Origin of the sequence: Rossellomorea sp. NPDC077527 (assembly GCF_044542955.1) — a bacterium.
Lineage (GTDB): Bacteria > Bacillota > Bacilli > Bacillales > Bacillaceae_B > Rossellomorea > Rossellomorea aquimaris_E.
The window spans coordinates 806,027-863,697 of record NZ_JBITVL010000003.1; the positions used below are offsets into that span (position 1 = coordinate 806,027).

Below are 57,671 nucleotides of genomic sequence, written 5' to 3' on the forward strand. Positions count from 1 at the left end.
TTCTCATCAGCTCACATTTACGGTCTGAGAGAGATGCAGGAAGATTTTCATACGATACAAGCTCATGGCTTCCTTCCTTTTCAATGAAAAAGATCCATCCGGTGGTGAAGCTTGAGCCCCTGATCAGCTTCTTCAATGCACCTGAAAGCATGGAAGAAAGCTCTGTCTCATCATTCAACAATTCGGCTATCTCTTTCAAAAGCTCGATATTTGAAAGGGATTCCTGATTCATGTTCATCGTCCTTTCCAATCCTTCAGTATTATTATATTGCTTTCCGAGTGAATCCGGGATTATCAAAAAGAATGAAACTCTCTACGACCTTTGACGGAAAACATACGTTCCATTTCACTTTAAAAAAACAAGAGATGCTAGAAAACACATCTCTTGTTCTTAAAATGCAACTCTTTAGGCTGGTCAAACTGATAAGTATCGTTTATTTTCCTTCAGCCTTCGTACCCCGTATTATGCTTTTCCTGCAGATGAACTGATCATCGTTTCCACTTTCGACATGATCGCTTTCTGGAGCGACTGTAACTTCTGATCACTGTCACCCTGTGTTTCTCCAATCACGCTGAAATAAAACTTAATCTTCGGTTCTGTTCCGGATGGACGCAGGCAAATCCAAGATCCGTCTTCAAGGAAATATTTCAATACATTCGAAGAAGGAAGTTGAATGGAAGTCTCAACACCTGAGACTAAATCCACTTTCCTGCTTACTTTATAGTCCTCCGATGACACAACACGTAATCCGGCGACTTCTTGCATCGGTTCGTTTCTGAATTCCTTCAGGATTCCCTGAATTTGTTCAGCTCCTTCTTTGCCTTTCAGGGTCAGACTCTTAAGTCCTTCCTGATAATAACCGTGCTGTTCAAATAACTCATGCAATACATCAAAGAGAGTTTTTCCTTCTTTTTTATAATATGCGGCTGCTTCTGCTGCCATCAATACGGCTTGAATCGCATCCTTATCACGGGCAAAGTCGCCGATCAAGTAACCATAGCTTTCTTCATAGCCGAATAAGAATGAATATTCGCCTGTTTCTTCATACTTTTTGATTTTTTCACCGATGAATTTAAAGCCTGTCAGCACATCTTCCACTGATGCTCCGTAATGTTCAGCAACTTTGCGGCCTAATTCAGATGTAACGATGGTCTTAAATACACGTCCATTATCAGGTATCATGTTCTTTTCCTGTTTGCGCGCAAGGATATAGTCAAGCAGGATGGCACCCGTCTGGTTTCCGGTAAGAAGGATATACTCGCCTGTTTCACCTTTAACTGCTACGCCTAAACGGTCTGCATCGGGATCCGTCGCAATCAGTATATCTGCGTCGATTTCCTTCCCGTCACGGATGGCATATTCAAAGGCCGCTTTATCTTCAGGGTTCGGGGACTTTACTGTCGTAAATTCAGGATCCGGTACTGCCTGTTCCTTTACGATGTGAACCTGCTCATATCCTAATGCTTTCAGACCTTTTTCCGCCATATTCAAAGCTGTTCCGTGCAGTGGTGAGAATACAATTCTAAGATCGGTTTCTTTGGCAATCTGCGGCTTTTCAGAGATCGAAATCAAATGCTCAAGGTAGGATTGATCGATTTCTTCCCCGATTATTTTAATGAGACCGGCTGACTTTAACTCTTCTTCCGTTTTCACATGGATTTCCAGTTCATTTTCGACGGCATTCACTTTCCCGATCACTTCATCCGCTACATGCGGTGGAAGTTGGGCACCATCTTCTCCGTATACCTTATATCCATTATATTCCGGCGGGTTATGGCTTGCCGTTACCACTATGCCTGAGTAAGCCCTTAACTGCCTAAGGGCAAAAGAAAGCTCTGGTGTCGGCTTCAATTCATCAAAGACATAGGTTTGAATTCCGTGTGTTGCCAAGGTTTTCGCTGATTCCATAGCGAATTCAGGTGATTTATAACGGGAATCGTAAGCGATTACAACACCGCGATTTTTTGCCTCCTGTCCTTGCTCTTCTATGTATCGTGCTAATCCTTCAGAGGCTTTTCTGACTGTATAAATGTTCATTCGATTGGTTCCGGGACCGATTTCTCCCCTCATTCCACCAGTACCGAATTCAAGATTTTTATAGAACGCGTCTTCTAAGGACTTATCGTCCCCTTTCATTGTATCTAAAAGCTCTTTGATTTCTTCATCCAGATGCGGGTAGCTGCTCCACTTTTGCCAAGATGTTTTCCAACTCAAAACGATCCCCTCCTAATGCTGTATAATATTGAATTCTATCATATATTGTAGAATTCCTTCTAAAACAATCCGTCACATGTCGACAAGATTCTTTCAATCCTTATTTTAGCATAGTTTTTTTAATTAGAAATTGCCTTTTTATCTATAACAAAAAGACTACTCAGACACCGCTGTTGATTTCCGTGCAAGACTTCGCTTTCCTCGGGCGGAAGGCGAGCCTCCTCGTCGCTGTCGCTCCTGCGGGGTCTCACCTATTCCGCTTTTCCCGCAGGAGTCTTCGCCTTACACTCCAATCAACAGCTAGAACCTGCTAAAACTCGTTGTCTTAATAACCAAGATAACAATGAAAAAATCCGACCGTATTCGAAATCCAATTAAGAATTTCAAATGATCGCTCGGATTTTTAACTAATAATACTCTTATCTCAACATCTTGTACGTTCTTATGGTATGGGACTACTTCTTATAATGAACGCCATAAACATCATGACGGCGGTCTTTAAGCTGTCTGACCGTACCTGATTGACGCTGACGGCGAAGGACTTCTAGATCCACATCACCGATCATGACCATTTCAATGTTCGGATTGGTTTCCCCGACGATTCCATCACGAGCGAATTCAAAGTCGGAAGGAGCAAAGATACCTGATTGAGCATATTGAATGTCCATGTTTTCTGTTTGTGGAAGATTTCCGACTGTACCGGAAATGACCGTATAAATTTGATTTTCAACAGCACGAGCCTGTGCACAATACCGTACGCGAAGATAGCCTTGGCGGTCCTCCGTACAGAATGGGGTGAAGATGATCTTCGCCCCTTTGTCAGTTGCGATTCGGGCCAACTCTGGGAATTCAATGTCATAGCAGATCTGAATGGCAATTTTTCCACAATCTGTATCGAACACCCTAACTGAATCCCCTGGGCTGATCCCCCACCATTTCCGTTCATTCGGAGTGATATGAACTTTGTATTGCTTCTCGATCGTACCATCACGTCGGAAGAGGTACGCAATATTGTAGATCTCATCGTTTTCTTCTTTGACGAAGTGTGACCCTCCGATTATATTGACATTGTATCGAACCGCAAGATCTGTGAATAATTCAATGTAGTCCTCAGTGAAATCTGTCAACCTTCTTACAGCGAGGCTCGGAGATTGAATATTCAAGAACGACATGAGCTGGGTGGTGAAGATTTCTGGGAACACCACAAAGTCCGATTTCGCATCGGATGCCACATCGGTAAAGTACTCAACCTGATTCGCAAACTCCTCAAAGGAGTTGATTTTACGCATCATATATTGAACGACACAGATCCGCACCGGATAGCTCGTCTTGAAATGACGTTTGCTGGAAGGCCGGTAGTCGACGTTATTCCATTCCATAAGCGTCGCATATTTATGGGAACGCTTGTCATCAGGTAAGTAGTTTGGATTGATCCGCATCAGAGTGAATCCATTTAATAATTGAAAGGAAAGGACAGGATCATATATCTTATGACGCCCTACCGAATCCACGTACTCCCGTGGGGACATTTCTTCCGAATGCTTGTAATAATTCGGAATGCGTCCCCCTATGATGATACTCTTTAAATTCCATTGTCTTGCAAGATCCTTCCTTGCTTCATATAAACGGTGCCCAACCTTCATGCGTCGATATTCAGGATGCACCATAACCTCTATTCCATACAGGTTATATCCATCGGGATTGTGATTGGTTATGTAACCATTATCCGTTACATCATCCCATGTGTGACGGTCGTCGTACTCATCGAAGTTAATGATGAGACTCGAACATGAACCGATGATCTCTCCATCTAATTCTGCAACCAGCTGCCCATCCTGAAACACTTCCAGGTGGCTTTCCAGATGCTCGACCTTCCATGGGTCCATACCTGGAAAACAAACAGACTGCATATTGATAATATCTTGAATGTCCTTATGTTCCATAGGACGAATGATCATTTTCTTTTCAAACTGTGATAAGTCTAGCTTTTCTGCCATCTATGATCGACTCCTTCGTAAAATACCTGAATTATATACCCTTATAGTGCACTGTTGAAACGAAGTTCATGACAGGCCTTCACTTTTATTTTAACAAAGGGGAATGAAACATTTGAAGAAATTTGATTTACGTAACTAGCTGATCTCAACAGACTTTTAGGATTAAGCCTAAAAATAGAAGCACCCAATTTGATGGGTGCTTCCTTCCATTACCCTCTAAAATAGTAAGCCGTGGCCTCCCATGGAAGTAGAGTAAATGCATCTTTTTCAAGGTGTTCTTCGTTTGTGATCAAAACATCAGCCTTTGTGACATCAAAGGAATCCACTTTTTCAATGACTTGCTGTTCACCTGATACGTTACATAGGACGAGGATTTTCTCGTTTCCATATGCTCGAGTATAGGCATATACGGAAGGATGATCAGCATAGTGAAGTTCAAACGTTCCGTACGGAATGATTTCATGTTCTTTTCTAAGGGAAATCAAATTCTGATAGTAATAAAAAATCGAGTCTGGATCATTTAAAGCATTCTCAGCGTTGATATCAATGTAATTCGGATTCGCAGCAATCCATGGCGTCCCTTCTGTGAATCCACCATGCTCCGTGCTGTTCCACTGCATAGGTGTTCTGGCATTATCTCTTCCTTTTACGTAAATGGAATGCATAATCTCATCAGGATTCATATCTTGGGCTATTTTTTCACGATACATATTCAAGGTTTCAATATCTTTGTACTCATCAATAGAAGAGAAGCGGACATTGGTCATGCCGAGCTCTTCCCCTTGGTAAATGTAAGGTGTCCCCTGCATCAGGTGAAGTAGGGTCGCAAGCATTTTGGCAGACTTCACCCGGTACTCTCCATCATTACCGAGCCTGGATACGATCCTTGGCTGATCATGGTTGTTCCAGTACAAACTGTTCCAGCCCTTCCCATGAAGTTCTGTCTGCCACTTCGTTAATATCGTTTTTAATTTAACCAAGTCAAATGGGATGACATCCCATTTCCCGCCTGGACCCGAGTCTACATCCATATGTTCAAACTGAAATACCATGTTCACTTCATTCCGGCCTTCCCCTGTATATAGGACCGCTTCATCGGGTATCACACCTGGCATTTCGCCAACTGTCATCGCATCATAATGGGAAAGGACCTCTTGATTCATTTCATTCAGGAATTCATGAATTCGTGGACCATTCATAAAATACTCGTGACCTGAGGCATATGTGTTTCCATCAGGATTCGGTGCATCGGGCAATCCGGGCACCTTCGAAATGAAATTGATGACGTCCATTCTGAAGCCATCGATTCCTTTATCAAGCCAGAATTTCATCATGTCATAGATTTCCTGACGAAGCTTCGGATTCTCCCAGTTTAGATCAGGTTGTTTTTTAGAGAAAAGATGGAGAAAGTATTCTTCAGTTGTTTCATCGTACTCCCACGCAGAACCGCTAAAAACAGATTCCCAGTTATTCGGCTCTTTTCCGCCTTTTCCTTCTCGCCAAATATAATAATCCCTATACGGATTATCCTTTGATTTCCTTGACTCTACAAACCAGCCGTGCTCATCGGAAGAGTGGTTCACGACTAAGTCCATGACAAGCTTCAGATCACGCTTATGCATTTCCTCAAGCATTTCTTCCCAATCTGCCATTGTGCCGAACTCGTCCATAATCTTTTTATAATGGCTAATATCATACCCATTATCATCATTGGGAGATTCATACACAGGTGATAGCCAGACCACATCAATTCCGAGCTTTTTCAGGTAATCCAGTTTAGAAATAATACCTCTGATATCCCCGACTCCATCGCCGTTGGAATCCATGAAGCTCCGTGGATAAATTTGATAGACAACTGATTCTTTCCACCACTGTTTTGACATATGTGCTTTCCTCCAGTAAGGTTCATTTTCGTAAGGAAGGAGTCATGCAAGGGCTTTCTGCAACCGCTTGCACAAATCGTTAAAAAAATATCATACTTCTTCATAAAGTTTTCTCATTTTACTTTTATAATAATAACATACTATAATTTGATAGAATATACATAGAAAGGATTTCTATATGAACAAAAAAGCAGACTCTCTGTTATTCCTTGCCTGGGCTTCCTCTTTGATCGCAACGATGGGAAGTTTATATTTCTCTGAAATCATGAAATACGAGCCCTGCGAATTATGCTGGTATCAGCGTATTTTGATGTATCCGATGGTCATTCTATTAGGTGTGGCTTATGCCCGCAAAGATTTTCAGGCGGCATTGTATTCTACCATACTATCCGCAATTGGCCTTCTCATTTCCATTTATCACTATTCCATTCAAAAAATTACGTTCTTGACTGAAAGCGCACCTGCCTGCGGACGTGTCCCCTGTACCGGTGAATATATCAACCTGTTCGGTTTTGTTACGATCCCGTTTCTGGCTATGACCGGTTTCATTATCATTTTCATCTCAAGCATCATGGTTTTAAAAGCTATAAAGGAGGACAAGTAGATTGAAGAAAATCATCATATTCCTGGTGGCGGTTGTCGGATTATTTGCAGCCATCGCGATTATCACAAACGTCCAGAACAGTCAGAAAGCAGAAGGAAATAAATTCAAGAAAGCCAAGCTTGATCCTGCGACCGTTGAGCTTCTGGATGACCCTAATTACCAGAATGTCATTCTTCCCGAAGAATTGGAAGAGAAGATAAAAAATAAAGAAGATGCGACCGTCTATTTCTACAGTTCAACTTGTATACATTGTAAAAGAACGACCCCTACTCTTGCACCTCTCGCCGAAGACATGGGAGTCGATATGGTTCAATACAATCTACTTGAATTCGAACAAGGATGGGATCAATACGCAATTGAAGCTACCCCCACTCTCGTTCATTACGAAGATGGGAAAGAAGTGGCAAGAATCGTTGGAGAGCATCCTGAAGAAGACTTCAAGGCATTTTTCGAAGAGAACGTGAAATCTGAATAAAAAAAGAGGGACTGACCTTTCCACAGGTCAGTCCCTTTCAAGTGAGGAGGAATTTCAAGATGAAGATACGTTGTATCTTCAGGATTAACTTATTACAAGCCATTTTCCCCTCATAAGTACCTTCTAAACATTTTTATTAAATTATTCGAAAGTATCTAACTTTTCAAACTAGACTAACAGCTGGTTATCCGCTCTCGAATATATGCTGAGGCTATGCTTACAATCTGATTCTCCATTGAATTGATCATACGATAAAGGAAAGAACATGCCAAAACTTTGAAGGATTCCCGCATTGTGATAAAACATTTCTTCGTATACTTCATCACTTGATCCACTTTCAATAATTGAAATCAACGTCTGTAGACATGATATCACCTGAAACGCTTCCTTAAGGGTGCCGAAATACTCAAAGTTTCTCGTCGTCGTATGTAATACCTGCATCTCATCAAATTGTTCAATTTCATCATCTGTGAAATAATCAGGGAAAATAGTACAATACATGTACTGTATGAGCTCTTGAATTTTATCTTCCTGTTCATGTGTTGATGCTAGTAATACTTTCACCATCATAACCCACCTTTGTAATGGTTGTAATCTCTCTGTAATAGATATATTAAGGATAACATAGAAGTAGAACCAACTGCGTGGTAATTATACCCATGAATTGGCTCGAATAGGGGCTATGATAGGAATGAATACCTATTTAAATATAAGAGTTTTGTCTTTTAAAGGAGTTTTTTGATGAAAACATGGAGAAAAGGCGAACAATTCGACCTAGTCATTCCAGATAATTGGAAAAATGTAACGATTGAAACAATTCTTAGAAAACACTGGCAAGCCCCAAAGAAACTTGTTCATTCCATGAGGATGGACGGAGATATCAAGGTGGATGGAAAATCGATTTCATGGACTCAACCCCTTTCACCAGGAAATGTGATTCAACTTCATTTATTTAAGGAAGCAGCCTACGATGTCCCCCCTACTTACGGGGAAATTGATGTGTTATATGAAGATGATCACCTGATTGTCGTCAATAAACCTGCTGGGATTGATACCCATCCCAATACCCCCGATGAAACGGATACCCTGGCCAACTTTGTCGCTTTTCATCATCAGTCAAAGGGGGAAAGCTGCAGGGTGATGCATATCCATCGTCTGGATCATGATACATCTGGAGCGATTATGTTTGCCAAACATCCATTAAGTAAAGCGATTCTTGACAGGCTTCTTACCGAGCGAAGAATCAAGCGCACCTATCTTGCCCTCGTGCATGGACGGTTGAAACAGAAAAAAGGTACGATTTCTGAACCGATTGGAAGAGATCGGCACCATAATACAAGAAGAAGAGTATCGCCTAAAGGTCAGGATGCATTCACTCATTATAGAGTGGTGGAAGATAGAGGGTCTACTACTTTGGTAGAAGTTGAATTAGATACTGGTCGTACTCATCAAATTCGTGTTCATATGAGTCACATCGGTCATCCTCTCGTGGGAGACCGCCTTTATGGGGGAAAACCGATAATAAAGCGACAGGCATTGCATGCAGCCCGTATTTCATTCCCACATCCGCTGACAGAAGAACGGATCGAATGCATAGCTGACTGCATCGATGATATCGGTCTGTAATCAAAAAAATGAGTCACGCTCATCCAAGCGTGACTCATTTTTAATAGATCGATTAATTCAATCCATTTTTCACTGCTTCAGCAATTTGAATCGTACGGCGCGTTTGATGCTTCACTGCAGGTTCGACCGATTCTACCATATTACCTTCCTGGTCCACCGTCACACTCGTTCCGTATGGATTGCCTCCAGTAGTAAAGCTTGATTGATCTGTGTACCCCGGAGCTGCGATGATGGCCCCCCAGTGCATCATGGTTGTATAAAGAGCCAGAACCGTCTGCTCCTGTCCGCCGTGTGAATTACTTGCAGATGAAGTCGCGCTCACTACTTTGTTTGCAAGCTTACCATTGAACCACAAACCTCCAGTGGTATCCAGAAAGGCTTTGACTTGTGAAGGAACGTTACCGAATCTGGTCGGGACGTTGAAAAGATACGCGTCAGCCCACTCAAGATCATCTAGGGTTACTACTGGTACACTATCTTTGGTTTCATTGTAATGCTTTTCCCATGCCGGGTTTGAAGCAATGGCTCCTTCAGGGGCTGTCTCTTCAAATCGAAGTACCTTTACTTCTGCGCCTGCTTCCTTTGCAGCCTCTTCTGCCCATTTCGCCATTTGATAGTTCGTACCTGTTGAACTGTAGTACATAATTGCCAATTTTACGTTAGACATAATTGAAATCTCTCCTTTAGAATTGTCATTTATATAATAAATGGGTGAAACACGATATCAGATTGCAGGCAGATCAATACATTATCCAAATAATACTGCGTCTATCGAATAGGCCCCTGCTCCAACAAGAGCTACCCCTAGTGCAACAACAATGAGCATCACATTATATTCTGTACCGTTTTGGGTCGCCCAATAACCGTTTGCTCCATGGACCTTTAGGATTGCTACGATCATCGTCGCAATAATTAGAAAGGCCGCTAAAGGAGTCAGGAACCCCACTGCGAATAGTATTCCTCCTGCCACTTCCGAAGTCCCTGCAAGAAGTGCCATTGTCTTCCCTGGCTTGATTCCGATGGACTCAAAGAAGCCTCCTGTACCCTTCAGCCCGTGACCTCCAAACCACCCAAATAATTTCTGTGTTCCATGTGCAGCGAACGTCAATCCCATTACTAAACGAATAACCAATAAACCGAACGCAGCTAATGCTGTCATCTGTTTTCCTCCTTATGTTTTCCCATCGAGATTTCCCTTCAAACATTTCAACTTCAATTATTTTTATATCTATTATCTTGAATTTGAGATATATAGTTAAAAAAAAGAGACAAGTTATCTCGAATGTGATTATTTTTAATTCGAGATAATTGTATAATATTCTTCCATTCACTGTCAATCACTTTTTTGTTTTTAATTAATCGAGATGATGCTTTAAATACAAAAAGGCCCGTGTATGAACGGACCTCTTTGTATAAAGTGCTAATTAAAAATCAAAGTTGTCTGGATCTGGACCAAAACGTTCATCGAGATTTAACTGGTTGATTTGATTCATCTCTTCCAGTGACAGCTCGAAATTGAACAGATCTGCATTTTCTTTGATGCGGTTTTCATGTACAGACTTTGGAATGATAATGACATCATTCTGAAGATGCCAGCGAAGAATCACTTGTGCTGCAGACTTACCGTGCTTCTCTGCAATGTGGTTTAAAGTAGGCTCATCCAATACACGCCCTTGAGCGATTGGTGACCACGCCTCTACTGCGATATTTTGAGAGGCACAAAATTCTCTTATCTTCTCCTGATTAAGACGGGGATGTAACTCAATTTGATTTAAAACGGGCTTTTCATTGCCGTTTTTCATTAAATCGTCAAGATGGTGCTGATGAAAGTTACTTACACCGATTGATTTGATCAAACCTTCTCCATGGAGTCTCTCCATTGCCTTCCACGTATCATTGTACTTTCCTTCGACAGGCCAATGGATCAAATACATGTCGAGGTAATCCATCTCAAGCTTCTTAAGGCTGGTTTCAAACGCCTTCAAGGTCGTATCGTAGCCTTGATCGCTATTCCACACTTTCGATGTGATGAACAGTTCCTCTCTCGCTACTCCACCTTCTTTCACGCCCTGTCCTACGCTTTCCTCATTATCGTAGATGGCCGCGGTATCGATGGAACGGTATCCTGACTGAATCGCAGTTCGAACAGCCTGTACCGTTTCAGACGGATCTTTCATTTGGTAAACTCCTAAACCGACATAAGGAATTTCAATTCCGTTATGTAATGTCTTCGTGCTTTGTAAGTTTTTCAACATAATGCATCCCTCCTGACTTAATATTTTACAAACTTAATGTGCTTTATGCTAATTTTATGATTGTAAAGTTTCTTCTTGCCATTCTCTACTGAAAATCACAAATCTACGCTCACTCTAGTGATTTAGTCCACTGAAACTTAAGATGAACCTTAGATTTCCACGTCCTCCCTCTTCATTCTGCATCAATTATTACAAAACACCATCCTTTTGGCACCCTTACTATTACATTTTGTAAAAAACTAGTCATACTTGTTCATTTTGAAGTTTTTGTGAAATCATTTACATTATTTGTTGTTGCGCTTTCAACCGTTGATACAACGGTCTTTAGGGACTTTAGACTATCCAAACAAACTTGTCTATACAAGCGTTGACTCCGCTTTATCCCATTAGTATAGTAACGAGGCAAAACAAAATATACTATGTGAGGTGTTATCATGGCACAAGCCAAACAATCCTTGAGAGTTTTCTTTATACTCTCTATTGCAATCATGATTACTCTATCGGCTTCACTGACTTCAGCATTAGCAGCAGTCACTCAGCCTGAGGCGGACACTCCTTTAAATAAGGAAAATCTCCAAACGCTGTCTGCAAAAGATGTGAAGAAACTCGATAATGGGGTTCAATTCGATCTCGGAGAATATCAAGCCTTCATTCGTATCTTCTCAAAAGATCTAGTAAAAGTTTCAGTATTAAAAGATGGACAGAAAGAAGAATATTCTAAAGCCATCGCAAAAAAAGATTGGAAAACTCCAACGTTTAAAACAAAAGATAGTAAAGATGTTTATACAATTGAAACAGAAGAACTTACCATTAAAATCAACAAATCACCATTCGGAGTCAAGTTCTTAGATAAAGAAGGAAATGTCATCAATGAAGATTATATGAAAAACGGAGCTTCATCCGGTTACGAAGATGGTAAACCTTATGTTTTCAAGAAAACCGAAAAAAGTGAAAACTTCTACGGATTCGGTGAACAGGCTGGATTGAACTTCAACCAGCGCGGTGAAAGCATCGGAATGTGGAACACAGATGCCTATAAATATACGAAAGATACAAAATATGTATATACTTCCATCCCTTTCTTCATGGGACTGAAAAATGAAAAAGCGTACGGAATCATGTTTGATAACTCCTACCGTTCTTATTATGAAATGGCTAGTGAGTCCGATGACTACTACTATTTCTATGCTAACGGCGGTCCTCTTACATATTACTTCATGTACGGCCCTGACATTTCAAACGTGTTAGATATCTACACTGAGTTAACCGGTAAAATGAATATGCCTGCCAAATGGTCTCTTGGTTTACATCAAAGTAAATGGGAGTATACAGCAGACGAAATTGTCGATGTGGCAAAAACATATCGTGAAAACGGAATCCCTCTTGATACGATGCACTTAGACATCGATTATATGGATGGATACCGTGTATTCACTTGGGACGATCAATATAAGGATGCCCTTCAACAGTTGAAATCAATGGAAGGCTTCCATGCGATTGCCATCAATGATCCAGCTGTAAAACAAGATGAAAACTATGAGATGTATAATGAAGGCGTTAAGAACGACTATTTCGCGAAGAATGCAGACGGTTCTATGTTTATCGGACCGGTATGGCCGGGAGATTCGGCATTCCCTGACTTCTCAAAAGAGGAAGTTCGTGATTGGTGGGCTTCTAAAACGAATGTATTATTTGACGCTGGAATCGATGGTATCTGGAACGATATGAACGAACCAGCCGTGTTCCTTGATGGACCGGAATTCAATCATACAATGCCTCTTGACTCATATTTCGGAACAGAAGACGATAAAATGCTTCAAACGGAATATCATAACCTTTATGGTCATGATGAAGCAGAAGCAACTTATAATGCCTGGGAAATGTATAAACCAAATCAACGACCATTTGTCTTGACGCGTGATATGTTCGCAGGGTCTCAGCGTTATGCTGCCCTATGGACAGGTGACAATGCAAGTACCTGGGAACACCTGCAAATGTCACTCCCTATGAATATGAACATCGGCCTTTCTGGTGTATCGAACGTCGGAAATGATATTGGTGGATTCGCTGATCGCCCGGATGCTGAACTATTTGCCCGCTGGATCGAGGTCGGAGCTTTCCTTCCATTCTCTCGTATTCATTATGATTCAGATGCAAAAGCAGTTGTAAAACAAGGACAGGAACCTTGGGCTTTCGGTCCTGAAGTGGAAGAAATCAGTAAGAAGTATATTGAAATGCGTTATAAGCTCCTACCATACTTATACAACGCATTTGAAGATTCAGTAGAAACAGGAAAGCCAGTTCAACAACCACTTGTTTATCACTATCAAAAAGACGAAAACACTTATGACATCAACGACCAATTCATGTTCGGAGATTCCATGATGCTTGCACCAGTTGTCGAACAAGGAAAAACAAACCGTGACGTTTACCTTCCTGAAGGTGAAACATGGGTGAACTTCTGGACACAAGAAGAGTATAAAGGTGGACAAACCATCAATGTTGCCGCTCCACTTGAGCACCTCCCGATCTTCGTGAAGAAAGATTCCATCATCCCGACTAGGGAAGTGCAACAATACACTGGTGAAAACGAATTGACGAACCTTGTATTAGACACTTATGTAGACGGGGAAGCATCATACAGCTTCTATGAAGATGATGGGGAATCACTTGATCATGAAGATGGAGAGTATGATATTACCAACTTCAACGTTGAAGAAAGAGACAACAAAATCGAATTCTCTCAATCCATGGAAGCGGACAACTTTGACTCTGCACTTGAACAGTACACACTGAAGCTGAACAACGAAGAAGCTCCTAAAAAAGTGCAGGCAAGCAAGAACAAATACAAAGAAGTTTCGACTATGGACCAAATGACTGAAACGAAACGTTCTTACTTCTACGACGAAGAAACAAAAACGCTTTACGTAAATATTCCTGTGAATGAAGGAAAAAAAGTACAAATTAAATTCTAATCGTAGGGTTGTATTACAGGGAGCCGATCTTGTTGATCGGCTCCCTGTTTCTACTAAGAAGAAGGTGAAATCATATGCCCAAAAACAAAGTAATCATTCCCCTGTTTGCAGTATTACTATGCTTAAGCATCCTCTTATTCATGAAAATCAACTCACCTCATGAGAATAAACAGGAACATTTACACTCGGAATCTCTTATTTCGGGATTACAAACGGATAAAGCCCGCTACCTCCCAGGTGAAGGGGTCAATCTTACACTCAGTACAGGTATCTCTACTGGAAATGTGAACATATCCTACTATCATCTAGACCAAAAAGTAGGAGAAAAAAAACTCCCTATAAATCAAAAAGGAAAACTGTCATGGAAGTGGACACCGCCCTCCAATGACTACCAGGGCTATATGGTGAGAGTCGAAGTCCAATCAAGTCAACGTAAGGACATGAAGACGATTGCCATCGATGTTTCAAGTGATTGGGATAAGTTCCCACGTTATGGGTTTCTTTCAAAGTTCGATACAGAGGATGAAATTCATATGAAACAGATTATGAATCGACTCAACCGCTTCCATATTAACGGGATCCAGTTCTATGATTGGCAATATGAGCATCAGGAACCTGTCAAGATGTTTGAAGGCACCCCTGCACAAGAATGGAAAGATATCAGTAACCGGCCGATTATGTTTGACAGTATTCAAACCTACATTTCGCTTGCCCATGAACGGAATATGACAGCCATGGCTTACAATCTCCTTTACGGATCCTTTGAAAATAAAGATATTCCGAAGGAGTGGCATCTATTCAAAGATCGGGAGCAGAGCAAGAAGGACGTGCATCTCCTTCCTGAAGACTGGAAAAGCAATGTAGAAATCATGAATCCTACCAATCCATGGTGGCAGGATTATCTTATTGAACAACAGCAAACCGTTTACCGCAGCCTGGATTTTGATGGATGGCATATCGATCAGCTCGGGGATCGAGGAGAGGTATACAATGAATGGGGAGATTCGATTATTCTGGATAATAGCTTCGGACCCTTTCTGAATAAAATCCATGAATGTATACCGGACAAGCAGATCGTCATGAATGCCGTGAACCAATACGGTCAGGAATCCATCAACGAGGCAGCCGTCCCATTTCTCTATACCGAGGTATGGGATCCGCACCGAACCTTTAATGATATTCAGAACCTATTGGATCAAAACCACCTTATTTCTAAGGGCAGTAAAAACACCGTGCTTGCGGCCTATATGAATTATGACCACTCCAACAAGGAAGGAACGTTCAATGAAGCCGGCATCCTACTTTCCAATAGTGCTATTTTTTCAAATGGAGGAGCTCATTTAGAGCTTGGTGAACACATGTTATCGAAGGAATATTTTCCACATGATGCCTTAAAGATGACCGATTCACTGCAACAAAAACTCATTCAATATTATGACTTTTTAACAGCTTATGAAAACATCCTTCGAGACGATGTGAAGAAATCCGAGGCTGTGATAGATTCTGAAGATTCCATCCCCCTTCGTTCAACAGCTGAAAAAGGCTCTATTTGGTATACCTCAAGAGAGAAAGGGAATAAACAGATGCTCCACTTTATCAATCTTTTGGATGCCGACTCAATTGCTTGGAGGGATACTACGGCCACACAAAGGATACCGAAAGAGCGAAATAATATAGACATCACAATCGAAACAGACCGGGAAGTCAAAAAGGTATGGTTCGCCTCACCCGATGTTGAGGGTGGAGTCCCCAGAACCATTCCCCATGACCAAAACGACCAATCACTTTCCTTCACGCTCCCCTCCATCACCTACTGGGACATGGTCGTGATTGAATATACGTAAACCAGAAAAGGTCCGTCCCTCGTTTAAGAGGGACGGACCTTTTCTAATAGATTTACAGGCCAATGAATTGGTCTTTACTCTTACCTATTAGTGCAAGCCTATGGAGAGGGCGGGTCATGGCCACATACTGCAACTTGATGTCGAGCTCGTTTTCCGTGTGGAATGTTTCATCCACTGCCACAATAAGGACAACATCAAATTCAAGACCTTTTGACAGATAAGAAGGCACGACGACAATTTGGTCTTTTGGGATCGATTCCTGCTCTTCTAACAATTTCACGTTTCCGGGCTGTCGTTCTTGGAGGAGTTCACTGATTTTCACGCAGTCCTTCATGCTTTTCCCAATGACAGCGAAGGTTTGGAATCCTTCTATTCTTCCTGCCTCCACCTTTTTTTCGATCAAGGTAGCCAATTCATCTAATTCATGGTATTCATCAAAGCTTGGAGATTCTCCGTGCCTCACCACCGGGTTCACTTTCGGAAAATCATAGGGTAAGAGACTCAAAAGTTTATTCGCCTCCCCCATGATTTCGATCGTGGTACGGTAGCTTTTTTGAAGTTCGGTATACGTTGCCCGCGGAAATATATCCCGATAGACAAGCTCCCAGGACTGAAGCCCCCGATAAGAGTGAATGCCCTGGGCAAGGTCGCCGACCAGTGTGAACATATCGGTTTCCAGTGCCCTCTTCAAAGAGTAGAGCTGCATATAACTATAATCCTGTGCTTCATCGATGACGATGTTTTTCGCTTTATAATATTTATCAATGCCGAATAAATGGGATTGTAAATATAGAAGAATCGCCAGATCCTCGACTTCATACTTCTTTTTCTTTGTGTATTTCAACGTATAATGACAGAGCTGTTCAGCCTGATTCCTGCTGAGTTCTCCTTTCGAGTACGATGCAAGGCGTTCCGGATCTGAGAATAACTCGATGAAGTATTGATCCAGGCTCTTCTTTTCAAACTGTCTCATATATCCATTGACACTTGTCCGGATCGCTTTTTTGATCTCTATTACACGTTCGCTCTTCTTGTCTAAGGCTTTTGACACATATTCCTTCCGGTTACCCGCCTTTGAACGCTCAAATAAAGCCGTTTCGATCCGTTCATCGAAAAATTTCTCAACCTTCTCCACCATCTGCTTCTTGTTCGAACGAACATAGCTTTGAAGGAGGGATTTAAGCTTCTCCACCCTACGATAAACCGGCATATACGTATATTCTTCTTTAAAAAGATGAGTGAACTTCTTGGCAGTGTATAGCTTATATTTGTCGACGTAGAAGTCTTTCGATGTATAAAAGCGCTGTTCGATTTCCTCGAGGTAATCATCAAGGATCCGCCTGAATGCTTTGGACCCTTTGAAGCCAGAAATCCATGATGCGGTCTTTACCTCTTCATCGTGGGTTTCTATCAACTTTATGAGCTTGTCGTCCTGGACTAAAGTAAGACTCTTTTCTAAACAAGTCATAACATAATCAGTGAAGGTAGTCTGTCTTACCCGCTCGACTCCGAGTTCCGGCAGCGCTTCTGAAATGTAGTCGATGAACAGATTACTCGGAGCCAGGATCATCAGTTGATTCGGATCGAAATATTGTTTGTAGTTGTAAATAAAGTAAGAAATCCGGTGAAGGGCTATGGTTGTTTTTCCACTTCCGGCAGCCCCCTGCACAATAATCGGTTTGTTTAAATCGGCACGGATGATCCGGTTTTGCTCCTCCTGGATCGTGGAAATGATTTCGGTTAAACGATTACTAGAGCTTTTGGCTAAAGAATCCTGAAGCAATTCATCTGTAGTCGTCAAATCGATATCCCGTATTTCTTCTAAATGGCCATCCTCAATCATGTACTGACGCTTTAGTGACAAGTCCCCTTCATACGTCTCACCTTCAGCATCGTACGATACATCGCCGATCCTTCCTTCGTAGTACAGATTCGCGATGGGGGAACGCCAGTCCACGATGATTTGTTCCTGGTTTTCCCGCTGATACAGGGAGGTCTTCCCGATATAATGCTTCTCCAGCTTATCCGAACCTTCATGCTGAAAATCAATCCGGGCAAAATACGGTTTCGTCTTTGCTTTTGTTAGGGACTCCAATTCTTCTTTGGACATCTCAAAAAAGCTTGAGTTCGTCAAGATATCGATGTAGGCAGCACTGGACTCGCCCCAATCGATATCTCCAAAAGCTTTTTCCATGTTTTCCTTATACTTTTCCTTACTCGTTTCGGATGTGCTGATGACAACATCAATGTAGCGCTTCGTAAATTCTAAGCGTTCTGTTTCACTTGAAAAATCGGGATGAATGTTCGATTCCTTCGTCATACATTTCTCCTTCCAAATGTTTTAGCCGCAATGGAGAAAAAAACGTCCTGTCACTTCCATCGAGGTAACGACGCTCAATGGATAAACAAGATTAGATAGACATATCGAAATCTGTAAAAATTATGTAGGCGTTTGGGAGCAGAGATTTATATTATCAGATAATTTAAGAAAGTTCAATAGGAAAAGCGGAAGGGCTTTGCCCAGAGGCGACAAGCATAAGGCGAACATGCCGGAAAGGCGCTCTTTGCCTTTTTGGCATGTTTGACTTATGACCTCGAGCCTCTAAGCCCTGGAGCTGGACAATGAAAAGCGGAGGCGGCTTGGGCAGGCCCGACAAGCATAAGACGAATCAACCGGAAAGGCGTTCTTTGCCTTTTTGGTTGATTTGACTTATGACCTCGAGGGACTAGCCGCCGGAGCTGGACAATCAGAAAAGCGGAAGGGGCTTGCCCTGGGGCGACAAGCATAAGACGAGTCACCCGGAAAGGCGCTCTTTGCCTTTTTGGTTGTCATCTCACCCCCAACCAATCAAAAAACCCTCCACCTATATAGATGAAGGGTTTTTCACGTGATCTACCGGGAACACAATTTGAAAACTCGTTCCCTTCCCTATACGACTTTCGACGGTAATGATGCCTCTCATCGCTTCAATGATCCGGTAAGACACCATCAATCCCAAGCCGGTCCCTTTTTCTTTCGTCGAGAAATAAGGTTCACCGAGTCTTGCTTGTTGCATGGGAGTCATCCCGACGCCTGTGTCACTGATGGTGATGCTGACATTCCCTTTTTGAACCTTGGAATGGATCGTGAGGGTGCCTCCTTTAGGCATGGCTTCAATAGCATTTTTGATGATATTGAGAAATGCCTGTTGAAAATTTCGGGTGTTCCCGACGATGCCGGAATCCTGGATGTCTTTATGTACAACCACCGACTGTTGATTGCTCAGGGGTTCTACCATGTCGGCGAGCTTTTGCAGCTGTTCCGATATGAAGATCGTTTCCACTTGTTCAGGATCGGGCCTGGCAAATGTAAGATAATCATTGATGATGTCTTCTGCCCTGTTTAGTTCGGAAGATGCAATGGTCAGATACTGCTCTTTTTTACCTACTGGAAGATTTTCCTGTTGCAGGAGCCTCAGGAAACCCTTGATTACGGTCAAGGGGTTTTTCACCTCATGTGAAATGCTGGCAGCCAACTGAGCGAGCACTTCCATCTTTTCTATCTTGACGAGTGCTTGCTTGATTTGAATCTGTTTTAGCAATGTCTCGCATATGTATGTCAGGATAAGCATTCCACATGAAGGGAGTAAGATGAAATTGATTAAATAGCTTTCATCAATCACAAATATAGTCATTGCCTTCGCAATAAGTGCCGCTACTATGGAATGAAATGTAAAGATGCCCACTGAAAATATGATTTTATTCCGGCTCGATAACCGTTGAAAATGGAACCACTTCATACCAATAACCGTGAATAGGTAAATCACTACATAGATAACGAACGCCACCATGCTCCAACTATAAATCATTGTACGGAATCCCAATAGGACCGCCAATAGGGCGAGACCTGTATAAGGGCCCCCATACATGATGCCAAGAACAAACGGAATCATCCGCAAGTCGTGGACACAATATGGGTTATTGTATATGGGTGAAAGCATACACAGAATAATAGCCATACTTAAAGAAACGAAGGTTGCCATCCTCGTATACCAACCATGAATCCACTTTTTTTCAACAAGAAAAAAAATCAGAAATATACTCAAAATGATATAAAAGAAATTATTAATAACATCCTGATTAAAGATAATCATACTTCCCCTTTGACCTTTCAAGAAATTGTATTCTTAAAAATTTTACCATACTACTTCTCAAACCGTTACAATAAAACGCAATTTTACATAAGAGAACTCTCCTGTGATCTACAGGAGAGTCTTTTATTTACACCGTTTTTAATTGTTCACCAAGGTATTGGGCCAACTCAAGCATCCCATATTGTCCAGCCTCTGCCTCTGCATCCTTATTGTAATTCGTATTGGTGTTCACATCATATGTGTAGAGGGTGCCATCTGCATCCTGGATAAATTCAATTCCGGCTACATCGATCCGGTTTTCTTTTAAAAATGCTTCATAGGTTGAAAGGATATCATGGGAAAAGCCTTCACGTATTTGAAATTTTGGCTTCTCTTCTTGCTCCCCCACCGGGCAGAACAAATCGTCTACCTGGCAGACATCTGCGGGACATAATTCGAAGCCTTTTGACGTATCCACCTTTACAGCGTACATGAATGTACCTCCTATGAATTCACAACGGGTGATCGAAGCGTCAGGTGCTTTAATGTATTCTTGGATAAGCGTCGTTCCATCTAAAGGTTCTTCAAACGCATCGCTGTAAACATAGTCTTTCAATGCATGTATTGAATGAAACAGCTGAACGCCTAATCCCTTTCCTGCACGATTATGTTTGGTGATGAACGATGGCTTATTAAGCTTTTCAGCCGCTTCAATTATTTGCTTTTTCCCTACTGCTGCAATGGTTTTCGGAGTCTTGATACCAGAGGCATTCAAGGCCATATACTGATTCACTTTACTCACTTCCAGGCGCAGGGCACGGCTTCCGTTCAGAACCTTACGATCATTTCTCTCTAACCATGAAAGGACGCTTTCCGTCAATTCAGGAGCATAGCGATGGTTTCGTGTGTGGGACGATGCACTGATACGATTATAAAAAACACCTTGTGGCGGCTCTGAAGATAAATCAACGAGTCCTTCATTCAGGAACCATTCCTCGTAAGGCAATTGAAGTTCGTCGAGACGAGCCGTTAAATGATTGGTCCAATCACTATTTTCATGAATAATATGAATTTTCTTCACGATCAATACCCCATTTGCTCGTAGAATTTTACTAAATGGTCTTACAACACAAAGTAATCCTACTATAAAAGTAGGATTTAGGTCAATGATCAAGAATTCACTTTGACTTACGGTCCGTCCTCATTTGAATTTTCATACCGCTTTTTGTTAAGAAGTCACGGGTTTTTGAGGATTTCTCCAACCGCACCTCTTGATCGTCTTTCAGGATGTCCCTGATTTCCTGAAGGACTTCGAGATTTGTCGTCTGTTTCACCTTATAAGGCTGGTCCCCGCCTTTTAACCGGTTGACCACTTTGACCATCAGGAACACACTCATGGCAATAAGAAGAAAATCAACGAATGATCCAACGAATTTCCCCAATTCAATCACCTCTGCCCCTATCCGAAGATGAAGTCCTTCGAAGTTGATGCCCCCAAACAAGATGCCGATTGCCGGCATCATCATGTCCTCAACGAGAGATTCTACAATTTGACCAAATGCGGAACCGATGATGACAGCAACCGCTAAATCAAATACATTCCCCCTCGAAATGAACTGCTTAAACTCTGACCACATGATTAAGCTCACCTACCGCTTCATTACTCTTACCATATGGGAAAATGATGCGAGATATGAAGACAAGTATAAATTTCCTTATAAAAGATATTTCCAAACGATGACAGCAAACAAAATAATTGAGACAACACCCATTAAAATGACCAGCTTTTTTTCTTCTTTGTCTCCAAACATTCTTATTTTCCTCCCCTCTTCGTTCGTGGTATTTAAACGGTTCCCCTTTTAAACAACCTGGTATCCAGTACCACCGGCTCCGGATGTTCTTTTTCCAGAAATAATGTAAACGCTGCTTCCCCTAATATCCGTATCGGCACTTCAAAGGATGTGATACCGAGGGCATCGGCAATGGGATGATTATCAAAGCTGAGTATAGCTAGATCCTCTGGTATTCTGATGGACTTTTTCCCTGCCTCCGTCAACATTCCCGCAGATACTTGGTCGCTCGTTACGATTAAGGCCGTGGGCTTTTCCTTTAATTGTTCCCAGGAGTTTATCACATCCCTCCCGTCCTGAAGATCATAGCAGTCATTAAAGATCCAGTCGTCACAGACCGTCATGCGGGCGGCTTCTGAGCTGTCGTAAAAGCCCCTGATGCGCTCCTCGCTATTCGTTCCAAACGTCCGGTGCAAGCACATCCCGATTCGGGAATGTCCCTTTGAATGGAGAAATTCTACACCGCTCCTGATTCCCTGATAGTGATTGATAAACACTTTTTTATAGGTGGGGTCGTACACATTTTCACAAAAAACCACATTCGGGCCAATGAACGGGGCCAGTACATCCAATGAATTGGAGCGTGAAGTCAGGATCAACCCATCCACTTCCTTCATCTGCAGGCGATGAAAGGCATCAAGTTCAGCTCCCCTGTCATAGTTGGTCTGGAAAAGTTGAAGGTGATATCCGTATTTTAACGCTTCCCCAGCTATGCCCTGAAGAATCTCCCCGAAGTATGGAAGATTCAAATATGGCAAAATCACTCCTATACTGTAGGTCTTCCCCTTTGATAAATGGACGGCATTCGCATTTTTTATATAATTCAACTGGTCCACAGCATCAAGGACCTTTCGGCGCTTCTCTTCTTTTACATAGGGATGGTCGTTCAGCACCCTCGAAACCGTTGAAACTGAAACCCCTGCAAGCTTTGCGATACTTCTGATATTTGTCATACACATTCCCCTAACTACAACTATGTGAAAAAAACCGTGAAAAAACGCTTGCCCTGAAACGCGTTTCACACATTAAAGTGAGTCATGTAAAGATCCTATCGATATTTTGTAAAACCTAAATCATGATAAGGAGGCTGTTATTATGCTTGGATTTCTATCCTTACCCCTTCTTTGTATCATTATCATCGGAGGAAGCTATGCCGCTTTAAGGCCAATAGGCTTCTATACTCCCCAAGATCAAGAAGATCCGTTCGAAAATATATACAACAATAAACTACATTGATTCATGTGCCTGCTTGCTAGTGAAGCAGGCTTTTATTTCACCCATTTCACAGCCCAGGTCTGGACCGCTTGCATGACTGGCTCCAACTCTTTCCCTTTATTCGTTAAGCTGTAAAGAACCTTCACTGGTTTCTCATCGAGGACTTCACGGGAAACGATCCCATGTTCCTCCAATTCCTTTAATCTTTCTGTAAGAACCTTTTGACTTATATTCGGAATATTTCCATGTAAATCTTTAAAACGGCACGTACCTTCAAATAATACCTTTATGATCATCCCAACCCAGCGCTTGCCCAATAATTCAAAGGCAGTGCTATATTTCGGGCAAAGTTTTGTTTCCATATCCCTAAACACATCCTAAATTCTTTTCCCTTGACGCAAAATAAAACGTCGGTTATATTGGTCATATTGTCCAAAACACTTACAAAAAGTAAGTAGCATACAAATATATACCATATTATAACACTTATTCGACCATCATCAAGGAGGCATTATCATGGAAAATTTCTTTCAAGTCGTTGACGAACGCCGCTCAACCAAAGTGTACGACCCTCAAGTGGAAATTCCCCGCGAGGAATTAGTTAGTCTGCTCGAAACAGCAGGGAAAGCTCCATCTGCCTGGAATCTTCAACAATGGAAATTTCTTGTATTTGACCAAAAAGAGGTTCAGGAACGCTTACTTCCGATTGCCTATCACCAGCAGCAAGTACAAGACGCTTCTGCAGTTGTAGCGATCCTTGGAGACCTTGAAGCCAATAAGAACATTGATCCCGTCTTTGATCCTGCCATTGAAAAAGGCGAAATGACAGCGGAAATCAAAGAAGTCCTGAAGAAACAAATCGACGGGGCATACAGCCGTGATGAATATCCACGGGATGCTGCTTTCAGTAACGCTTCCCTTGCAGCCATGCAATTCATGCTTGCAGCGAAAGCCAAGGGATGGGATACTTGCCCGATTGGCGGCTTTAACCCGGCGGCCCTCGTAAGTGAATTCAATGTGTCTGAACGTTACATCCCAATCATGTTGATTACGATTGGAAAACCTCTACAACAAGCACGTAAATCAGATCGATTGGACATCCGTAACTTAATCGACTGGGCAGAATAAGCCTATCCAAAAGCCACATCTGGTCAGGATGTGGCTTTTTCTATGTCGATGAATTCTGTTCAGATAATTTGTGAATTATTTCACAAATCAACATTTCCATTATAGTAGATTTGTTTCCTTTTTGCATCCATTTAGGATTGACCATTTCGTGTCATAAACCGATCCAGACGAAATCATCAATAATCCAGTCGTTTTACAATAATTGAGAAAGAACAACCCTCATCCAACCAATAAAAATAGAGAGGCCAATCGCCCTGCGAATGACCTCTCTTCTTTATGTCACATTATATTTTCAATAATTCCCTTGTCACCCGCTGAATGATCTCAGGCAGTACTGAAAAAGTATAAGGTTTATATACTCTCTCGGTCCATTGATGACCATCCTTACCATACACCCCGATATTGATGGAAGGAATGTTCAGTTTTCTGATCATGTCGATGGGCACCGGATACAGTTGATCAATCAGGGGCAGATTCTTCTTAAACACTTCGATATCCTCATCTTCTTCATGAAGAGAGAGAAAACTGCCATCTGCCAAATAAGGAAAGAAGCGTTTAATGACGAATTCTTCACCGGTTTCACTTGAAATATCGTTCAAGCATGCTCCCAGTACCTCTCTCACCTTTTTACCGTATTCATTTTCTTCATTGACGAAGTTATGAGGTAAAAAAGGCGGAGCAAAGAAAAGGATGACTCTTGGAGTCCGGTCAGGATCTAAGTGCTGAAGGGCTTCCACCATGGCATAAGCGATCGTCCGCCTGTCTTCCCCGTTCATATCGTGAAAGATTTTTTTCAAGACGGGGTCTGGATCAATCCCTCTTTCTTTCAGCCAGAACATATACTCCCTCAAGGTCAGGACTTCAACTTCCCATGAAAATTCCCTTTCAGGGAAACCATGATACTTCCGATATTGTTCAAATTGCTTTTTGCTTCGATCTTCCATTTCACTTACTACCTTCAGCGCTACCTTTTTCATGTCATACAGCACTTCTCTCGCCGTTCTTTCGTATACGAAATAGTTGAAGTAAAGTGATGCGCTCAGAGGAGTCTGAACATTATACGTATGCTTATCGTCTTTAAAGTAAAGACAAGAAGGCGGAAGGGTGAACTCACCTGGGATATCCTCCAGATAATCCAGATTCTGATTGATTTCGAGATTGATCTTAGAAGCAATCACGGTCGGGTCTATCGATGTCAGCACATCCCCGACATGCGCTTCCCTTCCATATATATAGAAACTTGGCAGAAGCTTACCCGCAGCTCCCGTGTAAATATATCGCTTGCAATCACCGTCATAAATAGGCGAAATGAAATCCGTATTGATGGCAGCCAAGTAGTCGAATCCCTCTTTTTTCAATCGATAGAGGTCGCTTAAAGCCGAAATCATACCGGCATGTTCACTCTCTTCGTCTCCATTGAAAAGGAACACTAGATTTCCATCCGGTACTTTTTCACCAGTGTGAAATAAAAGGTTGGCTATATGGACGGCGATCCCGCTTTGCATATCCAATGCTCCTCTTCCAAAAAGCCAATTTCCGGAAAGGGCGTCCTCCTTTACCTTTTCCTCCCCTTCATAGTCCATGAAGAACTTCTGAAGAAAATCGGGATCATGGGCCATATCCTGCAGGGCACCATAATCATCGGTTCCCACCGTATCGTAGTGAGCATGAAATAACACGGTTTTAGAAGAGGTTCCTTTCACAAGAGCAAATACATTTTTTCTTCCAATTGGATCATTCGGAACATCCTGAAGCCAGATTTGATCGGGATGTTTCTGGAAATAAGGAAAAGATGAAATCAACTCATATATAAATCGGGCTTTTTCACTTTCTCCGGTTGTTCCGTTATAGCTTTTCAGAGCGACCAGGGATCGTGTAATGAGTTCAATCTGTTCAGAAATAGGCTTATTTTTCAGTTGTGAATACACGTTAGCACCGCCCCTTTCTTTATGAAATATCAGCATTGGGTAGTACATCTATCAGTGCAAGGGCATTATAGAAACGAAATACCTCTATAATTGATAACATCTTATCGAAAATATATGGGGTTTGGAAGGGGTTCCAAAATATTTTCTTAAAATTTTTTCGACCTTTTCTATTGAAATTCACTCTATTACCGAATATTATAGAAGTTGCGCGTTTTTAATGTTCGTTTTTATTGGAGGTTTTACGATGTTTAAATTAAAAGAACACGGCACGAATCCGAAAACGGAAATACTGGCTGGGCTCACAACATTCCTCACAATGGTGTATATTGTGATTGTCAATCCCATCATTTTATCCGATGCGGGCGTCCCGTTTGATCAAGTATTCTTAGCCACCATCATATCGGCTGTAGCAGGGACGTTATGGATGGCCTTGTTCGCAAATTATCCGATCGCCATTGCACCTGGTATGGGATTGAATGCTTACTTCACTTATTCAGTAGTGGGCGCACACGATGACATTTCATATATCGTTGCATTCTCTGCTGTATTTGTAGCAGGTGTCGTCTTCATCCTACTTTCTTTGACACCTTTACGAAAAAAATTGATTGAAGCCATTCCTCAGAATCTAAAGCACGGAATAACGGCGGGTATCGGTTTGTTCATTGCTTTTATCGGATTGCGTCTGACAGGATTGATTCAGGCACACCCGACGAATTTAGTACAGCTGGGTGATCTTCATTCCCATTCAGCTCTCCTTGCCCTGACAGGATTGGCTGTAACTCTGATCCTGATGGTCTTGAATGTCCATGGTGCTCTTTTCATCGGGATGATCGTCACTGGGTTGGTTGCATACTTTACAGGGGATTTATCGTTTAAAGAAGGATTTGTGGCCATCCCCCACCTTCCAGAAGGACTGATGGTAGCAAATCCCGTAACGGCATTTGCTGACGTCTTCCAATATGGATTATATGCCGTTGTTTTTTCATTCTTGCTTGTCACCATTTTCGATACAACTGGAACAATGATCGGAGTCGCACAGCAAGCAGGCCTGATGAAGGGGAATACACTCCCAAGAGCACGCCAGGCACTTCTGGCCGATTCAATCGCAACAACGATTGGTGCAATGTTCGGTACAAGCCCGACATCTGCATACATTGAATCTTCAGCTGGCGTATCTGCCGGTGGAAGAACGGGATTGACGACTTTGACGGTATCGATTCTATTTATCGCTTCAGCCTTCTTCGGACCACTCGTCAGTGCAGTGTCGGGAATATCAGCCATTACGGCTCCAGCCCTCATCATTGTCGGTAGTTTGATGATGGGAAGCATCGCCCAAATTAAATGGGATGAACTAGATGAAGCGTTCCCTGCTTTCCTGATCATCCTGAGTATGCCATTAACATCAAGCATCGCAACAGGAATTGCTTTAGGGTTCATTTCCTATCCATTACTTAAAGTGGTAAAAGGAAAATGGAGACAGGTACATCCACTTGTGTATATCTTTGCCGTCCTTTTCTTCTACCAACTGGCATTCCTGCCTCATTAATATAAATGGATATACTTGAAAGACCGTTCACAGTGAACGGTCTTTTTTTACACGGGCTGTGTCCATATTCTCGATACATCCTTTAGGTTTGCATCCTCAAAGGTCAGACAATAAATATCGGGCATCTCAAGTTCTTTCCAGAAGTCAACATCGTAGGTTTCATCAAAGTGGTTCATGATCAGTACCATAATATTGCCATGTGTGCCAATCGCCACGTTTTTCCCATTATATTCTTCCACTATATCCATTATCCCTTGTACGCCTCTTTTTTGAGCGGTAAGATTCGACTCTCCCCCCTCTAGTGAAAACTCAGGATCAGCCCATACCAATGAAATGGCTTCTTCAAAATTATCAACGGGAGAGCCGGATAATGTCCGTTCCCTCATCTCTTCAATGATCCTGATCTCCTGCCCGATGTGAAGCGCTATTCCTTCAACGGTCTCTACAGCTCTTTTATAGGGACTGGCACAAACCACGTCGATTTTTTCATTCTTTAACCGTTCGGTAACATGGAGAGCATCCTTTTTCCCTATTTCAGAAAGGGGCCTTGTTAACTCTTCCGGCGAATACACCGAGTGGGCATGTCTGACCATATACAGATTGGTTACTGCCATATTTATCACTCCTTAATCATTGCTGCTCCTACTTCCACACCTTATTCAAACGATCGGAATAAAATAAAATCGCCTTCTTATAAGGTGCGATGTTGATATCTTCTGACGTTTCACCAATACACGTCAGGAGGAGTTCCATCGCTCGACTGTGTTCCTTCAAATTGTATAGGGTCATGGAATAAAACACCTTCAACGCTTGATTATCGGGGAATTGACCTATTCCTGTCTCCAATACCCTTTTACTAGCCTTATAGTTTCCCAATGTACGATATGTACTTCCTAACCCAAGAAAGGCCCCTTGCAAATCACTTTCATCAAGACCTAACCGGATGGCTTCCTCATAATAAGGGACGGCTCTATTTTCCATCCCCATAGCGTCATGGCTCCACGCACATTGATAATGGAGAAACCCATTTTCAGGTTCCTGCCGGATCAATGCCTTCCATAATTCAATGGAGGCTTCGTGTTTCCCTGTCTCTCTTAAGCGGATGGCTTCTTCTATTTGAGTATTCATCTTTTCCTCTCCTATTTACTCAGGTATGAACTCCATCAACCAGGCATCATGGTATTCCCCTTCATGAAGCTCATGCTCCCGAAGTATTCTTGCCTTACTGTATCCACATTTCTCATAGCAGCGGATAGCCCTTGTGTTCCACGTCATTGGATCCATCACAAGGCGATGGACCCCCTCCTTTTGAAGCAAATATTCCACAACAGTTTGAATGAGCTGGGTACCGACTCCTTTGTTCCAATACTCCGTTTCACCGATGAATTGATCTGTGCCGTAAATCACTTCATCCAGATTCGTATAGCCGTATCGAATCATCGTTTCCTCATCAAGTTGATAATATTGAAGATAACCGATTTCATTTCCTTCATACTCTACGAGACAGCTCATTACTCCCCTGTCTGAAAAGAATTTCTCCTCCACCATCTGAGGAGTGAAAGAACGATCCCTTCCTTCATAAAACTCCAAAACCGAGGGGTCCGATAACCACCTCGAAATCGTGTACTTATCCCTATCCTCTAACGGACGGACATTAAAAGCCCCACTCATAACATTCATCGTTCGCACACCTCCATCAACTCATCTTTACCTCTATACATTCATCACCCACAAGCCAAAACCCTTTTTTTGAGGGACGGACCTTGATTCCTAAGACCAGGTCCTAGGAATCAAGGTCCGTCCCTTTAAGTTTGACAAGTTTGTGAATTAATTCACAAATAGATATGATATGATACGTTTAGGAATAGAATATTGTTAGGAATCATGGTATGATTATATTGTGAAGTTTTTCACAATATGACAGCAGCTTCATTGTACTCTTCATATCCCCGACTGTTTTAACCGGAGGATGGAAAAAATTATTAACGAATAGGTGATGACAAATGACAATCAAATGCACAAACAAAGTAGCACTAATCGGTACAGGATTTGTTGGTTCCAGTTATGCCTTCGCTCTTCTCAATCAAGGAATCGCCCATGAGCTCGTAATGATTGATCTGAATAAAGAGAAGGCCGACGGAGATGCACGGGATTTGAATCACGGCCTCGCTTTTGCTTCTCCAATGAAGATTTCAGCCGGGGATTACAGTGATTGCAAAGACGCTGATTTAGTTGTCATCACTGCCGGGGCTAACCAGCAGCCAGGTGAAACACGTCTGGACCTTGTCGAGAAGAATATAAAGATATTCAAAAACATCGTAGAATCTGTCATGGCGAGCGGTTTCAACGGAATCTTCCTCGTGGCGACAAACCCAGTCGATATCTTGACGTATGCGACGTGGAAATTCTCCGGCCTGCCGAAAGAAAGGGTGATCGGTTCCGGAACGATTCTTGATACCGCAAGACTCCGCTACTTAGTGGGAGAGCATTTTGACATAGATACACGAAACATCCATGCCTACATCATGGGAGAACACGGCGACACGGAATTCCCGGTATGGAGTCATACAACCATAGGCGCAAGCCAGTTAAACGAATTGATTGACAGGAAGCAGGACAGTGTCCAAAAAGAACTCGATGACATCTTTGTGAATGTAAGGGACGCAGCCTATCACATCATCGAGCGCAAAGGGGCAACCTATTATGGCATCGCGATGGGGCTTGCCCGGATCACAAAGGCCATCTTTAATAATGAAAACAGCATCCTTACCGTTTCTGCACTCCTCGAAGGAGAATATGATCAGGATGATATCTACATTGGTGTCCCTGCCATCATCAATCGCGAGGGAATACGAAAAGTCGTCGAACTTCCCTTGAACGAGGAAGAAATGGCTCAGTTCACCCATTCAGCGGAAACATTGAAAAACGTCATGAAAAAAGCATTGGAATCGTAATTCACACACTCCTAACATCATGAATCAGACACGCACGCCCATCCCGCCTCCTCATAAGATAAAGAGAATTCTTTATGAGGAGGTTCTTCTATGTACGATCACAGATCAATATTCCCCGGCTTACCCGGTTTTCCCGGTGGAGGACAGGGATCCGGTGGAGGCTTCCCTGGCTTCCCAGGAGGTGGCCAAGGTTCCGGCGGGGGCTTCCCTGGCATTCCCGGTTTCCCAGGCGGAGGACAAGGTGCACCAAGCTCACCACCACCATCTGGCGGACAAGGCGGACAAAACCAACCACCAGGCCCACCTCCGAACTTCCAACCACAAAAAACGGCAATGCAAGGAACGCAAGGTGGACCGAGTTTGTATGCAGTAGATCCAGGTGCCATCAGAAGATGTTTATTCCGCTACACGTATATATGGCTAAGAAGAGATTCATTCTGGTTCTACCCGGTATATGTGGGACGCCGCTCCATTGCCGGATGGAGATGGATCGGATTCACCTGGGTTTACTTCGGTATCGATTTGGATAAAATTGAATCCTTTACGTGTGTGTAGGGTTCGTCATGTACTCTTATCCATACTATCGTACCACTAACACGAATGGCACCATAACTGTCAGCGGGGAGCACACACTTTATGTCGATCCGGATCAAGCCGTCGTCTCGATCGGTATTGTCACGAATGATCAAAATCTTGAAACCGCACAGAGTCAGAATCAGCAACTTTCGAGTAAAGTCGTTCAGTCCCTGCTAAACAATGGTGTCGCAAAAGAAGACATCCAGACGTCCAATTATCAAGTGTTTCCTCAATACAATTACGAGGATGGTAAACAAACGTTCAAAGGATATGAAGTCCGACAGGTATTCAGGGTGACCATCAAAACCATCGAACAAGTCGGAGAAATCATCGATGATGCAATAAAAAGCGGAGCCAATCGAGTAGAAAACATTCAATTCGTCCAGTCGGAACCGATAGAATCCTACCGACAGGCTCTCGCTTTAGCCTACCAGGAGGCATACCAAAAAGCACTCACATTATCAAGCCAGTCAAATCAACAGCTCAATCCTAAGCCAAAGTCCATTACGGAACAATCCCGACCCGTGGCCGCGCCCTATATGAACACCGCCTATCTAAAGGCAGCTGACGAAAGTACAGCCGTCCAGCCCGGCCAGATTGCCGTCACCGCCATCATTACAGTGGAATTCAGGACTCATTAAAAAAACTGCCAAAGTAGATTCCTACTGAGGCAGTTTTTTTGAGGGACGGACCTTTTGATGAAGGGGTCCTCAATAGTGCTAGTTGAATGGTTTGATCATGGCTAGATCTAGATCCCTACCCTTCATGTGGAGAAGCGGGATAGAACGATTTGCGTCGTTTATTACATAATTGCGTCATTTTAAAATTTTTTGCGTCATTTCACATGTTTTTGCGTCATTTTCTAAAGTAATTGCGTCAAATCCCATGAATAACCAAAATAACCCAACAGTCGCTCAAAAAGATCCGATCCTCTACCGGCCTCTCTTCAAATCCCCATCAACCACATAACGAGCCACTTGATCGGCAGAGATGGCGACTTCATCATCACTCAACATCCGAACTCCATGCTCGACATAAGCAGGCAGAAATCTCATCCCAGTAAGATTAGCCGTTGCCTGCAATGGCTTCAATAGTTCACTCATGGAATAATGATTGAAGCCTCCAGATCGGTATGCCCCACCTGGTCCTCCTGTTGAGGTGACAACCAAGAATTCCTTGCCATGCAACTTCGTCCCTTCTGAACCGTACGCCCAGCCGTATGCCAGCACTTGATCCTGCCATTCTTTTAAGATGGCTGGGGTGCTGTACCAGAAGAACGGAAATTGGAATACGATGCGGTCATGTTCTAACAACAAACTTTGTTCTTTTTCAACGTCAATTCTCATATCAGGATATTCTTTATATAGATGATGGACAGTGACGTCCTCTTCCTTCTCAAGTCTCCCTGCCCAGGCTTTATTCATTCTGGATTCTTCAATATTTGGATGTCCAACCAACACTAATGTTTTCATATTGCCTACCTCCTTATTTGCATATACAAATAATAGCACAGTTTCATTTGCATATACAAATATTATCGTAAAAATTTTTATTTTTTTATTTTCCAATATGAAAACTTCTTGGTTAGCTACGAATTAATCATTTACCTCAAGCCCTATTCACCCAAAAACTTTGATTTTCTCCCGCAAGCTTCCATTGCAGATAATACAGCTCCTTTAAACTGATGTTTCTCCAGTGCCGCCACTGCTTCAATTGTTGCTCCGCCTGGTGAACAAACGGCATCCTTCAGTTCTCCGGGATGAGTGCCGGTTTCAAGTACCATTTTCGCGGCTCCAAGTACAGCCTGTGCTGCCAGCTGATAAGCCTGTTTTCTAGGAATTCCCTGGAGGACGGCTCCATCAGCAAGTGCCTCGATGAACATAAACACGTATGCAGGGGATGAACCACTTACGGCAGGTATGGCATCCATCAAGCTTTCGTCCAGCCTTTCCGCCTTTCCAAAGCTATCAAGGATTGCCTGAACGTCTTCAAGATCCGCATCGGTTACTACCTCGTTCACACAATAGGCCGTCATTCCTTCTCCAACAAGAGATGGAGTATTCGGCATGGTCCGTACGATTTTGGCTTCAGGGGAAATCTGTTCTTCCATCCATTTAATCGTAATCCCTGCAGCAATCGTAATGATGATGGCATCCTCTTTCAGGGAACCTTTGATTTCTTCGATCAGTTCTCTGTATTGATCTGGTTTCACCGCCAGGAATACGATATCTGAAAAAGCAGCTACACTCTGGTTATCTTTTGTCGTTTTCACTCCGAATTGTTCTTCAACCTCTGCGACGGTGGCTTCTGTACGGGCACTCGCTCGGACGGATTGCCCATCCACTAGCCCGGACTTCAATATCCCTCCCATGATGGCACGTGCCATATTTCCGCATCCAATAAATCCAATGGTTTTATCCATTTCTTTCACCTCACGTATGTATGTATGTAAACAGTCTTTAGCATCATACCAAATTTTCAGCCTTAAAGAAATGTTTCCCCCTCCTAAAAAAAAGACTTAAAGGCCTGCACCTTTAAGTCTTTCATCATTCCACCAGCTTCCCACAGTGTGGACAGAGGGATTTGATATAATCCTTTGGAACTTTCTTATGACAATGATAGCAGGTTTTCACATACACCGGATTCTTAAACAAGTCGTCTGACATGCCGTAACCACTTTTGAAGGTCGACTTCATCAGTCTGACTAATAACCCGATGATGACTCCGGTAATCAGTAAAGCCCAGATCATCTTGCCCGGACTACATCAATGATTTTCCCATAATCCAGTTCGACGATCGGTTCATCCTTATGTAGTCTCTCCCTTATCTGAGACAACAAAGACTCTTCTCCTTCTGACATATTCGTCAGATCCCATTTCTTATGGAAAACTGTGTACAGAGTCAGGTCCCTCAGAAGCAGAAAATGGGGAATGCGCTTGACCCATTCATCCTGGATTTCACATTCCGTCCTGTATCCTTGTAGAAACGCAATGAGGAATCTTTCTCCGAACTCACTTCGGTTTTCGAGCGTGTCATTTCGAAACTTCCACCATACCGAATAATACAGCGGGATGGCCACATCACTTATAAAAAAGAATTCTGTACTATCATCAAAGTCAAACACATGTAGATCACCTTCATGATAGAAGAAATTTCCCGGATGGATATCCGAATGAATGAGACCAAACGTGTCTTGCGTCTCAACGAATCCCCTGATTCTTTCTTTATTTCGATGACCTTTTCCAATAATATCCTTGTCTTCTTTTAACGATAAATATTTCTCGTAATCAAGCACATCATCCTGATCCCAGCGATTCCGTCTATTCTCATTCTGATTGTATCCTTTTGTAACCCTATGCATATGCCCTGTAAGTTTTCCCCATTTGTAAAAAAGTTGTTCATCAAATAATGGGTCATTGATCTTCACAGGACCTCCTGGAGCTTTATCAAATAAACAAACAAAAAAGGATGTTTCACCTGTATTGAAGACTTCTACTAGATTTCCTTTGTCCGAATCATTCACTAGGGAGACATGCACACCATTTTTATGTAAATAATTGATCCATTTCAGCTCTGCCTCCACTTCTTCTTTGGAGCGATGGGAACTGTGGGTCAGACGGAGGATATAAGGAACCCCTCCCTTATGCACTTCAAATACATAATTTTCGAAATCACCAAGCTTCTTTGCACTTGTCGCGTCACAGCTGAAACGCGACGCGGCATCTCTTAACAAATCCTCTGTAAATAGCTCTTCAATCCATTTTTCCATCTTGGATTCTCCTACTCTGACATGTTATTGTTTTGATTCCTGAGAAGCGCCACCCGGTAAGGGAATAGTTCTGCCGTCATGATCCCTTCCTTCACAGCGGGATCGTCTTCCATCATGATCATTGCCTGCTTCTCATCATCTGCTTCGAATACCACGATTCCAAAGGCATTTTCTTCTTCATTCAACGTTCTTCCCGCAAGGATCACCTGACCGGATTCGGTCATCTCCTTCAGTCTAATAAAATGACGTTGAACGATCCCTTCATCCTCGACGGTCCAGCTTCCCTCCTGATGCAAGCGGGGAATCAGCTTTAACACATAAATGTATTCCATTTCCTACACTCCCTTCCCCCATACATATACGACTTTGGTAATAGAGAATCCTTTTTCCACAGACAGAAAAAGCCATTGAGAATACCTCAACAGCTTTCAGATCCTATATTAGTGTTCTTTCATCCACCTGTTCATCGTCTGAATGATTTCATCCTGTTGCTCCCAGACAGGAATACTTGCTTTCCGGTCTCCTTTCTGAGGACCGTAGACACCGAATCCAGCATGATTCCCCCCTTTAATTTGATGAAAGGTCGCAGTGGACGGCAATAATGCTTTACTTTCTTCAATATCTTCCCCGGTGGTAAGACCATCTTTTTCCGCATAGATACTGAGCATAGGCAGGTTACCCTCGGAAAAGTCCGACGATTTCGCTGGATATGAAGCAAGGAAGATCACCCCGTTTACATCACTTTGATGTTCATAGGCATACGAAGCTGCTGCCACACCGCCTAAAGAGTGACCAGACACATACCAATCAAGCGATTCATCAAAGTCGTCCATGATTTGTTCAGATTCATTTATCCCCAAAAATGCGATATGAAAGGGCATCTTAGGAATGACGACGGTATATCCCTTTTCGGATAAAGACTTCCCGATGTATCCATATGCCTCTACTTCAACCTTTGCCCCTGGATAAAGGATCAGACCTTTTCCGTTCGGATCCTCACTGTTAAATATCAGCCAATCATTTTTTTCTTCAATCAATGGATCCTTATCTATTTTGACTTTTGTCAACAATTCTTCTGTCGCAGAATAAGTTTGCTCCGACCAAATATAAAAACCGAGAAAACCAACTAAGACAACTGCAAGAATCACAATCCCTATCCACTTCAGCACTTTTTTCAATGCTTTCACCCCTTTACACACTACGTTATGATGTTTTCTGACATACACTCATACAAAAAGTGACCAATCAACACTTGACCACGAATCTTATCATACACTCTTGCCTTCTTTCATTCATGTTTATTCTAGTATAAAATGCTATTTAAACGATGAATACATACGGAAGGAGCATTTAATGTGGATAACGTGGCAAAGAAAGCCGCCGGCGAAAAGGCAGCTGAATATATACAAGACGGCATGACCATCGGATTAGGATCTGGATCGACCGTTTATTGGACAATTCAAAAAATAGGGGAGCTTGTATCCCAAGGGTTACAAATCAAGGCCATCCCCTCTTCGACGGAAACAGAGCGACTGGCAAATGAAGCCGGCATTCCATTGACCACCTTCTCCGAAGTAAAAGAGTTGGATCTCTCAATCGATGGTGCAGATGAAGTCGATCCAGCGTTCCAATTAATCAAAGGTGGGGGCGGTGCATTGGTAAGAGAGAAGTTCGTTGATGCATTTACTAAGAAATTCATAGTCGTAGTGGATGAGTCTAAAAAAGTTCCTAAGCTCGGTGCCTTTCCCCTTCCTGTCGAAGTGATCCCCTTTGGATGGGAAATGACTTTCCGATCACTGGCTGATTTAGGATGCACGCCGGTTCTAAGAAAGAAAGATAACGATATTTTCCTTTCTGATAACGGGAACTATATCATAGATTGCCACTTCTCGAAAATTGAGCATCCGTCCACCCTGCACCATCATTTGAAACAATTATTAGGTGTTGTGGAGACGGGCCTCTTCATTGATATGGCAGACGTAGTGATTGTAGGAAAAGAAAATGGAGTGGATATCCTCGAAGCAAGGGAATAATCCAAATAAAAACCAGTCAACATGACTGGTTTTTATTGATTGGTTTTTTTAAATGTTAAGTCTTTCTCAACCATTAAATATTGTAAAGCTGTCCGAAACGTCAAAAAGGTTTTGATTCCATTAAGTTCTGTTATACCGGAATTGATCATCACTTGAGTAAGGGATGGTGTGAAACCTACAAAGAGGGTTTCGATTCCCATCAACCCGATCGCCTTGGCCATGTTATCGATATAGGAGCCAAAGACTTCGATTTCACCAATTTCCTTCTCTGAAATCGCTGAAAAATCGACAATGATCGTGTTAATATCTTCTCCATATGAAGCGTTCAAGATCTTTGAAATGATCATTTCAAAGCGTTCCGGGCTGAGCCTTCCCGTGATAGGAATCAAAATGGTCTCAGGTACGATGGACGGAATGATAGGTGCTGAAATGTCCATGATCAGCTGCTCAGATTGAGTGAGCTGTTCTTTCAAGTCCTGGATTTCCTGCTTTAGTTGCTGAATGATTTGACTTTCATCTGTCATAATGAACCTCGCCGTTAATTAAAATAGTTTTGTGTGTAACTACCTCTATTTTAGCACTTTGTATATCAAACTGACTAATAAATTCGTATGTAACCAAATAAATAGAAGACAGTGAAAAACCAGCCTCTTCGGCTGGTTTTTCTCACGCGAATGCCTTTTCCTGCTCCTTGTGAAAGAAACTCTTCATGGCATGGAATACATCGGCTTTTTGTTTAAGGATGTAGTAACGGAAATCGTCGTTTTTAATATTTTTATAGGCAGACATCAACGTGGAGTGACGATTATACTGATTCACTTCACCATAACCAAACATGCTGGATACTTTCATTAATTCTTCTACAAGCTTCACACAACGCACATTATCAGATGTCAGATTATCCCCATCCGAGAAATGGAATGGGTAAATGTTGTAGCGGCTTGGAGGATATTTACCATCAATCAGCTCCAGTGCTTTACGATAAGCTGATGAACAAATGGTTCCCCCGCTTTCCCCTTTCGAGAAGAAGTGCTCTTCTGATACCACTTTAGCTTCCGTATGATGAGCAATAAATTCAATTTCTACGGTTTCATATTTCGTACGCAAGAATCGGGTCATCCAGAAGAAAAAGCTTCTTGCCATATATTTCTCCCAAACACCCATACTGCCACTTGTATCCATCATCGCTAATACAACGGCTTTAGATTCTGGCTTCAACACTTCATTCCACGTTCTGAATTTCAAATCTTCCGTGAAGATCGGATGAAAGCTTGGCGCTCCTTTCATCGCATTTCTCTTAAAGGCAGACATCATCGTCTTCTTCTTATCTATATTCCCCATTAGACCTGTTTTACGGATATCGTTAAACTCAATGTGCTCGACAGTTTGGACATCCTGTTCTTTCTTCTTCAGGTTCGGAAGTTCCAATTGACTGAATAACGCTTCTTCAATCTCAAGCATCGATACTTCAGCTTCATAATAATCTTCACCGGCTTTATCTCCGGCCCCTTGACCTTTTCCAGGACCCTGCTGCTGTGGTGAACCATCCCTTGCAATGACATCCCCGACCTGACTTTCACCGTCTCCCTGCCCGACATGTTTATTCTTATCATAATTATACCGAATTTTATACTCATCTAACGAACGAATCGGGATTTTGACGACGTCGCGACCATTGGACATGACAATGTTTTCTTCCGTGATCAAGTCTGGTAAATTGTTGCGGATGGCATCCTGTACTTTCTCTTGATGTCTCTGTTGATCATCGTGACCTTTGCGGTGGAGGGCCCAATCTTCCTTGGAAACGACAAACTGATGATTATCCATTTGACTCAAATTATTCCCCTCCTTAAAATTTTTTCACATTTTTTCAATTTCCTGCATACACTATGTTGACTGTCTTATCTGCACGTATCCCATGAGGTGAAACGGGGATTACTCTATCCTATGCAGAAGTATTAATAAATTTACAAATAATTTCGACAATTAACGGTTCTTTTATGATTGGACAAGCCTATTTTTCAAAGGGGTTGTCCTTGGGTCCTTCTTTGTCTATATAAAGCATCCTTTAACCAAAAAAATAACCAGGCAATATCACCTGATTAAGCTTCTTCTTCATATTGAGCTGGATCTGACACTCGATTGTGCAACTTCAGTTCGCCACTGGAACGTAACTTCTCCATCTGCTTCCCTAACTTAATGACTTCCTCCATATTGGAGGCCATGCTTCCGTTAAGAGGTTCCGCATCTACCCGAGGTTTAGGTTCGAAAGACATCTTATCAACCCACCTTCATTTGTTAAAGGGCCCAGCTCTCTATCTATAGATTATTATATTCAGACTTTTCCGTCAACTATTCCTTATCCTGCTTTTTATATTGGACGGGATCGGGCTGCTTTCTGTCTTCTTTCAGTTCTTCATTTGTTCTGAGCTTGTCCATTTGCTTCCCCAACTGCTTCATCTCTTCCATGTCATGTGCCATGGAGCCATTCTCCGGTTCATAATCCTTATCCAATTCGTGTTTACTTTTACTCATATCTCTTCACCTCTTTGACTACTACTTTTCCCTTTCGCTGAAAAAATTAAACTATGATAAAAGCTCTTTTCACAAAGATTGTTGCTATTCATTCACAGAATAAGGTTTGCAATTGCTCTGTCATTTAGGGTGTGTCGGAGAGTGAAGGGACATCAGTTAAGAAAGAGAATTAGTACTATTAACTATAATTGGTTACTGCAACTGTAGGAAAAAGATATTGTGTAAGTAATCTTGTAATTCACGCTATTATAGTGAAACACTTTCGTTTCGAAAATTGATTTGAGCAGAAATCACCCGTTACTCGCTACATCCCAAAGTAACAATGTGTACAACAAAAGATCCATGACAAAAAAATCTGGAGGCATCCGCTGCCTCCAGATTTCATTTTGGTTTTATTAACGATTTAATAAGCTTCCCACATAGCGCAGCAATTCATTGGCAGATGTCGAGTTATAACCATGTTCATCAATGAGACGGGCGACCACCTCATTCACTTTCTTCAACTGCTGTTCATCCGGTGTCTTGGAAGAAGTCGTGATCTTTACAACGTCTTTCAAGTCAGCAAATAATTTCTTCTGGATTGCTTCACGCAGACGGTCATGTGAATTGTAATCGAATCGCTTCCCTTTACGGGCATAGGCAGAGATACGGATCAGTATTTCTTCACGGAATGCTTTCTTCGCATTTTCAGAAATGCCGATCTGTTCCTCGATTGAACGCATCAGCTTTTCATCCGGATTAATCTCTTCACCCGTTAATGGGTCATGAAGCTTTGCTTTATTACAGTACGCCTCAACATTATCAAGATAGTTATCCATAAGCGTTTTCGCAGACTCTTCATATGAATACACGAATGCTTTTTGCACTTCTTTCTTGGCAATATCATCATACTCTTTACGTGCTAGAGATATAAAGTTCAAATACTTATCGCGAAGTTCATTCGTAATCGAAGGATGCTGATCCAGTCCTTCTTTCAGCGCGCGGAGTACATCCAACGCATTGATGGTCGGCACCTCTTTGCGGATGATCGTAGATGAGATACGGTTGATCACATAACGCGGATCGATTCCGCTCATGCCTTCATCCTGGTATTCCTTCTTCATTTCATCCACGTCTGCAGAGTTGAAGCCTTCCACGTTTTCCCCATCGTACAGGCGCATCTTCTTAATCAGATCAATATCACCGCGTTTCGGTTCCTTCAACCTGGTCAGGATCGTGAACATCGCTGCGACCCTTAACGTATGAGGAGCCACATGAACGTTTGAGACATCACTTTCATTGATCATCTTTTCATATATTTTCTCTTCCTGGGTCACCTTCAGGTTATAAGGAACCGGCATGACAATGATACGTGAATGCAGGGCCTCATTCTTTTTATTTGAAATGAAGGATCGGTACTCCGTTTCATTCGTATGAGCCACAATCAGCTCATCGGCTGAAATCAGGGCAAATCGGCCAGCCTTGAAGTTTCCTTCCTGAGTAAGAGATAATAAGTGCCATAAGAACTTTTCATCACATTTCAGCATTTCCTGGAATTCCATCAAACCGCGGTTTGCTTTATTTAATTCCCCGTCAAATCGGTACGCACGCGGATCTGATTCAGACCCGAATTCAGCAATCGTCGAGAAGTCAATGCTTCCCGTTAAATCGGCAATATCCTGTGACTTTGGATCGGAAGGACTAAACGTACCGATTCCAACACGTTTATCTTCTGAGAAGAAGACTCTTTCCACTTGGACATCTTCAATGCGTCCCTGATATTCTTTCTCCAACCGCATCGTATTCAGTGGAGAGAGATTTCCTTCAATGCGAATACCGTATTCTTCATAAAAATCTTCACGTAAATGCTGAGGGATCAAATGCAGCGGGTCTTCATGCATCGGGCAGCCTTTAATGGAGAAGACTCCTCCTCTTTCAGTCCGTGAATACTGCTCAAGTCCCCGTTTTAACATGGAAACGAGAGTCGACTTCCCTCCACTGACAGGACCCATCAAAAGCAAAATCCTCTTTCTCACGTCTAATCGTTTCGCAGCAGGATGGAAGTATTCTTCAACGAGTCTTTCCAGCGCCTCTTCTAAGCCAAATAATTGATTGCTGAAGAATTTATACTTCCGTTTCCCCTCGACCTCCTCGACCCCGGCATCCTTAATCATATTAAAGACTCTTGAATGAGCAGACTGCCCGATCCAAGGCTTCTCTTTCAGCAGGTCTAAATACTGAGCAAACGTCCCTTCCCATTTCAGTTTCTCTTCTTCTTCTCGGTAATGTTCGATTTTTTTTAAAATATCCATAAGGACCTCCCCCTGTCGCTTAATGAGAGACGATTAATATACTCTATGCGCTTGTTCACCCGAACATGTTAAGAAGATATATTAATTATAGACAAAGGGTCCATATCGGCTATAACAGGGGGGAGCTAAAACATACTCTACCCTCAAACTTTCACAAAACAGCAAAAAAAATCCAACTTTCGTTCACATCAAATTAAAAATAGGCTATACTAAAGACAGACTGTGGAATAAGTAAACTGGGAGGTTTGTAAGACATGGGTACTGTAATCATCGTAGGTGTATCTCTAACGTTCTTAGTAGCGATTTTCACTGCTGGATATAATGATAAACCAGGTTCAAACTAAAGCGTAGGCGGCTCGTTCAGAGGCGACAAGCATAAGATAACCCAACCGGAAAGGCGCCCTTTGCCTTTTTGGTTGGGTTATCTTATGACCTCGAGCCTCTAGCCGCCGGAGCTGGATGATACTAAAGCGCAGGCGGCTCGTTCAGAGGCGACAACTAAAAGCGAAAAAGAACTGCCCCCCCAATAAGGTCAGTTCTTTTTTTGGTTCAAATAAGCTTATCTTTTATTAAACCCTTTCTTCTCCACAAACTCCTTCATATACATCCGTTTTTTACCCGACAGCATCTTCGCCATCTGCTCAGTCCACCGATCTGACCGTTTCCCTGCTGTACGTGCATGATAATAAGCAGAAATGGTTTCGTCATAGTGGTCGAGTCCCTCCTTCATGGATTTCTCATCGCTTTGGTAGGAATCTTCATGATAGATGGATTCCATCGGCAGCCTTGGCTTTACATCAGAATTTCCTTCAGGGAAACCGACTGCAAGCCCGAATAAAGGAATGACTCGATCAGGAAGCCCCAGCAATTCACTTACTGTTTCCAGATCATTTCGGATTCCACCGATATAACAAATGCCCATTCCCATGGATTCAGCGGCAATGGACGCATTTTGAGCAGCCAGTGAAGCGTCTATCATCGCCACCATGAATTTCTCTGTGCTTTCTAATGAAGGAATGACATCTGCCTTTTCCCATTCACCTATCTTCTCGTGGCGGTACAAATCGGCGCAGAACACAAAGAAATGTCCATTTTCTTCTACATATGATTGTGGACCTGCGAGCTCTGCAAGCTTCTTCTTTTTAACAGGATCCTTCACCCCGATGATGGTGTATGCCTGAATATAACTGGACGTACTCGCAGCCTGGGCACTCGAGACAATGGTCCGGATTTGTTCCTCGGTTAATGGCTCATTCTTAAATTGACGAATGGATCGATGCTTAAGAATCGTTTCGATGGTTTCGTTCATTATGTATTCTCTCCCTTCACATTCCTTCCCTTAGTATAAGCTAAATAAAAAAAGGAATGAAAATCATTTGATTTTCATTCCATCTTTTTATAATAGTCCCGGATAATTCCTTTGCCTCAATGCTTCGTATATGAGAATCGCCGCCGTGTTGGAAAGGTTCAATGAACGGACATTTTCATTCATCGGAATGCGGAGGGCACGGTCCAGATTGTTCTGGATGATCTCATCTGGAAGCCCGGATGTTTCCCGTCCAAAAATAAAGAAATAATCTTTGTCTTCTACACTGTAATCAAAATTCGTGTGAGGGATCTTTCCGTATTTGGTTAAATAAAAGAATTCCCCGCCATCGTTTTTCTCGAAGAACTCTTCTAATGAATCATAGTAAACAATGTTTACAAACTGCCAATAATCAAGTCCTGCACGCTTTAACATTTTATCATCCGTCGAGAATCCCAGTGGACGGATCAGGTGCAGAGTCGTATCCGTTGCTGCACACGTTCTTGCAATATTCCCTGTATTAGCAGGGATTTCCGGTTGATATAATACAACATGTACTCCCATGTAATGTCACCTCATTCATAAAACTCTAAGTGACATTATACCATTTCTTCCTCATAGAACAATACTTAGCCGTCATCTACTATCGTAAAAAACCGATATTTCATATTAGGCGTATAAGCTGTGGAGTCTTCATATTTCCAATATCTCATACGGCTATTGAAGGTATGGGCATTCACGAGGGGTTCCCCTGCTGCGTCCTTTCCAGTGACGATCGTTGTATGATCAAAACGTCCATCCCCTTCAAAGTCGTAGCAAATCACATCCCCGAGCTTCAAATCATTGGGATCATCCACTAGAATGCCGCGAAGGCCGACCGTCGAATTCGGAATATACCACCTTAAGGAATTTGCGACAGTCCAGCTATAGCTCCAGCTTTGATTCCTCATCCACCACCCTTTCCCTTTAGTCGGATACCCTCGCATAGGTGCATCGCCTGCATGAAGGCATTGTGAAATATAATTCGTACAATCATTTTCAAACTTCTTGTATGCGGGATTGTAGCTGTTCCACCACCGTTCGGCATATTGAACGGCGCTGAGTCGATCATACCTGTACGACACCCTGTCCTCTTCTTCATGGGGGCCATCGTCTTCTCCCTCCACGCTCTCGTCCCTTTGGATCCGGATTTCTCCATCTTCATAAATTTTATCTTTAAAAAAGACCGCACTCCGATTCTCTACTTCCTCTTCCAGATAGAGCAATGCTCCCTGCTTAATAAGATATTTATAATGAACATCATATAAAATGCTTTGAACCCCATCTCTTTGATGTGTGATACGCTGAACTCTTCCTGTTGCATCCACCTTCACAATGTCTGCGTGTCGCTGCCTGCACGATTCTTTCTTCCTTCTCACTTTGTCACTCTGGTAATCTGACTGGCTGCGAGACGTGTATTCATCAATGACATGATGGACTTTTTCCATTAACAGCTTTCTGATCATCGCCTTCCCTCCTCACTAATTGTTATGCTCCCGGTTCTATATTCAAAACAAAAAAGGATGAACTCCATTCATTAAGAGTTCATCCTTTATAACTAGTGTGTGAGTAAATCAAGACCCTTTTGGATTTCAGCTATGACTTCTTCATCTGTTTCCACCGCTTCGCGTTTCAACAGAGCTTCTTCCGCTTTTTCCCCACCGATTTTACCGAGTGCCCAGGCGGATGTCCCCCTTATGACAGGACGCACATCCTTTTCCATAACCTGAATAAGGTCATTTACAGCAGTTTCATCTTTAAAATGGGCAAGGGCAATGATAGCGTTTCGCTGTATGGGCTTCTTCCCTCTCCAGGATCCTGATACATGGCCGTACGTTTCTTTAAACTCACGATTACTGATCGTTAATAGCGGTTTTAATAGCGGCTTCGCGATATCCGGATCCGGCTCCATTTCTTCATGCAGATGAAAGTCTATCCCCTTATTTTCAGGGCATACGGTTTGACAGGTGTCACAACCATACAAGCGATTTCCCAGCTTCACCCGGTACTCATCCGCAAGGAAACCCTTTGTTTGAGTCAAGAAAGCGATACATTTCTGAGAATCCAGCTGTCCGCCCTCAATCAGCGCCCCGGTCGGGCAGACATCCACGCATTTATTACATGTCCCGCACTGGTCCTCCATCGGTGTGTCCGAGGCAAAAGGAAGATTGGTCACCATTTCCCCTAAATACACATACGACCCGAATTCAGGCGTGATGATGGAACAGTTCTTGCCGCTCCATCCTATGCCCGCACGCTCTGCTACGGCCCGATCCACAAGCTCACCCGTATCCACCATGGATTTAAAGCGGGCCTCCGGTACTCTCGAGGCGATATACTCCTCAAGCTTCGACAGTCGATCCCTCAATACATGGTGATAATCCGTCCCCCATGAAGCCCGGCAGAAAATCCCTCTTCTCTCTCCCCGTTTACTTAGAGGAGCGTTCTTCATCTTGGAAGGATAGGCGAGTGCAATGGCGATGATCGATTTCGGCTTATCAAAGATCAAGGAGGGGTCCACCCGCTTTTCAATATCCTTTTCCTCAAACCCTGATTGATACCCGAGCAATTCCTGGCGTAAAAGCCTATTCTTCATTTCCGAAAACGCCCCTGCTGTCGTAAATCCAATCTTATCAATTCCAATTTCCTTACTGTACGTAATGATATCCTGCTTTAATAAATCAATGTCCATTTCGCCTGCCTCCTTCCTGATTTTTCAAAGCTTCTAAATCCGTTCACATGAAATAGCAATGTGTATTATGATAAACTATTTTAAAACAAATGTGGAGGGCAAATAAGTGGAAATCACAATTGATTCATCCATAACTAATAAAATACCCGAATTTAAAGTGGGATTCATCCAATATCATCACATAGAAGTTGGTCCATCCCCTCAAATGCTGAAAGGAAGACTGCAGCTATTCCAAGAGTCCATCTTCTTTGATCTTCATGATAAAAACGTAACAGAAATTGAAGGCATTTCCGCTTGGAGGGATATTTTCAGAAAAACAGGCAAAGATCCGAATCGCTACCGCCATTCAGCCGAGGCACTTTTCCGCCGGGTTAAAAAACAAAACTACCTGACTACCATCAACTCCGCCATTGATCTCAATAACTTCTTCTCCCTGCAATACGAAGTGCCCATCGGCATCTACGACAAAGAGCGACTATCGGGAGACCAGTTACGATTGAAAGTCGGTGAATCCGGCCAAACATACACGGGACTCAACGGACGGGAAAATTCATTGGAAAACCTCATCGTCGCCTGTGACGGGGACGGACCTTTCGGCAGTCCCTTCGTCGACTCTGAACGTGCACCTGTCGGAGAGGAAACAAAGAATGCTGTCCAGATCATTTTTCTAAATCCATCCCTTTCAATAGAAGAAAGTGAGAAACTCACCAAATCATTGATGGATATGTTTATCAGTATTCATGGTGGGGAAGGATCGTTTGAAGTTGTTGGTGGATAGTGTAGAGCAGAACCTCTGATGACAGGGGTTCTGCTTTTTGACTTCCCTTAACAAATTGCATAAGATTCTCCCTTTTCATACATAAAACCTACATTACCATCCGCAGACGGAGGTTCAATTGATCGACTTTTACCAGAGACGGAATGAATCCAGCCGAAAGGGTCCTTAATCCGGCGGTATTTGCAAATAATCCAGCGGAAAACGAAACTCCCTCAATTAATAAAGAGAGCCCCCACAACGGGACCCTCATCTTCAAACCCTATACCCACCACATATCCGATGGCTGCTCCTCAATCAAAATGGACTTCAAATTCTTCACCGCACGTCCAAAGCCTTCTTCAATCGACATGATCGGATCCTCATGCTCGATGCTTACCACATAATCGTATCCGAATGTGCGAAGGGCACTCATCATATCTGACCATTCTTGTAAGCTGTGTCCACATCCGACTGAACGGAAGGACCACGCCCTTGACTGGATGCTGCCGTATGGCTGCATATCAGTCAGACCATACATGTTGACGTTGTCCTGGTCGATATACGTATCCTTTGCATGAAAATGATGGATTGCATTTTCTTTTCCAAGAATCTTAATTGCGGCAACCGGATCGATTCCCTGCCACCACAGGTGACTTGGATCAAGATTTGCACCGATTGCGTCACACGTTTCTTCACGGAGTTTCAATAACGTATATGGTGTGTGGACAAGGAAACCTCCGTGCAGTTCGAGTCCGATTTTCACGTTATTGGATTCTGCAAGCTTTCCAATCTCTTTCCAATAAGGAATCAATTTTTCTTCCCATTGCCACTTAAGAATATCTCCATATTCATTCGGCCATGGGGATACCGGCCAGTTCGGGTGCTTAGCCCCTTCATGGTCCCCGGCTGTTCCTGAGAAACAGTTCACGACAGGTACATTCATCAACCCCGCCAGTTTGATCGTTTTCTGAAGCGCCGCATGTGATTCTTCTGCAAAGGCAACATCAGGGGAGATCGGATTTCCGTGACAGCTGAAAGCACTGATTTCTAGACCTCTTGACGTCACTTTCTCTAAGTATTCATTTCTCTTTTCTTCGCTTTCCAAAAGGGCATCCAGGTCACAGTGAGCATTCCCCGGATATCCTCCTGTTCCGATTTCCACAGCGTGAAGTCCCGCTTCTTTTACGTAATCGAGCATTTCTTCCAAATTCTTTTGTGAGAATAATACGGTAAATACACCAAGTTTCATTTACGCTTCCTCCTATTTCAATCTGATGCTTTGTCCGGTTTCACTGCTTTTATAAATGGCATCGATGATTTCGGATACCTGCATGGCTTCTTTTGGTTTTACAATCAGCTCCTCTAATCCAAGACAGCTGTTGATAAAGTTTTGGGCCTGAGGGAGACTTGGATCATCCTCTCCCGGTACCCAATCTGCTTCACTATTCAGGAGCATGCCGTGTTTCATCTGGTTCATTTGAAACGGGAATAAATCGATTCCACCTGTTTCCCCTGAGATGCTCATGCTTTCTTCATCGCTCTTCACGTTTGCAGACCAAGACGTTTCAAAGAGCATGGATGCGCCATTATCGAACTTAATATATGCGGTCACATGGTCATCCACTTCAAAACTCTCTTTATCAAAGTCTCCCCACTGATTCACTTGGTCTGGCATTCTACTAAGTTTGTTATACGTTGTACCCGTAACTTCGACAGGCTCAGGGTTTCCTAGAAGCCATAGGGAAAGATCGAGGAAGTGACAGCCATAGTCAATCAAGCTACCCCCACCTTGAAGTTCCTTGTTGGTGAATACTCCCCATCCGGGGACTTTACGACGGCGGATCGCCCTTGCCCTTGCGACGATGGGCTCACCGATTTCATTCTCTATGATGACACGCTTTGCAGCTCGTGAATCCTTCATAAAACGATAATGATACGCAATGGCAAGAACCTTGCCCGATTCCTCTGCCGCTTCAATCATCCTTTCACATTCTTCAGGAGTCATCGCCATCGGCTTTTCACAAAATACATGAAGACCTGCACGGAGGGCCGCAATCGTGATCTCTGCATGAAATTTATTCGGTGTGCAGATCGTCACGGCATCCACCAGTCCGAACATGTCCCGATAATCGCTGAACACATTCGGGATATTAAATGTTTCTCCCACGGTTTGAGCCGTGAGAGGGTTGATGTCACTGATCGCTTCAATCGAAACAGAATCTGATAGTTTGATAAAAGTAGGGATGTGGCGCGTCTGGGCTATGCCTCCTACGCCGATCACTCCCATCCTGAGTTTGGTCATGGCTGTCTTCACCTCTATAGCTTTACAATTCGTTTTGTTTCACTTGATTCCAGTGCTGATAAAACCACTTCCAGCGATTTCTTCCCTTCTTCTCCTGTTACAGGAGGCTCTGCGTCATGAAGAATGCTTTCAACAAATTGATCGATCACCCGTGAACTCGTCTGTCCACCCTCGTCATTTGTTTGAATGCCGCCAAGCTCATACTTCACGATTTCTCCAGTTGCATATTGAACAATAAGGGAGTTTACCGGATCATCTTCTAATCGGAGAATCGCTTTCTCTCCATAAATGATTGTCGAGTTATCTTCTTTTGACACATAGGACCAGCTTGCTGCGAGGGTTCCGATCGTTCCGCTTTCCGTTTTCAATACGCAGACAGCTGTATCATCTACATCAGCGTTTTCCTTTGCACTTGTCTCAACGAAGGCACCGACTTCTGCAAATTCTTCTCCTAAGATGTAACGAAGTAGATCGGTTTTGTGAACACCAAGGTCACCCATGGCCCCTATAAATGCCTCATCCTTTTTAAAGAACCAGCTATCCTTCCCATCAGCACTCCAGCCTTCGGGTCCACCGTGTCCGAAGGCAGAACGGAAGCTGTAGATTTTACCCACTTCCCCGCTTTCGATAAGCTGCTTTGCTTTTTGGTGAGAAGGAACAAAGCGCTGATTGTGAGCGATCATCAGTTTCTTGCCGTTTTTATCAGCGGCATCGATCATGCTTTGAGCTTCTTCCCTTGATGTGGCCATCGGCTTTTCACATAATACATGCTTCCCTGCATTCAACGCATCGATGGAAATCGGTGCATGGAGGTAGTTTGGTGTACAGACACTCACAGCGTCGACTTCAGCATTAGCCAGCAATTCTTTATAATTGGTATACGCCTTCGCACCTACAACATCCGCGATTTTCCATGCACGCTCCTCGACGATGTCACAAACGGCTACCACTTCTACGTTTTCATTGTTCGCATACTCAGGAAGATGACGGTGTTTTGCGATGCTTCCGCATCCGATTACTCCGATTTTTAATGTATTCATGATTTTTTCCTCCTCTATTTAGACCCTTTGATTTCTTCAAGCGGCTGTGCATTTCCGTATACAGGTCTTGCATGATCGACAGGGGATGCCCATTTCACTGCATTGACGATGACCTTTTGAACATTTTCATTATAATAAGTCGGGTACGTTTCATGTCCAGGACGGAAGTAGAATACTTTTCCGTTTCCACGCTGATACGTACACCCGCTTCTGAACACCTCTCCCCCTTCAAACCAACTCACCATTACAAGCTGATCAGGAGCAGGGATATCAAAATGCTCGCCATACATTTCTTCTTTTTCAAGCTCGAAGTACTCCCCTAAACCAGCAGTGATCGGATGACTCGGATCCACGATCCAGATGCGCTCCTTCTCATCGGCTTCACGCCACTTCAAATCACAGGATGTGCCCATCAATGTTTTGAAGATTTTCGAGAAATGACCTGAATGAAGGACAATCAACCCCATTCCGTCAAGCACACGCTGCTTCACCCGTTCAACGACTTCATCCTTTACTTCATCATGGGCGATATGACCCCACCATACCAATACATCCGTGCTCTCCAGTACTTCTTCTGTCAGGCCGTGATCTCCCTCATCCAGTGTAGCGGTCTTCACATTGTAAGACGCTTCTCCAAGGAAAGATGCAATGGCACCATGAATTCCTTCAGGATACACTTCCCTAACTTTCGGATTCTTCTGTTCATGTCGATTTTCATTCCATACCGTAACGTTAATCATGGTAAAACCTCCGAGTTTATATTTGGGCATGCCTGTATTCATTTGGCGTGACTCCAGCGTGTTTCTTAAATACTTTACTGAAATACTTCTCATTCCCATAACCTACACCGTAAGCCACTTCATATATTTTCAAATAAGGGTTTTCAAGGAGCTTCTTTGCCTTTTCCATCCGGATATTCGTGATGTAGTCGGTGATGGTTGCTCCATAGTCCTGTTTAAACTTACGGGAAATGTATTCCCTGCTTAGGTAGAACCTGTCAGCGATGTCTTGAAGATTAATATCTTCCTGATAATGCTGCTGCAGATATGCAGCAATATGCTGCATATTATTTTTTTCCTTCTGATATTTTGCCTGTGTGAGCGTCTGAATCAGATCGATGAATTCTTTGGACTTTTCATCTTTATATTTCCTGTAAGAAAATGAACCGTCTTCATTCCAATAGTCACTGCCGAGGTAGAATGGTTCTTTGCGCCTGGTTTCGTATTCTTCCAGCCAATTATTCCGTAGTTGTTTAAATTGATCATCCCACACTTGAAGCTGTTCGATTGAGAGCGTGTGTTTCCTTTCAAGGAGAGAGAAGACCTCATTCAATTGCGATTGAACGTGTTCCTCGCTCCCAGATCGAATCGCCCATTTCAACTCATTGGAGTGATCCAATAAATGGAGAAGGGGACCTTGCTTCACATCTTTATGGGTTACAATCTTCTTTTGCTCTATCAAGGTGCTCTTCGAATACACTTCCAGTGCAGATTGGTAGGCTGCATTCACCTTCTTCGACTTTTCACCGAGGGCGATGACCGCCAGTACCTTACTATATTGATAGATTAACGAGTAGATTTCTTCCAGCAAATACGTCACATTTTTATCATTCCAGAAGAGAACGACAAGCTCCTCTTCTTTGTTGCTATTACGGAAGCACACCCCATCATTCTGCTTCCGCAGGAGCTCATTGCAAATATTGATGAGGGTGAAGAAGGCAAGGTCACGATCCCCTTGAAACGACTTCATCACAATCGGCTTGATAGGCAGCAGAGCCACTGTCTTCTGCAGATTTGGCAATGAAACGCCAAACTCTTTTTCTACCTTTTCCACCATCTCTCCCGTCATGCTTTCATTCGCACATAAACTGGAGAAAATCCGATCCCAGTAAATGGGCTTCACCTCATTCATGACACGATTCTCTTCGACTTGGGATTTTCTTGAACGCGCCTGCTCATTCCATTCCTTCACTGCTTTATCAAGGGTTTCATTGAGTACATCCGGCTCAATCGGCTTTAGGATGTAATCAAAGCTCTTGTATTGGATCGCATTTCTCATATATTCAAAATCATCATATCCGCTTACAACGATGGTTTTACTTGTAAGATCAGAAGTATGCAGCCATTTTAACAGGGTGATTCCATCCCGCTTCGGCATCCTCATGTCCGTAAAAATGATTTCCGGCCTGTGCTTTGTGATCAATTCGATGGCTTCGTCTCCGTCTTCTGCCTCCAGGATGGTGGTGATGCCATGCTTATCCCACTCCGCTAATAAAAGTAATCCTTCGCGTACATGCTTTTCGTCGTCAATGATGATGGCTTTCATTTGCTTCACCTTCCATTCGTATTGGCAGCCTCATGGTGACCATAAAGCCCCCCTCTTCATGGTTATTAAAGAGCAGGGTTGCCTGATGGTCAAAGTATAGCTTTAACCTCACATACACATTCTTCAGGCCGATATTGGTTTCTTCGCCGGTATTATTCCAGGCATCTGCTTTGAAATGTTCCTCGATCTCCCGGAGCCTGCTTTCCGTCACGCCCACTCCATTATCACGGACGACTACAACCAGGTTTTCCCCTTCCTGATAGCAGGTTAGATCGATTCGACCAATTCCATCGCGGATATCAAACCCGTGCTTAAAGTAATTCTCGATAAGGGGTTGAAGGATCATCTTCGGCACCAGCACTTCCTTCACTTCCTCTTCGACGTCTACACGGTATTCCAGGTTTTCGCCAAACCTCTCTTTCTGCAAAAGCAGATAGGCGTTTGTATAATTTATCTCCTTACTCAGAGGAACTACATCCTCCTCCATATTCATCCCATATCTCATGATCTTGGATAAGTGAGTAATCAAGGAATAGATTTGTGGAACCTTGTTCTTTAACGCAATCGTCCCGATCGACTGTAGGGCATTATAAAGAAAATGAGGGTTGATCTGCGATTGCAGGACCTTTAATTGATTGGTTTTGTTTTCGAGTTCGAGCTTATATTCACGATTGATCAAATGGTTGATCCGTTCGATCATCTGCTGAAACCGATTGCCTAGAATTCCGATTTCATCAAATCCGAATGATTCAGCCTCCACCTTCATATTCCCTTTTTCCACCTCCTGAATATTCGCAAGGAGGATCCGGATCGGAGAGGTGATCTTAAATGAAACAAACAGAGTCGCAAGCACCACAAGGGTCAACCCAAGGACACCAAACAAAATATTGATCTTCGCGACACTAAAAGCACTTTCATAAAGGTTTGCATAGGATACCCGTTTCACGAGTAACCAGCCGCCGGCTGAAGCAGGCAATTGATCGTACATCATCACCCCGCTGAACGAATCTTCCTCCCACTCAAGCGTTCCTGAAACATCTTTCGAATCAAGGATCTTCTTAATCCACTTCTGGTTGTTTCCATCATCCGATACGTCACGGTCAGAGCTGTAAATCATTTCCCCTTCTGAAGAAAGAAGATAAAATTCCTCTGATTCAGGATTGTACAGATTCCGGCTCAAATCGATGATTTTATCAGGTGCAATGTCCAGAGAAATATACGCAAGCACTTCATCTCCCGGAACGTTTCGGAACGCGCGGTGAATCGTGATGATTTCCTTGGAACGGTTGATGTTTTCCTCTTCCTGGCTGTATGCTGGTTCAATGTACATATTATAGGGGCTGCGCTCTGCTCTTCTGAAGTATTCCCACTGTGAATCTTTTATTCTATTGGAAAATACAACAGTGGAACGCTTGGTTGCCGAAATGACCCGGTCACCGTCAGCAAAAGAAATACGCACCCCGTTGATCGTATCCCCTGTGTAGAGAATCGTTTGCACAATGTTCTTCACGATTCCGATTGTTAAGTAATTATTCTCTTTACTTGGCGATCTCATGAAATTAATGAAATCTGGATTATTATAGAGGGACAGGGATAACCCATTGAGTTCGTTGATATAGCTCTCAAGATTCACCTTTCCCTGATAGAGCAGATTACTGCTCTCCTTCACTACCTGCTCCTCTATCGAATCCTTCGTATACAAATATGTAATAATGATCGAACTGCCAAACGGCACAATCGTCGTAATCATCAACAGCACAATCAGCTTATTCCGAATGCTTGTCTTTAACATGAGGGACGGACCTCCCAAGTCTCACTTATACCCTAGTATAAAGTGTTATTCCCTGCTCTTGGAAGTGTTTTTCGAAATATTCCTACTAAACTTATAAAATAGAAAGCATGCCTTCGATAGACATGCTTTCTATTATTCTGTTTACTTCAAGTTATCCCATGTTTGTTGGAATCTCTCAAGTACAGTATCATAATCGATTTTTCCAGCTGCATATTCCTGGATCGTTGCAGCGAATTCTTTGTTCGCTCCATCTGGCCATTTGAACCAAGTCCAAGGAATTGTTTTCTCGTCCTTAGAGTAATCAAGAATGGATTGACCTAAGTCACCAAGACCATTTGGCTCGATATTATCAAATGCAGGGATGAACGCAAATTCTTCTGTGATATAACGCTTACCAGTTTCAGAAGATACCATCCACTCCAAGAATGTTTTCGCTTCTTCAAGGTGTTCTGAGTTCTTGTTCAGTACCCAGTTATTCGGTACACCGACAGGAAGGCGGTCGGCATTCTCGTCATTACTGATTGGAATAGGAAGGAAGCCCATATTGATATCAGGGTTAATTTCCGTGATCATGTTCTCCGTCCAGTTCCCTTGTTGAAGCATAGCAGTTTCACCAGAAGCAAATAGTGTTACCTGCGTATTGTAATCAGTTGTTAATGGATTATCGTTTGCATATTTAAGCTCTGTGTCCAGTACTTCTTTGAACTGTTTGAACTTTTCGTTTCCTACAATCTTCTCAGACCCATCATACAGTCCTGCAATGAACTTATCCGGATCTTCCTGCTGTGCAAAAGGAATGTTCAGTAAATGCTGCCCGATTACCCACCACTCGCCGTAACCAGCTGAGAATGGAGTGATTTTCTTTGCTTCAAGCTTTTTCGCTGCGTCTTTCAATTCATCGATCGTCGCAGGAGGCTCAGTGATGCCTGCTTTTTCGAATAAGTCTTTGTTATACACAAAACCATATCCTTCTAAGTTAACCGGCATACCATACAGCTTGCCGTCTTCATCCGTCATCGGCACTTTACCGATTGGAAGAACATGCTCAACCCATGGCTCATCAGAAAGATCGGCAAGCTTCTCTTTCCAAAGCTCTAACTCTTTAAATCCACCATTGTTGAAAATATCCGGCTCTTCGCCAGATGCAAATTTCGCTTTAAGAGCTGCACCGTAATCGGCACCTCCCCCAACTGTTTCAAGCTTGATCTTGATGTTCGGATGCTCTGCTTCAAATTCCTTGATCATTTCTTGAAGTTGGTCGGCAATTTCAACCTTGAACTGGAAGAAGTTCAGTGTCACAACATCATCTCCAGAACCTGAATCTCCGCCTGAACTGCTTGTTTTGTCTTTAGAAGAACAACCTGCAATAATTCCAAATACTAAAACCAAAGACATACAAAGTAATAAAATACGCTTCATAAATGGATTGACCTCCCTGATATAAAATATTTTATATAAATTTCTGTATCAATGATAGACCATCTCGACAGAAACTTTATATCTACTTGATCGAACCTGACGCAATTCCTTTGATAATATGCTTCTGTAAAAACAGGAAGAAGATGATGATAGGCGTAATCCCGAGAACCAGTGCCGCAAGACCCATATCCCATTGCTTCGTATACTGAGCAAAGAACGAACTTGCTGCCAGAGGAATCGTACGCAACTCCGCATCCTGTAACACAAGGAGTGGTAGCAGGTAGTCATTCCAAATCCACAATGTGTTCAGAATAATCACTGTAACCGTGATCGGCTTCAGTAAAGGGAACACAATTCTCCAAAACACGCCAAACTGACTACAGCCATCGATCATCGCTGACTCCTCGATTTCAATCGGTACCGTCTTTACAAATCCATGGTACAAGAATAAGGAAAGCGGAACACCGAATCCGAAGTACATAATGATGAGGCCTGGAATGCTATTTGTAAGTCCAAGTGTTCCCCCAACTTTCATTAAAGGAATCATCACCGTTTGGAACGGGATTACCATGGCGGACACAAAGACTACGAATAAGATTTTACTGAACTTCCCTGGGGTACGAACCATTTTCCACGCTGCCATTGAACTGATGATCACCAATCCAAGGTTACTGAAAACCGTGATGACAAGGGAGTTCCAGAATGCCCGTGGGAAATTGATGACTTCCCACACTTTTGCATAGTTAGAAAACACAAATTCCTTCGGCCACGCCGCCGCATCGATCAGGATCGCTGCAAACGGTTTTACCGAGTTGATCAATACGAAGTAAAAAGGGATAAGGAAAATGAGCCCGATCACAATCCCGATGATCTCTAATACAAACGTTCTCTTCGTATAGCGATTGCCCATTATGCCTCAACCTCCTTCTTCTTCGTCACCATCACTTGTATCGTCGTAAACACTGCCACTACCACAAAGAATAGAATTGATTTCGCCGTTCCAAGTCCGTAGCGGTTATTCTGGAATGCTTCCTGATAGATATTGATCGCTACCGATTGTGTAGAATTGAATGGCCCGCCTCCTGTCAGCGAGATGTTCAAATCGAATATCTTAAAGGCCATTGAGATCGTAAGGAAGAAACAAATCGTGAATGCCGGTAAGATCAATGGAATGATGATCTTAGTCAAGAGCGTCCAGTTCGATGCCCCATCCATCTTCGCTGCTTCCAGAAGTGAATTATCCACCCCTTGTAACGCTGCCACGTAGATGACCATCATGTACCCTGAGATCTGCCATGCAAATACGATGACGATCCCCCAAAACGCCGTCTTCTCATCACCAAGCCACGGCATTTTAAAGAATCCGATATCCGTCATATTGCCAAGTGATGCAAATCCTTTAACAAAGATGAATTGCCAGATGAACCCGAGTAGCAATCCGCCGATGACGTTCGGGATAAAAAATACTGTCCTGAGAATATTACGAGTCTTCAATGCTGCATTCAGTAGCAGAGCGAAACTGAATCCTATCAAGTTACTAATAATCACAGCCGCAAACATAAACTTTGTCGTGAACATGAACGAATTAAAAAACGTCTTATCATCCGTAAAAATCTTTTTGTAGTTATCGAATCCAACCCACTCGACTACAGAGCTGACACCATTCCATGAGGTGAATGAATAATACACCCCCATCAAAAACGGAAGAATTTGAATCACTAAGAAAAATAAAAGTGCCGGTCCAACAAAGGCAGCGTACGTCAGTAAGCTCTTATACTTAAACTTCTTCTTCGTCACTGCCTTCATTTGTACGTCTGGGCTTACTGGTTCAGTCTGAATCTTTGGTTCCACCCGTATCACCACCCTAACTGTGTAATCGCTTTCTTTCATTATAATGGTAGCGCTTTCTTATAAAGGGGAACTCAATTGACGAAGAAGGTGCAAAATTTTGACTAGATGGGTATTGGGTTGTTGGTGGTGTGGGGAAATGAGAAGGTTGGGTTTCTTTCGATTCGTCCGGTTCGGGTCGGAGCATGTTGTAAGTAATGCGGTTTTGAAAATAAAATGCTGGAATTGAAAATAAAAGTGGAGTTTTTGAAAATAAAATCGTGGAATTGAAAATAAATGATCTAGTTTTGAAAATATACTGGTCTGAATCGAATGTCAGCGTGGTGAAATCAACCTGCTT

At 42.8% G+C, this 57,671-nt stretch carries 55 protein-coding genes (1 of these 55 cut by a window edge); 13 read left to right on the plus strand and 42 right to left on the minus strand.

The window, feature by feature from the left end:
- From ACIGG7_RS13980 to ACIGG7_RS13995, 4 genes are all read right to left on the minus strand, one after another.
- On the minus strand, positions 1–232 hold the start of the coding sequence (locus ACIGG7_RS13980) for a GAF domain-containing sensor histidine kinase (protein ID WP_224941741.1). Its footprint begins 884 nt before the window's first position; 232 of the gene's 1,116 nt are visible here — the first part of the coding sequence; it begins with the start codon at positions 230–232; its stop codon lies off the left edge, out of view.
- Positions 233–463: 231 nt separating this feature from the next.
- On the minus strand, positions 464–2,215 hold the full coding sequence (locus ACIGG7_RS13985; protein ID WP_397550009.1) for a phospho-sugar mutase: 1,752 nt from the start codon (positions 2,213–2,215) through the stop codon (positions 464–466).
- A gap of 455 nt (positions 2,216–2,670) precedes the next feature.
- Positions 2,671–4,212 (minus strand): GNAT family N-acetyltransferase, encoded by a 1,542-nt coding sequence (locus ACIGG7_RS13990; RefSeq protein ID WP_397550010.1) that lies wholly within the window; start codon positions 4,210–4,212, stop codon positions 2,671–2,673.
- A gap of 209 nt (positions 4,213–4,421) precedes the next feature.
- Positions 4,422–6,095, minus strand: a complete 1,674-nt coding sequence (locus tag ACIGG7_RS13995; protein WP_397550011.1) for a glycoside hydrolase family 13 protein — start codon at positions 6,093–6,095, stop codon at positions 4,422–4,424.
- Positions 6,096–6,273: 178 nt separating this feature from the next.
- Here ACIGG7_RS13995 and ACIGG7_RS14000 point away from each other — a divergent pair, with 178 nt between their 5' ends.
- Together ACIGG7_RS14000 and ACIGG7_RS14005 are read left to right on the plus strand one after the other, a co-directional pair.
- Complete coding sequence (locus tag ACIGG7_RS14000) at positions 6,274–6,699, plus strand: disulfide oxidoreductase (RefSeq protein WP_224941745.1); 426 nt, start codon at positions 6,274–6,276, stop codon at positions 6,697–6,699.
- Position 6,700: 1 nt separating this feature from the next.
- On the plus strand, positions 6,701–7,174 hold the full coding sequence (locus tag ACIGG7_RS14005) for a thioredoxin family protein (RefSeq protein WP_224941746.1): 474 nt from the start codon (positions 6,701–6,703) through the stop codon (positions 7,172–7,174).
- Positions 7,175–7,342: 168 nt separating this feature from the next.
- Here ACIGG7_RS14005 and ACIGG7_RS14010 read toward each other — a convergent pair whose 3' ends face one another.
- The gene (locus tag ACIGG7_RS14010; protein ID WP_224941747.1) at positions 7,343–7,744 is read right to left on the minus strand and encodes a YhcU family protein; all 402 of its coding nucleotides are present in this window, start codon (positions 7,742–7,744) and stop codon (positions 7,343–7,345) included.
- 171 nt (positions 7,745–7,915) lie between these two features.
- Between ACIGG7_RS14010 and ACIGG7_RS14015 the strand changes: the two genes are divergently transcribed.
- Positions 7,916–8,800 (plus strand): RluA family pseudouridine synthase, encoded by an 885-nt coding sequence (locus ACIGG7_RS14015; RefSeq protein ID WP_397550012.1) that lies wholly within the window; start codon positions 7,916–7,918, stop codon positions 8,798–8,800.
- A gap of 52 nt (positions 8,801–8,852) precedes the next feature.
- On the opposite strand, the gene wrbA is transcribed toward ACIGG7_RS14015, so the two are convergent.
- The 3 genes from wrbA to ACIGG7_RS14030 all read right to left on the minus strand — a co-directional run bounded on the left by wrbA (position 8,853) and on the right by ACIGG7_RS14030 (position 11,055).
- A complete protein-coding gene (gene wrbA / locus ACIGG7_RS14020; protein WP_397550013.1) occupies positions 8,853–9,467 on the minus strand; it encodes an NAD(P)H:quinone oxidoreductase in 615 nt (204 codons plus the stop codon).
- A gap of 81 nt (positions 9,468–9,548) precedes the next feature.
- The gene (locus tag ACIGG7_RS14025) at positions 9,549–9,959 is read right to left on the minus strand and encodes a DoxX family protein (protein ID WP_224941750.1); all 411 of its coding nucleotides are present in this window, start codon (positions 9,957–9,959) and stop codon (positions 9,549–9,551) included.
- 265 nt (positions 9,960–10,224) lie between these two features.
- On the minus strand, positions 10,225–11,055 hold the full coding sequence (locus ACIGG7_RS14030; RefSeq protein ID WP_397550014.1) for an aldo/keto reductase: 831 nt from the start codon (positions 11,053–11,055) through the stop codon (positions 10,225–10,227).
- A 434-nt stretch (positions 11,056–11,489) separates the two neighbouring features.
- Between ACIGG7_RS14030 and ACIGG7_RS14035 the strand changes: the two genes are divergently transcribed.
- Complete coding sequence (locus ACIGG7_RS14035) at positions 11,490–14,030, plus strand: glycoside hydrolase family 31 protein (RefSeq protein ID WP_397550015.1); 2,541 nt, start codon at positions 11,490–11,492, stop codon at positions 14,028–14,030.
- Between the two features lie 74 nt (positions 14,031–14,104).
- Positions 14,105–15,874 carry a glycoside hydrolase family 66 protein gene (locus ACIGG7_RS14040; RefSeq protein WP_397550016.1) on the plus strand — a complete coding sequence of 590 codons (1,770 nt, stop codon included), beginning with the start codon at positions 14,105–14,107 and terminating at the stop codon, positions 15,872–15,874.
- Between the two features lie 52 nt (positions 15,875–15,926).
- On the opposite strand, the gene helD is transcribed toward ACIGG7_RS14040, so the two are convergent.
- The 5 genes from helD to ACIGG7_RS14065 form a co-directional block, all read right to left on the minus strand.
- Positions 15,927–18,194 carry an RNA polymerase recycling motor HelD gene (helD, locus tag ACIGG7_RS14045; protein WP_397550017.1) on the minus strand — a complete coding sequence of 756 codons (2,268 nt, stop codon included), beginning with the start codon at positions 18,192–18,194 and terminating at the stop codon, positions 15,927–15,929.
- A gap of 544 nt (positions 18,195–18,738) precedes the next feature.
- Positions 18,739–20,007, minus strand: coding sequence for an ATP-binding protein (locus tag ACIGG7_RS14050; RefSeq protein WP_397550018.1), 1,269 nt, complete (start codon positions 20,005–20,007; stop codon positions 18,739–18,741).
- Between the two features lie 127 nt (positions 20,008–20,134).
- Positions 20,135–21,067 carry an ATP-grasp domain-containing protein gene (locus ACIGG7_RS14055; protein ID WP_397550019.1) on the minus strand — a complete coding sequence of 311 codons (933 nt, stop codon included), beginning with the start codon at positions 21,065–21,067 and terminating at the stop codon, positions 20,135–20,137.
- A gap of 97 nt (positions 21,068–21,164) precedes the next feature.
- Positions 21,165–21,623, minus strand: a complete 459-nt coding sequence (gene mscL, locus ACIGG7_RS14060) for a large conductance mechanosensitive channel protein MscL (protein WP_318246424.1) — start codon at positions 21,621–21,623, stop codon at positions 21,165–21,167.
- Positions 21,624–21,829: 206 nt separating this feature from the next.
- Positions 21,830–22,789, minus strand: a complete 960-nt coding sequence (locus tag ACIGG7_RS14065; protein ID WP_397550020.1) for a LacI family DNA-binding transcriptional regulator — start codon at positions 22,787–22,789, stop codon at positions 21,830–21,832.
- A gap of 142 nt (positions 22,790–22,931) precedes the next feature.
- Here ACIGG7_RS14065 and ACIGG7_RS14070 point away from each other — a divergent pair, with 142 nt between their 5' ends.
- Entirely contained in the window at positions 22,932–23,072 is a 141-nt protein-coding gene (locus ACIGG7_RS14070; protein ID WP_224941756.1) for a hypothetical protein, read from the plus strand.
- Positions 23,073–23,104: 32 nt separating this feature from the next.
- Here the strand turns inward: ACIGG7_RS14070 and ACIGG7_RS14075 are convergent, their stop codons facing one another.
- Complete coding sequence (locus ACIGG7_RS14075) at positions 23,105–23,413, minus strand: winged helix-turn-helix transcriptional regulator (RefSeq protein WP_224941757.1); 309 nt, start codon at positions 23,411–23,413, stop codon at positions 23,105–23,107.
- A gap of 148 nt (positions 23,414–23,561) precedes the next feature.
- Between ACIGG7_RS14075 and ACIGG7_RS14080 the strand changes: the two genes are divergently transcribed.
- Positions 23,562–24,179, plus strand: coding sequence for a nitroreductase family protein (locus ACIGG7_RS14080; protein ID WP_224941821.1), 618 nt, complete (start codon positions 23,562–23,564; stop codon positions 24,177–24,179).
- Positions 24,180–24,463: 284 nt separating this feature from the next.
- Here the strand turns inward: ACIGG7_RS14080 and ACIGG7_RS14085 are convergent, their stop codons facing one another.
- Positions 24,464–26,143 carry a M20/M25/M40 family metallo-hydrolase gene (locus ACIGG7_RS14085; protein WP_397550021.1) on the minus strand — a complete coding sequence of 560 codons (1,680 nt, stop codon included), beginning with the start codon at positions 26,141–26,143 and terminating at the stop codon, positions 24,464–24,466.
- Between the two features lie 208 nt (positions 26,144–26,351).
- Here ACIGG7_RS14085 and ACIGG7_RS14090 point away from each other — a divergent pair, with 208 nt between their 5' ends.
- Positions 26,352–27,653 (plus strand): NCS2 family permease, encoded by a 1,302-nt coding sequence (locus tag ACIGG7_RS14090; protein ID WP_224941759.1) that lies wholly within the window; start codon positions 26,352–26,354, stop codon positions 27,651–27,653.
- A 47-nt stretch (positions 27,654–27,700) separates the two neighbouring features.
- On the opposite strand, the gene ACIGG7_RS14095 is transcribed toward ACIGG7_RS14090, so the two are convergent.
- Genes ACIGG7_RS14095 through ACIGG7_RS14105 form a run of 3 tightly spaced genes read right to left on the minus strand, consistent with a single transcriptional unit; the run spans position 27,701 to position 29,333 of the window.
- Entirely contained in the window at positions 27,701–28,267 is a 567-nt protein-coding gene (locus ACIGG7_RS14095; RefSeq protein WP_224941760.1) for a histidine phosphatase family protein, read from the minus strand.
- Positions 28,268–28,295: 28 nt separating this feature from the next.
- Positions 28,296–28,781, minus strand: a complete 486-nt coding sequence (locus ACIGG7_RS14100) for a tetratricopeptide repeat protein (protein WP_397550022.1) — start codon at positions 28,779–28,781, stop codon at positions 28,296–28,298.
- Between the two features lie 15 nt (positions 28,782–28,796).
- Complete coding sequence (locus ACIGG7_RS14105) at positions 28,797–29,333, minus strand: GNAT family N-acetyltransferase (RefSeq protein WP_397550023.1); 537 nt, start codon at positions 29,331–29,333, stop codon at positions 28,797–28,799.
- Between the two features lie 323 nt (positions 29,334–29,656).
- On the opposite strand from ACIGG7_RS14105, the gene ACIGG7_RS14110 reads away from it, so the two are divergent.
- The 3 genes from ACIGG7_RS14110 (at position 29,657) to ACIGG7_RS14120 (ending at position 31,824) form a co-directional block, all read left to right on the plus strand.
- Positions 29,657–30,607, plus strand: coding sequence for an L-lactate dehydrogenase (locus ACIGG7_RS14110; RefSeq protein WP_224941763.1), 951 nt, complete (start codon positions 29,657–29,659; stop codon positions 30,605–30,607).
- 90 nt (positions 30,608–30,697) lie between these two features.
- On the plus strand, positions 30,698–31,162 hold the full coding sequence (locus ACIGG7_RS14115) for a hypothetical protein (RefSeq protein WP_224941764.1): 465 nt from the start codon (positions 30,698–30,700) through the stop codon (positions 31,160–31,162).
- An 8-nt stretch (positions 31,163–31,170) separates the two neighbouring features.
- Complete coding sequence (locus tag ACIGG7_RS14120; RefSeq protein ID WP_397550024.1) at positions 31,171–31,824, plus strand: SIMPL domain-containing protein; 654 nt, start codon at positions 31,171–31,173, stop codon at positions 31,822–31,824.
- Between the two features lie 291 nt (positions 31,825–32,115).
- On the opposite strand, the gene ACIGG7_RS14125 is transcribed toward ACIGG7_RS14120, so the two are convergent.
- The 6 genes from ACIGG7_RS14125 to ACIGG7_RS14150 all read right to left on the minus strand — a co-directional run bounded on the left by ACIGG7_RS14125 (position 32,116) and on the right by ACIGG7_RS14150 (position 36,121).
- Positions 32,116–32,655, minus strand: a complete 540-nt coding sequence (locus tag ACIGG7_RS14125; protein WP_397550025.1) for an NAD(P)H-dependent oxidoreductase — start codon at positions 32,653–32,655, stop codon at positions 32,116–32,118.
- A gap of 143 nt (positions 32,656–32,798) precedes the next feature.
- Positions 32,799–33,605 (minus strand): pyrroline-5-carboxylate reductase, encoded by an 807-nt coding sequence (gene proC, locus ACIGG7_RS14130; protein WP_397550026.1) that lies wholly within the window; start codon positions 33,603–33,605, stop codon positions 32,799–32,801.
- Positions 33,606–33,729: 124 nt separating this feature from the next.
- Positions 33,730–33,933 carry a hypothetical protein gene (locus tag ACIGG7_RS14135; RefSeq protein WP_397550027.1) on the minus strand — a complete coding sequence of 68 codons (204 nt, stop codon included), beginning with the start codon at positions 33,931–33,933 and terminating at the stop codon, positions 33,730–33,732.
- Positions 33,930–34,952, minus strand: a complete 1,023-nt coding sequence (locus tag ACIGG7_RS14140; RefSeq protein WP_397550028.1) for a phosphotransferase enzyme family protein — start codon at positions 34,950–34,952, stop codon at positions 33,930–33,932. Before ACIGG7_RS14140 ends, ACIGG7_RS14135 begins: the two co-directional genes overlap by 4 nt.
- An 11-nt stretch (positions 34,953–34,963) precedes the next feature.
- Complete coding sequence (locus ACIGG7_RS14145; RefSeq protein ID WP_224941770.1) at positions 34,964–35,284, minus strand: YciI family protein; 321 nt, start codon at positions 35,282–35,284, stop codon at positions 34,964–34,966.
- A gap of 108 nt (positions 35,285–35,392) precedes the next feature.
- Complete coding sequence (locus ACIGG7_RS14150; RefSeq protein ID WP_397550054.1) at positions 35,393–36,121, minus strand: alpha/beta hydrolase; 729 nt, start codon at positions 36,119–36,121, stop codon at positions 35,393–35,395.
- Between the two features lie 186 nt (positions 36,122–36,307).
- Here ACIGG7_RS14150 and rpiA point away from each other — a divergent pair, with 186 nt between their 5' ends.
- Complete coding sequence (gene rpiA, locus ACIGG7_RS14155) at positions 36,308–36,985, plus strand: ribose-5-phosphate isomerase RpiA (protein WP_397550029.1); 678 nt, start codon at positions 36,308–36,310, stop codon at positions 36,983–36,985.
- Positions 36,986–37,017: 32 nt separating this feature from the next.
- Here rpiA and ACIGG7_RS14160 read toward each other — a convergent pair whose 3' ends face one another.
- From ACIGG7_RS14160 to queG, 9 genes are all read right to left on the minus strand, one after another.
- Positions 37,018–37,509 carry an STAS domain-containing protein gene (locus ACIGG7_RS14160; protein ID WP_224941772.1) on the minus strand — a complete coding sequence of 164 codons (492 nt, stop codon included), beginning with the start codon at positions 37,507–37,509 and terminating at the stop codon, positions 37,018–37,020.
- A 142-nt stretch (positions 37,510–37,651) separates the two neighbouring features.
- Positions 37,652–38,812, minus strand: coding sequence for a sporulation protein YhbH (gene yhbH / locus ACIGG7_RS14165; protein ID WP_397550055.1), 1,161 nt, complete (start codon positions 38,810–38,812; stop codon positions 37,652–37,654).
- Positions 38,813–39,087: 275 nt separating this feature from the next.
- A complete protein-coding gene (locus ACIGG7_RS14170) occupies positions 39,088–39,261 on the minus strand; it encodes a hypothetical protein (protein ID WP_224941774.1) in 174 nt (57 codons plus the stop codon).
- Positions 39,262–39,337: 76 nt separating this feature from the next.
- Entirely contained in the window at positions 39,338–39,520 is a 183-nt protein-coding gene (locus ACIGG7_RS14175; RefSeq protein ID WP_224941775.1) for a hypothetical protein, read from the minus strand.
- 395 nt (positions 39,521–39,915) lie between these two features.
- Positions 39,916–41,811, minus strand: coding sequence for a PrkA family serine protein kinase (locus ACIGG7_RS14180; RefSeq protein WP_224941776.1), 1,896 nt, complete (start codon positions 41,809–41,811; stop codon positions 39,916–39,918).
- Between the two features lie 559 nt (positions 41,812–42,370).
- Entirely contained in the window at positions 42,371–43,120 is a 750-nt protein-coding gene (gene nfsA, locus ACIGG7_RS14185) for an oxygen-insensitive NADPH nitroreductase (protein WP_397550030.1), read from the minus strand.
- Positions 43,121–43,207: 87 nt separating this feature from the next.
- Positions 43,208–43,681, minus strand: coding sequence for a tRNA (uridine(34)/cytosine(34)/5-carboxymethylaminomethyluridine(34)-2'-O)-methyltransferase TrmL (gene trmL, locus ACIGG7_RS14190; RefSeq protein WP_224941778.1), 474 nt, complete (start codon positions 43,679–43,681; stop codon positions 43,208–43,210).
- Between the two features lie 65 nt (positions 43,682–43,746).
- A complete protein-coding gene (locus tag ACIGG7_RS14195; RefSeq protein WP_397550031.1) occupies positions 43,747–44,622 on the minus strand; it encodes an amidase domain-containing protein in 876 nt (291 codons plus the stop codon).
- Positions 44,623–44,714: 92 nt separating this feature from the next.
- On the minus strand, positions 44,715–45,848 hold the full coding sequence (gene queG / locus ACIGG7_RS14200; protein WP_397550032.1) for a tRNA epoxyqueuosine(34) reductase QueG: 1,134 nt from the start codon (positions 45,846–45,848) through the stop codon (positions 44,715–44,717).
- 106 nt (positions 45,849–45,954) lie between these two features.
- On the opposite strand from queG, the gene ACIGG7_RS14205 reads away from it, so the two are divergent.
- On the plus strand, positions 45,955–46,626 hold the full coding sequence (locus ACIGG7_RS14205; protein ID WP_397550033.1) for a B3/B4 domain-containing protein: 672 nt from the start codon (positions 45,955–45,957) through the stop codon (positions 46,624–46,626).
- 259 nt (positions 46,627–46,885) lie between these two features.
- On the opposite strand, the gene ACIGG7_RS14210 is transcribed toward ACIGG7_RS14205, so the two are convergent.
- From ACIGG7_RS14210 to ACIGG7_RS14250, 9 genes are all read right to left on the minus strand, one after another.
- A complete protein-coding gene (locus ACIGG7_RS14210; protein WP_397550034.1) occupies positions 46,886–47,854 on the minus strand; it encodes a sugar phosphate isomerase/epimerase family protein in 969 nt (322 codons plus the stop codon).
- A 12-nt stretch (positions 47,855–47,866) separates the two neighbouring features.
- Positions 47,867–48,907, minus strand: a complete 1,041-nt coding sequence (locus ACIGG7_RS14215; protein ID WP_397550035.1) for a Gfo/Idh/MocA family protein — start codon at positions 48,905–48,907, stop codon at positions 47,867–47,869.
- A 14-nt stretch (positions 48,908–48,921) separates the two neighbouring features.
- Positions 48,922–49,947, minus strand: a complete 1,026-nt coding sequence (locus ACIGG7_RS14220) for a Gfo/Idh/MocA family protein (RefSeq protein ID WP_397550036.1) — start codon at positions 49,945–49,947, stop codon at positions 48,922–48,924.
- 14 nt (positions 49,948–49,961) lie between these two features.
- A complete protein-coding gene (locus tag ACIGG7_RS14225; protein ID WP_397550037.1) occupies positions 49,962–50,687 on the minus strand; it encodes a ThuA domain-containing protein in 726 nt (241 codons plus the stop codon).
- A gap of 16 nt (positions 50,688–50,703) precedes the next feature.
- A complete protein-coding gene (locus tag ACIGG7_RS14230) occupies positions 50,704–52,272 on the minus strand; it encodes a response regulator transcription factor (protein ID WP_397550038.1) in 1,569 nt (522 codons plus the stop codon).
- A complete protein-coding gene (locus tag ACIGG7_RS14235) occupies positions 52,253–54,064 on the minus strand; it encodes a cache domain-containing sensor histidine kinase (protein WP_397550039.1) in 1,812 nt (603 codons plus the stop codon). The genes ACIGG7_RS14230 and ACIGG7_RS14235 overlap by 20 nt, the downstream gene beginning before the upstream one ends.
- Before the next feature lie 141 nt (positions 54,065–54,205).
- Positions 54,206–55,483, minus strand: a complete 1,278-nt coding sequence (locus tag ACIGG7_RS14240) for an ABC transporter substrate-binding protein (RefSeq protein ID WP_224941788.1) — start codon at positions 55,481–55,483, stop codon at positions 54,206–54,208.
- A gap of 82 nt (positions 55,484–55,565) precedes the next feature.
- Complete coding sequence (locus ACIGG7_RS14245; RefSeq protein WP_224941789.1) at positions 55,566–56,393, minus strand: carbohydrate ABC transporter permease; 828 nt, start codon at positions 56,391–56,393, stop codon at positions 55,566–55,568.
- Positions 56,393–57,289, minus strand: coding sequence for a carbohydrate ABC transporter permease (locus ACIGG7_RS14250; protein WP_224941823.1), 897 nt, complete (start codon positions 57,287–57,289; stop codon positions 56,393–56,395). Before ACIGG7_RS14250 ends, ACIGG7_RS14245 begins: the two co-directional genes overlap by 1 nt.
- Positions 57,290–57,671: the final 382 nt, after the last annotated feature.

Coding starts and splice junctions, on each gene's coding strand:
- ACIGG7_RS14000 (WP_224941745.1), top strand. CDS start 6,274: ATGAACAAAAAAGCAGACTCTCTGTTATTCCTTGCCTGGGCTTCCTCT.
- ACIGG7_RS14235 (WP_397550039.1), bottom strand. CDS start 54,064: ATGTTAAAGACAAGCATTCGGAATAAGCTGATTGTGCTGTTGATGATT.
- ACIGG7_RS14215 (WP_397550035.1), bottom strand. CDS start 48,907: ATGACCAAACTCAGGATGGGAGTGATCGGCGTAGGAGGCATAGCCCAG.
- ACIGG7_RS14225 (WP_397550037.1), bottom strand. CDS start 50,687: ATGATTAACGTTACGGTATGGAATGAAAATCGACATGAACAGAAGAAT.
- ACIGG7_RS14010 (WP_224941747.1), bottom strand. CDS start 7,744: ATGATGGTGAAAGTATTACTAGCATCAACACATGAACAGGAAGATAAA.
- ACIGG7_RS14220 (WP_397550036.1), bottom strand. CDS start 49,947: ATGAATACATTAAAAATCGGAGTAATCGGATGCGGAAGCATCGCAAAA.
- ACIGG7_RS14100 (WP_397550022.1), bottom strand. CDS start 28,781: ATGAATACTCAAATAGAAGAAGCCATCCGCTTAAGAGAGACAGGGAAA.
- nfsA (WP_397550030.1), bottom strand. CDS start 43,120: ATGAACGAAACCATCGAAACGATTCTTAAGCATCGATCCATTCGTCAA.
- ACIGG7_RS14230 (WP_397550038.1), bottom strand. CDS start 52,272: ATGAAAGCCATCATCATTGACGACGAAAAGCATGTACGCGAAGGATTA.
- ACIGG7_RS14170 (WP_224941774.1), bottom strand. CDS start 39,261: ATGTCTTTCGAACCTAAACCTCGGGTAGATGCGGAACCTCTTAACGGA.
- ACIGG7_RS13990 (WP_397550010.1), bottom strand. CDS start 4,212: ATGGCAGAAAAGCTAGACTTATCACAGTTTGAAAAGAAAATGATCATT.
- ACIGG7_RS14110 (WP_224941763.1), top strand. CDS start 29,657: ATGACAATCAAATGCACAAACAAAGTAGCACTAATCGGTACAGGATTT.
- ACIGG7_RS14175 (WP_224941775.1), bottom strand. CDS start 39,520: ATGAGTAAAAGTAAACACGAATTGGATAAGGATTATGAACCGGAGAAT.
- ACIGG7_RS14105 (WP_397550023.1), bottom strand. CDS start 29,333: ATGAATGTTATGAGTGGGGCTTTTAATGTCCGTCCGTTAGAGGATAGG.
- ACIGG7_RS14115 (WP_224941764.1), top strand. CDS start 30,698: ATGTACGATCACAGATCAATATTCCCCGGCTTACCCGGTTTTCCCGGT.
- helD (WP_397550017.1), bottom strand. CDS start 18,194: ATGACGAAGGAATCGAACATTCATCCCGATTTTTCAAGTGAAACAGAA.
- ACIGG7_RS14210 (WP_397550034.1), bottom strand. CDS start 47,854: ATGAAACTTGGTGTATTTACCGTATTATTCTCACAAAAGAATTTGGAA.
- ACIGG7_RS14070 (WP_224941756.1), top strand. CDS start 22,932: ATGCTTGGATTTCTATCCTTACCCCTTCTTTGTATCATTATCATCGGA.
- yhbH (WP_397550055.1), bottom strand. CDS start 38,812: ATGGATAATCATCAGTTTGTCGTTTCCAAGGAAGATTGGGCCCTCCAC.
- ACIGG7_RS14145 (WP_224941770.1), bottom strand. CDS start 35,284: ATGGAATACATTTATGTGTTAAAGCTGATTCCCCGCTTGCATCAGGAG.
- ACIGG7_RS14040 (WP_397550016.1), top strand. CDS start 14,105: ATGCCCAAAAACAAAGTAATCATTCCCCTGTTTGCAGTATTACTATGC.
- ACIGG7_RS14075 (WP_224941757.1), bottom strand. CDS start 23,413: ATGGAAACAAAACTTTGCCCGAAATATAGCACTGCCTTTGAATTATTG.
- ACIGG7_RS14030 (WP_397550014.1), bottom strand. CDS start 11,055: ATGTTGAAAAACTTACAAAGCACGAAGACATTACATAACGGAATTGAA.
- proC (WP_397550026.1), bottom strand. CDS start 33,605: ATGGATAAAACCATTGGATTTATTGGATGCGGAAATATGGCACGTGCC.
- ACIGG7_RS14240 (WP_224941788.1), bottom strand. CDS start 55,483: ATGAAGCGTATTTTATTACTTTGTATGTCTTTGGTTTTAGTATTTGGA.
- ACIGG7_RS14250 (WP_224941823.1), bottom strand. CDS start 57,289: ATGAAGGCAGTGACGAAGAAGAAGTTTAAGTATAAGAGCTTACTGACG.
- mscL (WP_318246424.1), bottom strand. CDS start 21,623: ATGTGGTCAGAGTTTAAGCAGTTCATTTCGAGGGGGAATGTATTTGAT.
- ACIGG7_RS14095 (WP_224941760.1), bottom strand. CDS start 28,267: ATGGCAGTAACCAATCTGTATATGGTCAGACATGCCCACTCGGTGTAT.
- ACIGG7_RS14085 (WP_397550021.1), bottom strand. CDS start 26,143: ATGCTGATATTTCATAAAGAAAGGGGCGGTGCTAACGTGTATTCACAA.
- trmL (WP_224941778.1), bottom strand. CDS start 43,681: ATGGGAGTACATGTTGTATTATATCAACCGGAAATCCCTGCTAATACA.
- ACIGG7_RS14035 (WP_397550015.1), top strand. CDS start 11,490: ATGGCACAAGCCAAACAATCCTTGAGAGTTTTCTTTATACTCTCTATT.
- ACIGG7_RS14090 (WP_224941759.1), top strand. CDS start 26,352: ATGTTTAAATTAAAAGAACACGGCACGAATCCGAAAACGGAAATACTG.
- ACIGG7_RS14195 (WP_397550031.1), bottom strand. CDS start 44,622: ATGATCAGAAAGCTGTTAATGGAAAAAGTCCATCATGTCATTGATGAA.
- ACIGG7_RS14135 (WP_397550027.1), bottom strand. CDS start 33,933: ATGATCTGGGCTTTACTGATTACCGGAGTCATCATCGGGTTATTAGTC.
- ACIGG7_RS14140 (WP_397550028.1), bottom strand. CDS start 34,952: ATGGAAAAATGGATTGAAGAGCTATTTACAGAGGATTTGTTAAGAGAT.
- wrbA (WP_397550013.1), bottom strand. CDS start 9,467: ATGTCTAACGTAAAATTGGCAATTATGTACTACAGTTCAACAGGTACG.
- ACIGG7_RS14025 (WP_224941750.1), bottom strand. CDS start 9,959: ATGACAGCATTAGCTGCGTTCGGTTTATTGGTTATTCGTTTAGTAATG.
- ACIGG7_RS14245 (WP_224941789.1), bottom strand. CDS start 56,393: ATGGGCAATCGCTATACGAAGAGAACGTTTGTATTAGAGATCATCGGG.
- ACIGG7_RS14015 (WP_397550012.1), top strand. CDS start 7,916: ATGAAAACATGGAGAAAAGGCGAACAATTCGACCTAGTCATTCCAGAT.
- ACIGG7_RS14065 (WP_397550020.1), bottom strand. CDS start 22,789: ATGACAAATATCAGAAGTATCGCAAAGCTTGCAGGGGTTTCAGTTTCA.
- ACIGG7_RS13995 (WP_397550011.1), bottom strand. CDS start 6,095: ATGTCAAAACAGTGGTGGAAAGAATCAGTTGTCTATCAAATTTATCCA.
- ACIGG7_RS14180 (WP_224941776.1), bottom strand. CDS start 41,811: ATGGATATTTTAAAAAAAATCGAACATTACCGAGAAGAAGAAGAGAAA.
- ACIGG7_RS14120 (WP_397550024.1), top strand. CDS start 31,171: ATGTACTCTTATCCATACTATCGTACCACTAACACGAATGGCACCATA.
- queG (WP_397550032.1), bottom strand. CDS start 45,848: ATGGACATTGATTTATTAAAGCAGGATATCATTACGTACAGTAAGGAA.
- ACIGG7_RS14125 (WP_397550025.1), bottom strand. CDS start 32,655: ATGAAAACATTAGTGTTGGTTGGACATCCAAATATTGAAGAATCCAGA.
- ACIGG7_RS14160 (WP_224941772.1), bottom strand. CDS start 37,509: ATGACAGATGAAAGTCAAATCATTCAGCAACTAAAGCAGGAAATCCAG.
- ACIGG7_RS14050 (WP_397550018.1), bottom strand. CDS start 20,007: ATGATTATCTTTAATCAGGATGTTATTAATAATTTCTTTTATATCATT.